The sequence below is a fragment of the Flavobacterium sp. GW821-FHT12A05 genome, assembly GCF_058807735.1.
Genome location: NZ_JBXAQY010000006.1, coordinates 161,298 through 218,968, shown reverse-complemented (window position 1 = coordinate 218,968; position 57,671 = coordinate 161,298). Strand labels below are relative to the sequence as shown.

The 57,671-nt window shown below is 34.1% G+C and carries 57 protein-coding genes (1 of these 57 only partly in view); 39 read left to right on the top strand and 18 right to left on the bottom strand.

What is annotated here, in order from left to right:
* The 4 genes from galK to AC1RRQ_RS15330 form a co-directional block, all read left to right on the top strand.
* Nucleotides 1–974: the 3' portion of a galactokinase gene (galK, locus tag AC1RRQ_RS15345; RefSeq protein ID WP_493023907.1), read on the top strand. 187 nt of this gene lie to the left of the window's left edge; the window shows 974 of its 1,161 coding nt (coding positions 188–1,161); its start codon lies off the left edge, out of view; its stop codon occupies nucleotides 972–974.
* 16 nt (nucleotides 975–990) lie between these two features.
* Complete coding sequence (locus tag AC1RRQ_RS15340; protein WP_493023906.1) at nucleotides 991–2,052, top strand: UDP-glucose--hexose-1-phosphate uridylyltransferase; 1,062 nt, start codon at nucleotides 991–993, stop codon at nucleotides 2,050–2,052.
* Between the two features lie 249 nt (nucleotides 2,053–2,301).
* Nucleotides 2,302–3,987, top strand: coding sequence for a sodium/sugar symporter (locus tag AC1RRQ_RS15335; protein ID WP_493023905.1), 1,686 nt, complete (start codon nucleotides 2,302–2,304; stop codon nucleotides 3,985–3,987).
* Nucleotides 3,988–4,120: 133 nt separating this feature from the next.
* Nucleotides 4,121–4,726, top strand: coding sequence for a hypothetical protein (locus AC1RRQ_RS15330; RefSeq protein ID WP_493023904.1), 606 nt, complete (start codon nucleotides 4,121–4,123; stop codon nucleotides 4,724–4,726).
* A gap of 38 nt (nucleotides 4,727–4,764) precedes the next feature.
* On the opposite strand, the gene AC1RRQ_RS15325 is transcribed toward AC1RRQ_RS15330, so the two are convergent.
* The gene (locus AC1RRQ_RS15325) at nucleotides 4,765–6,015 is read right to left on the bottom strand and encodes an NAD(P)/FAD-dependent oxidoreductase (protein WP_493023903.1); all 1,251 of its coding nucleotides are present in this window, start codon (nucleotides 6,013–6,015) and stop codon (nucleotides 4,765–4,767) included.
* A 101-nt stretch (nucleotides 6,016–6,116) separates the two neighbouring features.
* Between AC1RRQ_RS15325 and flxA the strand changes: the two genes are divergently transcribed.
* The 34 genes from flxA (at nucleotide 6,117) to dusB (ending at nucleotide 39,384) form a co-directional block, all read left to right on the top strand.
* The gene (gene flxA, locus AC1RRQ_RS15320) at nucleotides 6,117–7,637 is read left to right on the top strand and encodes a flexirubin biosynthesis tyrosine ammonia-lyase FlxA (RefSeq protein WP_493023902.1); all 1,521 of its coding nucleotides are present in this window, start codon (nucleotides 6,117–6,119) and stop codon (nucleotides 7,635–7,637) included.
* Between the two features lie 70 nt (nucleotides 7,638–7,707).
* Nucleotides 7,708–8,928: a WG repeat-containing protein gene (locus AC1RRQ_RS15315; RefSeq protein ID WP_493023901.1), complete on the top strand. Its 1,221-nt coding sequence runs from the start codon at nucleotides 7,708–7,710 to the stop codon at nucleotides 8,926–8,928.
* Nucleotides 8,929–9,020: 92 nt separating this feature from the next.
* Nucleotides 9,021–9,752, top strand: a complete 732-nt coding sequence (flxB, locus tag AC1RRQ_RS15310; protein ID WP_493023900.1) for a flexirubin biosynthesis SDR family reductase FlxB — start codon at nucleotides 9,021–9,023, stop codon at nucleotides 9,750–9,752.
* Nucleotides 9,753–9,771: 19 nt separating this feature from the next.
* Nucleotides 9,772–11,007: a beta-ketoacyl-[acyl-carrier-protein] synthase family protein gene (locus tag AC1RRQ_RS15305; RefSeq protein WP_493023899.1), complete on the top strand. Its 1,236-nt coding sequence runs from the start codon at nucleotides 9,772–9,774 to the stop codon at nucleotides 11,005–11,007.
* A complete protein-coding gene (locus AC1RRQ_RS15300; protein WP_012023190.1) occupies nucleotides 11,000–11,254 on the top strand; it encodes an acyl carrier protein in 255 nt (84 codons plus the stop codon). Before AC1RRQ_RS15305 ends, AC1RRQ_RS15300 begins: the two co-directional genes overlap by 8 nt.
* Entirely contained in the window at nucleotides 11,254–12,135 is an 882-nt protein-coding gene (locus AC1RRQ_RS15295; RefSeq protein ID WP_493023898.1) for a lysophospholipid acyltransferase family protein, read from the top strand. The genes AC1RRQ_RS15300 and AC1RRQ_RS15295 overlap by 1 nt, the downstream gene beginning before the upstream one ends.
* A 212-nt stretch (nucleotides 12,136–12,347) precedes the next feature.
* A complete protein-coding gene (locus AC1RRQ_RS15290) occupies nucleotides 12,348–13,250 on the top strand; it encodes an NADPH-dependent FMN reductase family protein (RefSeq protein WP_493023897.1) in 903 nt (300 codons plus the stop codon).
* A 16-nt stretch (nucleotides 13,251–13,266) separates the two neighbouring features.
* Nucleotides 13,267–14,400, top strand: coding sequence for a dialkylresorcinol biosynthesis protein DarB (darB, locus tag AC1RRQ_RS15285; protein WP_493023896.1), 1,134 nt, complete (start codon nucleotides 13,267–13,269; stop codon nucleotides 14,398–14,400).
* Nucleotides 14,400–14,828 carry a hotdog family protein gene (locus tag AC1RRQ_RS15280; RefSeq protein WP_493023895.1) on the top strand — a complete coding sequence of 143 codons (429 nt, stop codon included), beginning with the start codon at nucleotides 14,400–14,402 and terminating at the stop codon, nucleotides 14,826–14,828. The genes darB and AC1RRQ_RS15280 overlap by 1 nt, the downstream gene beginning before the upstream one ends.
* Nucleotides 14,829–14,837: 9 nt before the next feature.
* The gene (locus tag AC1RRQ_RS15275) at nucleotides 14,838–15,299 is read left to right on the top strand and encodes a hotdog family protein (protein WP_493023894.1); all 462 of its coding nucleotides are present in this window, start codon (nucleotides 14,838–14,840) and stop codon (nucleotides 15,297–15,299) included.
* Between the two features lie 28 nt (nucleotides 15,300–15,327).
* Nucleotides 15,328–15,732 carry a flexirubin biosynthesis protein DarG gene (gene DarG, locus AC1RRQ_RS15270; RefSeq protein ID WP_493023893.1) on the top strand — a complete coding sequence of 135 codons (405 nt, stop codon included), beginning with the start codon at nucleotides 15,328–15,330 and terminating at the stop codon, nucleotides 15,730–15,732.
* On the top strand, nucleotides 15,732–16,730 hold the full coding sequence (gene darH / locus AC1RRQ_RS15265; protein WP_493023892.1) for a BtrH-related acyltransferase DarH: 999 nt from the start codon (nucleotides 15,732–15,734) through the stop codon (nucleotides 16,728–16,730). The genes DarG and darH overlap by 1 nt, the downstream gene beginning before the upstream one ends.
* Nucleotides 16,731–16,734: 4 nt before the next feature.
* Nucleotides 16,735–17,487 carry an ABC transporter ATP-binding protein gene (locus AC1RRQ_RS15260; protein ID WP_493023891.1) on the top strand — a complete coding sequence of 251 codons (753 nt, stop codon included), beginning with the start codon at nucleotides 16,735–16,737 and terminating at the stop codon, nucleotides 17,485–17,487.
* Nucleotides 17,477–18,757, top strand: coding sequence for an ABC transporter permease (locus AC1RRQ_RS15255; RefSeq protein ID WP_493023890.1), 1,281 nt, complete (start codon nucleotides 17,477–17,479; stop codon nucleotides 18,755–18,757). The genes AC1RRQ_RS15260 and AC1RRQ_RS15255 overlap by 11 nt, the downstream gene beginning before the upstream one ends.
* Nucleotides 18,732–19,181, top strand: coding sequence for an acyl-CoA thioesterase (locus tag AC1RRQ_RS15250; protein WP_493023889.1), 450 nt, complete (start codon nucleotides 18,732–18,734; stop codon nucleotides 19,179–19,181). The genes AC1RRQ_RS15255 and AC1RRQ_RS15250 overlap by 26 nt, the downstream gene beginning before the upstream one ends.
* A gap of 110 nt (nucleotides 19,182–19,291) precedes the next feature.
* The gene (locus tag AC1RRQ_RS15245; protein WP_493023888.1) at nucleotides 19,292–20,431 is read left to right on the top strand and encodes a beta-ketoacyl synthase N-terminal-like domain-containing protein; all 1,140 of its coding nucleotides are present in this window, start codon (nucleotides 19,292–19,294) and stop codon (nucleotides 20,429–20,431) included.
* A 1-nt stretch (nucleotide 20,432) separates the two neighbouring features.
* Nucleotides 20,433–21,044: a hypothetical protein gene (locus AC1RRQ_RS15240; protein WP_493023887.1), complete on the top strand. Its 612-nt coding sequence runs from the start codon at nucleotides 20,433–20,435 to the stop codon at nucleotides 21,042–21,044.
* A 100-nt stretch (nucleotides 21,045–21,144) separates the two neighbouring features.
* On the top strand, nucleotides 21,145–21,762 hold the full coding sequence (locus AC1RRQ_RS15235; RefSeq protein WP_493023886.1) for a 3-oxoacyl-ACP synthase: 618 nt from the start codon (nucleotides 21,145–21,147) through the stop codon (nucleotides 21,760–21,762).
* A 2-nt stretch (nucleotides 21,763–21,764) separates the two neighbouring features.
* Nucleotides 21,765–22,022 carry a phosphopantetheine-binding protein gene (locus AC1RRQ_RS15230; RefSeq protein ID WP_068841663.1) on the top strand — a complete coding sequence of 86 codons (258 nt, stop codon included), beginning with the start codon at nucleotides 21,765–21,767 and terminating at the stop codon, nucleotides 22,020–22,022.
* Nucleotides 22,023–22,127: 105 nt separating this feature from the next.
* Nucleotides 22,128–23,327 carry a beta-ketoacyl-[acyl-carrier-protein] synthase family protein gene (locus AC1RRQ_RS15225; protein ID WP_493023885.1) on the top strand — a complete coding sequence of 400 codons (1,200 nt, stop codon included), beginning with the start codon at nucleotides 22,128–22,130 and terminating at the stop codon, nucleotides 23,325–23,327.
* Entirely contained in the window at nucleotides 23,327–24,388 is a 1,062-nt protein-coding gene (locus AC1RRQ_RS15220; RefSeq protein ID WP_493023884.1) for a beta-ketoacyl synthase N-terminal-like domain-containing protein, read from the top strand. The genes AC1RRQ_RS15225 and AC1RRQ_RS15220 overlap by 1 nt, the downstream gene beginning before the upstream one ends.
* Nucleotides 24,389–24,480: 92 nt before the next feature.
* On the top strand, nucleotides 24,481–25,170 hold the full coding sequence (locus tag AC1RRQ_RS15215) for a polysaccharide deacetylase family protein (protein ID WP_493023883.1): 690 nt from the start codon (nucleotides 24,481–24,483) through the stop codon (nucleotides 25,168–25,170).
* Nucleotides 25,171–25,298: 128 nt separating this feature from the next.
* Nucleotides 25,299–25,925, top strand: a complete 627-nt coding sequence (gene lolA2, locus AC1RRQ_RS15210; RefSeq protein WP_493023882.1) for a flexirubin biosynthesis/transport protein LolA2 — start codon at nucleotides 25,299–25,301, stop codon at nucleotides 25,923–25,925.
* Nucleotides 25,891–26,526 (top strand): flexirubin biosynthesis protein LolB2, encoded by a 636-nt coding sequence (gene lolB2 / locus AC1RRQ_RS15205; protein ID WP_493023881.1) that lies wholly within the window; start codon nucleotides 25,891–25,893, stop codon nucleotides 26,524–26,526. The genes lolA2 and lolB2 overlap by 35 nt, the downstream gene beginning before the upstream one ends.
* 37 nt (nucleotides 26,527–26,563) lie before the next feature.
* Nucleotides 26,564–27,169, top strand: a complete 606-nt coding sequence (locus AC1RRQ_RS15200; RefSeq protein ID WP_493023880.1) for a porin family protein — start codon at nucleotides 26,564–26,566, stop codon at nucleotides 27,167–27,169.
* Nucleotides 27,169–27,786 carry an outer membrane beta-barrel protein gene (locus tag AC1RRQ_RS15195; protein ID WP_493023879.1) on the top strand — a complete coding sequence of 206 codons (618 nt, stop codon included), beginning with the start codon at nucleotides 27,169–27,171 and terminating at the stop codon, nucleotides 27,784–27,786. Before AC1RRQ_RS15200 ends, AC1RRQ_RS15195 begins: the two co-directional genes overlap by 1 nt.
* 12 nt (nucleotides 27,787–27,798) lie before the next feature.
* Nucleotides 27,799–28,170 (top strand): ApeI family dehydratase, encoded by a 372-nt coding sequence (locus tag AC1RRQ_RS15190; RefSeq protein ID WP_493023877.1) that lies wholly within the window; start codon nucleotides 27,799–27,801, stop codon nucleotides 28,168–28,170.
* A 2-nt stretch (nucleotides 28,171–28,172) separates the two neighbouring features.
* Complete coding sequence (locus tag AC1RRQ_RS15185; RefSeq protein WP_493023876.1) at nucleotides 28,173–28,658, top strand: hypothetical protein; 486 nt, start codon at nucleotides 28,173–28,175, stop codon at nucleotides 28,656–28,658.
* Between the two features lie 18 nt (nucleotides 28,659–28,676).
* Nucleotides 28,677–29,861, top strand: coding sequence for a DUF2062 domain-containing protein (locus tag AC1RRQ_RS15180; protein WP_493023875.1), 1,185 nt, complete (start codon nucleotides 28,677–28,679; stop codon nucleotides 29,859–29,861).
* A gap of 237 nt (nucleotides 29,862–30,098) precedes the next feature.
* Nucleotides 30,099–33,776, top strand: coding sequence for an MMPL family transporter (locus AC1RRQ_RS15175; protein ID WP_493023874.1), 3,678 nt, complete (start codon nucleotides 30,099–30,101; stop codon nucleotides 33,774–33,776).
* Entirely contained in the window at nucleotides 33,777–35,294 is a 1,518-nt protein-coding gene (locus tag AC1RRQ_RS15170) for a phytoene desaturase family protein (RefSeq protein ID WP_493023873.1), read from the top strand. It abuts the gene before it with no gap.
* Between the two features lie 5 nt (nucleotides 35,295–35,299).
* Complete coding sequence (locus AC1RRQ_RS15165; RefSeq protein WP_493023872.1) at nucleotides 35,300–36,967, top strand: C45 family autoproteolytic acyltransferase/hydrolase; 1,668 nt, start codon at nucleotides 35,300–35,302, stop codon at nucleotides 36,965–36,967.
* Entirely contained in the window at nucleotides 36,964–38,250 is a 1,287-nt protein-coding gene (gene flxY, locus AC1RRQ_RS15160; protein WP_493023871.1) for a flexirubin biosynthesis putative acyl-CoA ligase FlxY, read from the top strand. Before AC1RRQ_RS15165 ends, flxY begins: the two co-directional genes overlap by 4 nt.
* A gap of 141 nt (nucleotides 38,251–38,391) precedes the next feature.
* Complete coding sequence (gene dusB, locus AC1RRQ_RS15155) at nucleotides 38,392–39,384, top strand: tRNA dihydrouridine synthase DusB (protein WP_493023870.1); 993 nt, start codon at nucleotides 38,392–38,394, stop codon at nucleotides 39,382–39,384.
* Between the two features lie 52 nt (nucleotides 39,385–39,436).
* On the opposite strand, the gene AC1RRQ_RS15150 is transcribed toward dusB, so the two are convergent.
* From AC1RRQ_RS15150 to rbfA, 4 genes are all read right to left on the bottom strand, one after another.
* Entirely contained in the window at nucleotides 39,437–40,453 is a 1,017-nt protein-coding gene (locus AC1RRQ_RS15150) for a hypothetical protein (RefSeq protein WP_493023869.1), read from the bottom strand.
* Between the two features lie 132 nt (nucleotides 40,454–40,585).
* The gene (locus tag AC1RRQ_RS15145; RefSeq protein ID WP_493023868.1) at nucleotides 40,586–42,013 is read right to left on the bottom strand and encodes an MATE family efflux transporter; all 1,428 of its coding nucleotides are present in this window, start codon (nucleotides 42,011–42,013) and stop codon (nucleotides 40,586–40,588) included.
* Nucleotides 42,014–42,182: 169 nt separating this feature from the next.
* Nucleotides 42,183–43,382, bottom strand: coding sequence for an ABC transporter permease (locus tag AC1RRQ_RS15140; RefSeq protein WP_493023867.1), 1,200 nt, complete (start codon nucleotides 43,380–43,382; stop codon nucleotides 42,183–42,185).
* 1 nt (nucleotide 43,383) lies between these two features.
* Nucleotides 43,384–43,776, bottom strand: a complete 393-nt coding sequence (gene rbfA / locus AC1RRQ_RS15135) for a 30S ribosome-binding factor RbfA (RefSeq protein ID WP_493023866.1) — start codon at nucleotides 43,774–43,776, stop codon at nucleotides 43,384–43,386.
* Between the two features lie 217 nt (nucleotides 43,777–43,993).
* Here rbfA and AC1RRQ_RS15130 point away from each other — a divergent pair, with 217 nt between their 5' ends.
* Entirely contained in the window at nucleotides 43,994–44,413 is a 420-nt protein-coding gene (locus AC1RRQ_RS15130; protein WP_493023865.1) for a CBS domain-containing protein, read from the top strand.
* Nucleotides 44,414–44,444: 31 nt separating this feature from the next.
* Here the strand turns inward: AC1RRQ_RS15130 and AC1RRQ_RS15125 are convergent, their stop codons facing one another.
* From AC1RRQ_RS15125 to atpB, 13 genes are all read right to left on the bottom strand, one after another.
* Nucleotides 44,445–45,698, bottom strand: coding sequence for a murein hydrolase activator EnvC family protein (locus AC1RRQ_RS15125; RefSeq protein ID WP_493023864.1), 1,254 nt, complete (start codon nucleotides 45,696–45,698; stop codon nucleotides 44,445–44,447).
* Between the two features lie 25 nt (nucleotides 45,699–45,723).
* Nucleotides 45,724–46,503, bottom strand: a complete 780-nt coding sequence (lolB1, locus tag AC1RRQ_RS15120) for a lipoprotein insertase outer membrane protein LolB1 (RefSeq protein ID WP_493023863.1) — start codon at nucleotides 46,501–46,503, stop codon at nucleotides 45,724–45,726.
* 13 nt (nucleotides 46,504–46,516) lie between these two features.
* The gene (locus AC1RRQ_RS15115) at nucleotides 46,517–47,866 is read right to left on the bottom strand and encodes a tetratricopeptide repeat protein (RefSeq protein ID WP_493023862.1); all 1,350 of its coding nucleotides are present in this window, start codon (nucleotides 47,864–47,866) and stop codon (nucleotides 46,517–46,519) included.
* A gap of 41 nt (nucleotides 47,867–47,907) precedes the next feature.
* The gene (locus AC1RRQ_RS15110) at nucleotides 47,908–48,924 is read right to left on the bottom strand and encodes a sugar phosphate nucleotidyltransferase (protein WP_493023861.1); all 1,017 of its coding nucleotides are present in this window, start codon (nucleotides 48,922–48,924) and stop codon (nucleotides 47,908–47,910) included.
* A 213-nt stretch (nucleotides 48,925–49,137) separates the two neighbouring features.
* Nucleotides 49,138–49,572 carry a dUTP diphosphatase gene (gene dut, locus AC1RRQ_RS15105; protein WP_493023860.1) on the bottom strand — a complete coding sequence of 145 codons (435 nt, stop codon included), beginning with the start codon at nucleotides 49,570–49,572 and terminating at the stop codon, nucleotides 49,138–49,140.
* A 28-nt stretch (nucleotides 49,573–49,600) separates the two neighbouring features.
* Nucleotides 49,601–51,061: a lipopolysaccharide biosynthesis protein gene (locus AC1RRQ_RS15100; protein WP_493023859.1), complete on the bottom strand. Its 1,461-nt coding sequence runs from the start codon at nucleotides 51,059–51,061 to the stop codon at nucleotides 49,601–49,603.
* A 94-nt stretch (nucleotides 51,062–51,155) separates the two neighbouring features.
* The gene (locus AC1RRQ_RS15095; protein ID WP_493023858.1) at nucleotides 51,156–51,602 is read right to left on the bottom strand and encodes a GNAT family N-acetyltransferase; all 447 of its coding nucleotides are present in this window, start codon (nucleotides 51,600–51,602) and stop codon (nucleotides 51,156–51,158) included.
* A 591-nt stretch (nucleotides 51,603–52,193) separates the two neighbouring features.
* Complete coding sequence (gene atpG / locus AC1RRQ_RS15090) at nucleotides 52,194–53,054, bottom strand: ATP synthase F1 subunit gamma (RefSeq protein WP_493023857.1); 861 nt, start codon at nucleotides 53,052–53,054, stop codon at nucleotides 52,194–52,196.
* Nucleotides 53,055–53,145: 91 nt separating this feature from the next.
* Nucleotides 53,146–54,723: a F0F1 ATP synthase subunit alpha gene (gene atpA, locus AC1RRQ_RS15085; RefSeq protein ID WP_493023856.1), complete on the bottom strand. Its 1,578-nt coding sequence runs from the start codon at nucleotides 54,721–54,723 to the stop codon at nucleotides 53,146–53,148.
* Between the two features lie 38 nt (nucleotides 54,724–54,761).
* A complete protein-coding gene (gene atpH / locus AC1RRQ_RS15080; RefSeq protein ID WP_493023855.1) occupies nucleotides 54,762–55,295 on the bottom strand; it encodes an ATP synthase F1 subunit delta in 534 nt (177 codons plus the stop codon).
* 4 nt (nucleotides 55,296–55,299) lie between these two features.
* Complete coding sequence (locus AC1RRQ_RS15075; RefSeq protein ID WP_493023853.1) at nucleotides 55,300–55,800, bottom strand: F0F1 ATP synthase subunit B; 501 nt, start codon at nucleotides 55,798–55,800, stop codon at nucleotides 55,300–55,302.
* 88 nt (nucleotides 55,801–55,888) lie between these two features.
* Entirely contained in the window at nucleotides 55,889–56,086 is a 198-nt protein-coding gene (gene atpE, locus AC1RRQ_RS15070; RefSeq protein ID WP_008465835.1) for an ATP synthase F0 subunit C, read from the bottom strand.
* 33 nt (nucleotides 56,087–56,119) lie between these two features.
* Entirely contained in the window at nucleotides 56,120–57,298 is a 1,179-nt protein-coding gene (gene atpB, locus AC1RRQ_RS15065; protein WP_493023852.1) for a F0F1 ATP synthase subunit A, read from the bottom strand.
* Nucleotides 57,299–57,671: the final 373 nt, after the last annotated feature.

Sequence of the window (57,671 nt, the reverse complement as noted above, 5' to 3'; positions counted from 1 at the left end):
CAAAAAAATCAAAAATATTCGCGATCGATTTAAATGAAGAATTTGAAATCGATTTAACTCAGGAAGTTAAATTGAGTGATGTTGTGTGGACCAATTACATTCGAGGCGTTATTAAACAATTGCAGGATAACGGATTTGATTTTGAAGGTTTTAATTGTGTTTTCAGCAGTAATATTCCCGTTGGTTCTGGATTATCGTCTTCGGCAGCTTTAGAATGCGGGATGATTTTTGGAATTTCAGCCCTTTTTGATTTAAAAATTGAGAAAAAAAATATAGCATTATTAGGACAAAAAGCAGAACATTGGGTTGGAATTAATTGTGGTATAATGGATCAGTTTTCGAGCGTTCACGGCCTTGAAAACAAAGTAATAAAACTGGACTGCAATACGCTGGATTTTGAATATCATAAGGCTGATTTTAAAGATTATTCGCTTGTTTTATTCGACAGCAACGTTAAGCATTCTCTTTTTACATCTGAATACAACACACGCAGAATTGAATGCGAACAGGGATTATCGATCATTAAAAATAATTTCCCGGAAATAAAAAGCTTTAGAGACTGCTCTGAAGAACAACTTTTAAGCATTCAGGATAAAATGAATGCGACGGTTTTTAAAAGAGTGCATTTTGTTATAAAAGAAATTAACCGCGTAATAAAGGCCTGCGAGGCTCTTGACCAAGGAAATATAGAACTTTTAGGACAATTACTTTTTGAGACTCATTATGGCTTATCTAAGGAGTATGAGGTAAGCTGCGATGAGTTGGATATGCTTGTAGATACTGCAAAAGCAGATGATTCGATAATTGGTTCTCGTGTAATGGGAGGTGGTTTTGGTGGGTGCACCATAAATTTAATTAAAAAAGGTCATGAAAATGAGGTAAAAAGTAAGTTTTCAAATCTTTATTTAAATACATTTGGGATTGAATTAAAATTTTATGATGTAAAAATCTCGAACGGAACAACATTACTTTAATACCACACGCAACACAATGAAAAATTTTGACATTAACGAAGATCCTCACAGACGTTTTAATCCCTTAATTAATGAATGGGTTTTAGTTTCACCTCATCGTGCAAAACGTCCCTGGCAGGGACAAAACGAAACGATTTCAGAAGAAACACTTCCAAAACATGATCCCGACTGTTATTTATGCCCCGGAAATATTCGGGCAAACGGAGAAATTAATCCCGGATATAAAAACAGTTTTGTATTCGACAATGATTTTGCTGCTCTTAAACAAGACGAAATTATTTTTGAAGAAGACATCAAACATACCTTTTTTAAAGCCGAACCTGAACAGGGAATTTCAAGAGTCGTTTGTTTTTCGCCAAGACACGACTTAACCCTTCCGGAAATGGAAGTTTCTGATATTGAAAACATTATTAAAACCTGGCAGAAAGAATATGCTGATTTAGGAAGCATTAAATACATTAATCACGTTCAGATTTTTGAAAATAAAGGCAGCGTTATGGGTTGCAGCAATCCGCATCCGCATGGACAGATCTGGGCTCAGTCTTCACTTCCAACTCAGGTCGAAAAAACACACAACAGCTTAAAAGCGTATTACGATAAAAACAAAAGAACACTTCTTGAAGATTACGTTCAGGCCGAATTGAGAGTAGGAAGCCGTGTTGTAATCGAAAACGATCATTTTGTGGCTTTAGTTCCGTTTTGGGCAATCTGGCCTTACGAAACCATGATTGTAAGCAAAAGAGCTATTCAAAAAATTACTGATTTTAATGCCGAAGAAGTTACCGCTTATGCTAAAATTTTAAAGCAGTTAACAATCAAATACGATAATTTATTCAACACTTCTTTTCCATATTCATCAGGAATTCATCAGGCTCCAACAGATGGTTTTGATCATCCGGAATGGCATTTTCACATGCATTTTTATCCGCCATTGCTTCGCTCGGCAACCGTAAAAAAATTCATGGTGGGTTACGAAATGCTGGGAGAGTCTCAAAGAGATATTACTCCGGAAAAAAGTGCCGAAATTTTAAGACAACAGGAAATTATACATTATAAAAGTGCTGTAAAAATCAACTAAATTTTACGGAGAAGAATCTCTTTTTAAACTTTAACACATAATAATCCTATTATAAATGTAAATAACACATTTAATGTGATGGATTTTTGAGTTTTTATTTTAAATTTGACTTTCATTCTTATTTTGACAAAAAAATAACAGAATAAAAACACATATTTTATTTTTAAAGAGATTATATGGAACTATAAACATTTTATCAACCTTAAAACAAACAATCACCTATACTAATTACCTAAAAGACTATTAACAATGAACCAGAACCTTTCCCTCGCAGATTATGCGGTTTTTATTATTTATTTCATCGTAGTTTCTGTCTACGGTTATACCGTTTACCGAAAACGTAAACAAGACGAACAAGATGCTAAAGCTTATTTTCTTGCTGAAGGAAATTTAACCTGGTGGGCCATTGGCGCTTCCTTAATTGCTTCAAATATTTCTGCAGAACAATTCATCGGAATGAGCGGTGAAGGTTTCTTTTTAGGAATTGCAGTAGCAGCCTATGAATGGATTGCGGCGATCGCCTTGATTATTGTTGCGGTTTGGTTTATTCCTGTTTATCTTAAAAATAAGATTTACACCATGCCTCAATTTTTAAAAACACGTTATAATGAATCGACTGCTTTAATTATGGCGGTTTTCTGGTTGTTTTTATATGTTTTTGTAAACTTAACTTCTATCCTATATTTAGGGGCCGTTGCTATTAACGGACTTGCAGGCGGAGAATATCTCCATGTTATTATGGTAGGTCTTGCCGTTTTTGCCCTATTTATTTCGTTAGGAGGAATGAAGGTTGTAGCTTATACAGATGTTATTCAGGTTGCGGTATTAATTATTGGAGGATTAGTAACGTCATATATCGCCTTAACAACTGTTGGACAATATTTTGGCGTAGGCGAAAATGCAATTGCCGGTTTTAAAGTTTTAATGAAAGAAGCTCCGGAACATTTTAAAATGATTATTCCTAAACCAACAGCGGCTTCATCTCAATTGGATATCGACAAATATTTAACTTTTCCTGGTTTGATGTCTTACCTTGCCGGTATCTGGATCATCAACTTAAATTATTGGGGATGTAACCAATACATTACGCAAAGAGCTCTTGGTGCCGATTTACAAACGGCCCGTACCGGAATTTTATTTGCTGGTATGCTAAAATTATTAATGCCTTTAATTGTAATGCTTCCTGGAATTGCGGCTTATGTTTTATTTAAAGAAGGACATTTACCACAATTAGTTGGAGGAAAAGACGGCGCTTATTCTGCTGTATTGACTTTCCTTCCTACAGGATTAAAAGGACTTTCGGTAGCAGCATTAACGGCTGCAATTGTAGCGTCATTGGCCGGAAAAGTAAACAGTATTTCGACCATTTATACCTTAGATATTCATAAAAAATACATTCAAAAAGAAGCTGGAGAAAAGCAGCAGGTAAACATTGGCCGAATCGCTGTTTTTGCCGCAATGCTTTTGGCGGTATTATTTACATGGAATGACATTCTTGGTATTGGCGGTGTTGGCGGTTTCACTTACATTCAAAAATATACCGGATTTATCAGCCCGGGTGTTTTCGCCATGTTCTTCCTTGGTATGTTCTGGAAAAGAACAACTGGAACTGCCGCTATCGTTGGGGTAATTTTAGGATTTGTTTTATCGGTATTATTCAACGAATATGCTCCAATGTTATTTGGAAACGAAACCTTATTATATACAGCTTATCCTAACGGAAAAGGAGCATTCGAAATTCCATTCCACATTTGTATGGGATTATCATTCTTCTTTACAATGTTGGCAATGATTGCAATCAGTTTCGCTGGACCAAAAGTGAATCCAAAAGCGTTTGAAATTGACGCTGAGATGTTTAAAGTAAAACCACAAACGACAGTTTTAATCGTAATTACATTATTGATTATTGTTGCATTATACGTTAAATTCTGGTAACAGATTTTTGATATCGATTTAGAAAGAGGATCCAGATTTGGATCCTCTTTTTTTGTTTACACAATAAATTTTTTAATTAATTGTTTTGTTACTTTTAGTCCGAAAAGAATTAACCTTAATCAAACCAAAAAAAATGAAAAAACTAATTTTTGCCTTGTTCCTTATTTCGGGAGCAGCTTTCGCTCAGGATATGGAAGTTGTACAAGGAAACTTTGACTTTTTAAAAGATCAAAAAGAAATCAACACCGAATTTGATTATAGTAACTTTACTATGATGAAAGAAAACAAACCCGAAGCGCAGTATGTTGAAGAACACAAAGCCGATTTGGATAAAAAAGCAAAAGGAAACGGAAATCTTTGGTACAAAAGATGGGCTGTCGCCAAAGAGCAAATCTGGACTCCAAAATTTTTAGAGATAGGAAATGTTGTAATGACAAAGGCAGGAAAAGAAGTAAATTTTCAGGAAGGATTAAATACACCTTATACTTTAATTGTACAAACTGTTTGGATCTACCCGGGCTGGGATGCAGGAATTATGAAACAGCCGGCAAAGGTTACAACCAATTTAAAATTTGTTGAAACCGCAAACAAATCAAATGTATTATTAGAAATAAAAAGCGAAGAAGCTCCCGGAGATCAATGGGGAAGCAATTTTAACAATGAAACCCGAATTGGAGAAGGTTATGCCAAAACAGCAAAATCATTATCTAAGCTTTTATTGAAAAAAGCATTCAAATAAAAATATTTCGATGGAATTATTTATAAAAAAAGCCCTGATTATTCAGGGCTTTGTTCTTTTTGCATATTTAATAAATACGCCATATTTGCAATTACGTGATCGTGTTTCTTGACAAACGAATTGTCTTCGTTCCAAACATAACCCGCCAAAACAGAACATATTTTTTCTTTTACCTCAGGATTTTCCGGCTGATGGAAAAACAAAGTCTGCAGATTTCCTGTATACCATTCCTGAACATAAGTAGTAAACACAGCAATACCGCGTTTCATATATTGTGTAAATTCAACTTCCCAGTCAACAGGAATTCCCTGCGATTCTTTCAAGTATAATTTTGCTGCCAGCATTCCAGATTCGGTTGCAAAAGCCACGCCCGATGAAAAAACAGGATCTAAAAATTCAGAACTGTTTCCCGTTAAAGCAAAACCGTCGCCGTACATTCTTTTTACCGCTCTCGAATAATTTTCCAGTTTTACCGGTTCAAATAAAAATTCTGTACCCTCAAATCTCTTAATATAGTAATCTGATAGCTGAATAGCGTTTTTCAAAGCCTCGGCATTATCTTTATTTTCAGAAAGCGAATTAATGAAGTCTGTTGGCCCTACAACGCCTAAACTTGTGTTTCCGTTAGAAAACGGAATTACCCAAAGCCAGACTTCGGTTTCCAGAATATCAAATGAAATTTGAGTTCCCTCTTCCCCTTCTTCTCTGTTAATATCTTTTACATGCGTAAAAATAGACGAATGCGGATCTAATTTTGATGGCGTATCCAGATCTAAAAGTCTTGGTAAAACACGTCCGTAGCCACTTGAATCAATAATAAACTTTGCGTGAATTTCTTTTAAATTCCCATCTTTATCTTTTACAATTGTTTTAGAATTTTTTCCTTCAAAAGAAACTTCCAGAACCTCTGATTCAAATTCAAGATCAACACCTTTTCGAACCACTTCCTGCGCCATTGTATTATCAAAATCAGCACGAGGAACCTGCCAGGTCCAATCCCAGCCCTCACCAAATTTTTTACTGAAATCAAAAACACAAATCTCTTCTTCTCTTATAAATCGTGCTCCCAGTTTTTTTTCAAAATTCATTGCATTAAGAGCATCAAACAATTCTGCTTCAGCAAAATGGTCCATTACCCTCGGAATTAAGCTTTCACCCACAACCAGTCTTGGGAACTTTTGTTTTTCTACAACTTTTACCTTTACATTGTTTTTATGAAGATACGATGCAGACACACATCCTGAGGGTCCCGCGCCTATCACTAAAACATCTACAAACTCCTTGGTCATAATAAAAATATTATCAATTATTAAACTACATTTGCCATCATCAAAATAACTACAATTATTTTGATAAATAAAATTAAATTAGCACAACCAAAAACGATTTAATGAATACAATTAATGAATATTTAAGTTTAGCAGAATTCGAAGACATAATCTTTGGAAATCAAAAAGTTACAATTAGCGATGTTGTTTTAAACCGAGTAAACGAAAGCTTTAATTTCCTAAAAGAATTTTCTGGAAATAAAATAATTTATGGCGTAAACACTGGCTTTGGGCCAATGGCGCAATATAGAATTAAAGAGTCTGATCAAATTCAGCTTCAATATAATTTAATCCGCAGCCACTCATCAGGGACCGGAAAACCGTTAAGCCCAGTTTGTGCAAAAGCAGCCATTTTAGCTCGATTGAATACACTTTCATTAGGAAACTCAGGCGTTCATCCGTCAGTAATTAACCTAATGTCTGAACTTATTAATAGAGATATTACTCCTTTAATCTTTGAACACGGCGGTGTTGGTGCCAGCGGTGACTTAGTTCAGCTTTCGCATTTAGCATTAGTTTTAATTGGCGAAGGCGAAGTTTTTTATAAAGGAGACAGAAGACCAACTCCTGAAGTTTTTGAAATTGAAGGTTTAAAACCAATTCAGGTAGAAATTAGAGAAGGCCTTGCATTAATCAACGGAACTTCGGTTATGACCGGAATTGGAGTTGTAAATGTATATCATGCTAAAAAATTATTAGACTGGTCATTAAAATCTTCTTGCGCGATCAACGAATTAGTTCAGGCTTACGACGATCATTTCTCTGAAGAATTAAACCAAACAAAACGTCATAAAGGACAGCAGGAAGTAGCGGCAAAAATGCGTCAAAACCTTTCAGACAGTACTTTAATCCGTAAAAGAGAAGACCATTTATATTCTGGTGAAAACACAGAGGAAATCTTCAAAGAAAAGGTACAGGAATATTATTCATTAAGATGCGTTCCTCAAATTCTTGGGCCGGTTTTAGAAACTATAAACAATGTAGCTTCTATTCTGGAAGACGAGTTTAACTCGGCAAACGACAACCCAATTATCGACGTAAAAAACAAACACGTTTATCACGGAGGAAATTTCCACGGAGATTATATCTCACTTGAAATGGATAAACTGAAAATCGTAATTACCAAATTAACGATGCTGGCAGAACGTCAATTGAATTATTTATTAAATTCAAAAATCAACGAAATTCTTCCTCCATTCGTAAACTTAGGAACATTAGGATTTAATTTCGGAATGCAGGGCGTTCAGTTTACTGCAACCTCAACAACTGCCGAAAGCCAAATGTTGTCTAACCCAATGTATGTGCACAGTATCCCAAACAACAACGACAATCAGGACATTGTAAGCATGGGAACAAATGCAGCGGTAATTACCTCAAAAGTAATCGAAAACTCTTTTGAAGTATTAGCAATCGAAATGATTACTATTGTTCAGGCAATTGATTATTTAGGACAAAAAAATCAAATCTCGTCTGTAACCAAAAAATGGTACGATGATATTCGCAATATAATTCCGGAATTTAAGGAAGATCAGGTGATGTATCCTTTTGTTCAAAAAGTAAAAGATCATTTGATCAACAATTAAAAATTGATATACCAATACCGCCCCAAAGAGTTTTAGTTTTTTTAATCATTAAACATTGAATTTTAAAATCATGAAAAAGACACTTATTTTTTTGCTGCTAGTAAGTATTCAATTTGTTAATAGTCAAGAACTGGCTTTAGTTAAAAAGAATTCTAAAATTGGATATATTTCCAAAGACGGATCATTTAAAATCGAACCTCAATACAAATCGGCCAGAAGTTTTTCTGACGGTTTGGCTGCTGTAGAAAACGGCGGAAAATGGGGATTTATTGACAGTAAAGGAAGCTGGGTGATTCCGGCAGATTTTAAAGATGCTAAAGATTTTAATAACGGCATTGCCATAGTACAAAAAGATAAAGAATGGGTTTATATTGATAAAAAAGGTGAAATTCAAAAAGCACCTGCTTCAGAAAAACTATTCGATTTTAATAATGGAGTTGCTTTTATCAGACAAAACAATAAAGTTGGGTTGATTAACAACAAAATGGCCGTGGTTTTAGAACCAAAATACGACCAGATCAAACCTTTTGAAAATGGTTTTGCAAGAGTAGAACTAAACAAAAACTGGGGAATTATAAATACCGACGGAAAAGAATTAGTTGAACCTGCTTATGCCGAAATTGGAAATTATTTCAAAAACACAACCTGGGCAAGAAAAGACAAAACTTTTGGATTGGTAAGCAGCGGAAAATTTACTCCGGTTGACGGAGCCGAAAAAATCTGGGATTTTGAAACGCAGGATTTAACTTTTGCTAAAAAGAACGGAAAAATTGGTTATATCGATTTAAAAGGAAACTGGGCAATTCTTCCTATTTATGATAAAGGAAAAGCTTTCTCAAAAAATCTGGCACCAGTTTTAGTTGGAAAAAAATGGGGATTCATTAATCCGAAAGGAGAATTTGTAATTGAACCAACTTACAGTGATGCAGAAGTTTTCAGTACAAATGGTTTAGCGCCTGTAAAAGAAAGCAACTGGGGATTTATTAACGAATCAGGAAAATTAGTAATTCCAACTCAATACGGTATCACTGCAAATGCCATTATTGCTATGTTTGTACAACAAGACAAAGGATTTATTGATGGCGTTGCAAGAGTAAAAAACGAAGGAAAATGGGGATTTCTTAAACCAGACGGAACCGTTTTGAGCAACCAATGGTTTGAAAATGCTGAACTATTTTCTAAATCAGCCGAAAGAATCCAGCCTGCTGAAGCCGCTCCGGAAAAACCAAAACAAGAGGTAAAAGCAGCAACAAAACCAGCTGCGAAACCAGCACCTAAAAAGAAGAAATAACTTCTTTCTCTAACAAAAAATCAACCTTACATAAATGGTATTGCTCATAAAAGCGATACCATTTATGACAATAAAAATAAAACCAAATATCAATGAAATGTGTATTAGTAACTGGCGGTTCGAGAGGAATTGGAAGTGCTGTTTGTAAAAAATTAGCCGTTGAATCTAATTATCATATTCTGATTAATTACCATTCAAACAAAACTGCTGCTGAAGAAACACTTCAGGAAATACAAAAATTAGGAGCAACCGGAGAAATTTTAGGCTTTGATGTTGCTAATTTTGAACAAGTACAAGACGTTTTAACAAAGTGGCAGGACGCTAATCCTGAAGCAATTGTTGAAGCAATTGTAAACAATGCCGGAATTACAAAAGATGGTCTTTTTATGTGGATGACTCCCGAAGACTGGAACGGTGTTGTAAATACAAGTTTAAACGGATTTTTTAATGTAACGCAGTTTTTTATTCAAAAAATGCTTCGCAATAAATATGGCCGAATCGTAAATATGGTTTCTGTATCTGGAGTAAAAGGAACGGCGGGACAAACCAATTATTCGGCAGCAAAAGGCGCAATTGTTGCCGCTACAAAAGCATTGGCACAAGAAGTAGCAAAACGTAATATAACCGTAAATGCTGTTGCACCTGGTTTTATTAGAACCGACATGACAAGTGAGCTGGACGAAAAAGAATTATTAAAGCTGATTCCGGTAAATCGTTTTGGTGAAGCCGAAGAAGTAGCAGATTTGGTAAGCTTTTTGATTTCAAAAAAATCGAGTTATATTACCGGCGAAATTATCAATATAAACGGAGGAATATATTCTTAAAAAATTACTTTGAAAGACGATGAATAAGAGAGTTGTAATTACTGGAATGGGAATTTATTCTTGTATCGGAACTTCTTTAGATGAAGTAAAGGAATCATTATATAATGGAAAATCGGGTATTAAATTTGATTCTGACCGAAAAGAATTTGGTTTTCAGTCGGCCTTAACCGGAATGGTTCCTAAAGCCGATTTAAAAAATTTATTAACCCGCAGGCAGCGTATGAGCATTGGTGAAGAAACCGAGTATGCTTATATGGCAACTATCGAAGCATTGAAAAATGCGAATATCGACGACGCTTTTTTTGACAATCGCGAAGTGGGAATTATGTACGGAAACGACAGCGTTTCTAAAGCTATTATTGATGCTACAGATATTGTCCGCGAGAAAAAAGACACCGCTTTAATAGGTTCGGGAGCTATTTTTAAATCGATGAATTCTACTGTTACCATGAATTTATCTACGATTTTTAAACTTCGCGGTATTAATTTAACCGTCAGCGCGGCTTGTGCGAGTGGTTCACATTCTATCGGATTAGCTTATTTTTTAATAAAAAGCGGTTTTCAGGATATTATTATTACCGGAGGTGCTCAGGAAATTAATAAATATGCCATGAGCAGTTTTGACGGATTGGGCGTTTTTTCTAACAGAGAAAATGATCCCGAAAAAGCCTCAAGACCTTTTGATGCAGGGCGTGACGGATTAATTCCGAGTGGCGGCGGTGCTACTTTAATTCTGGAAAGTTACGAATCGGCAATCGCGAGAGGCGCCAATATTATAGCCGAAGTTTCGGGTTATGGATTTTCATCAAACGGAGGCCATATTTCGACTCCAAATGTCGAAGGACCTGCTACAGCAATGAAAAGAGCTCTTGATGATGCACAGCTAAATGCATCAGATATTGAATATATAAATGCACACGCAACCTCAACTCCGGTTGGCGATGCAAACGAAGCCAAAGCTATCTTTGAAGTTTTTGGTGAGAAAAATCCTTATGTAAGTTCTACAAAATCAATGACTGGCCACGAATGCTGGATGGCCGGAGCAAGCGAAATTATCTACTCAATCATAATGATGCAGCACGATTTCATTGCGCCCAACATCAATTTAGAAAATCCAGACGAAGATGCTTCAAAATTAAATTTAGTTAAAACTACGTTAAACAAAAAATTTGACATATTTTTGTCCAATTCTTTCGGTTTCGGAGGAACCAACTCTGCGTTGGTGGTTAAAAAGTTTAAATTGAACGATGAATAAAGAAGAGATTATAGCAAAAATTAATGGTTTTTTAGTTGATGAATTTGAAGTAGACAATGACGACATTGAACCAAATGCTAATTTAAAAGATACACTTGGATTAGATAGTTTAGATTATGTTGATTTGGTAGTTTCGATAGAATCTAACTTTGGTGTAAAACTTGTTGAAGCAGACTTTGTTGGAATTTCTGATTTTCAGAGCTTCTACGACCTTATTGAAACCAAATTAAAAGCCAAAACAGCTTAATGAGTCAATGGGATGGCAAATCAAAAGGAACTGTTTTAGGTTATAGAATATTCGTTTTTTTAATTCAAAAAGCGGGTGTAAAAGCTGCTTATGCCTTACTTTATTTTGTCGCTTCTTATTACTTTTTGTTTTTAAAGAAAAGCAATCGCGCTATTTTTTATTACTTTAAAGAAAGGCTTCAATACTCCAGTTTTAAATCCAGAAAAATGGTTTTCAAAAGTTACTACACTTTTGGACAGACCATTATTGATAAAATTTCCATTTCTGCCGGAATGCGAAACAAATTCACCTATGAGTTTGACGGAATCGAAACACTTAAAAATCTTTTAGCCGAGAAAAAAGGCGGCGTCTTAATAAGTGCGCACGTTGGTAATTTTGAAATCGCCGAACACTTTCTGGGCGACATCGATCTTAATTTTCAAATCAATTTAGTTACGACAGATTTAGAACATTCTGCCATCAAAAATTATTTGGAAAGCGTTACTCAAAAACCAACCGTAAAATTTATCATTATCAAAGAAGATTTGTCTCATATTTTTGAGATCAATGCTGCTCTGGCCAATAATGAACTGGTTTGTTTTACAGGCGACCGTTATTTTGAAGGTACAAAATCTCTTTCTGAAAACCTTTTAGGCAAAGAAGCCAACTTTCCTGCGGGACCCTTTTTAATTGCATCAAGATTAAAAGTGCCGGTTGTGTTTGTTTATGTTATGAAAGAGCCAAATTTACATTATCATTTATACGCCAGAGAAGCCACAGTAAAGCATCGCGACGAAAAAGCACTGCTGAAAGAATATGTAACAAGCGTAGAAAGCATCATAAAAAGATACCCGCTGCAGTGGTTTAATTATTTCGATTTCTGGAATGATTTGAAGAAATAGACCACTGATTTTACGGATGAAACAGATTTACAAGGCATTACATTCCTTGAAATTCCCTCAACTTTATTTCTGCAATTTCGGTAAAAAACAAAAACCTGCAAAAACCAGTTTAATCTGCCAAATTCGCGGGCCAAAACCCTCTGAAAACCAACCAAAATCAGTTTAAATAAATTTACTTATTTTTGTTCGCAACCAAAGCAAACAAACCAATAATGAAAAATGTTCTCGTTATTTATTATTCTCAATCAGGGCAGTTAGAAACCATTGCGCAAAACATCGCAAAACCCTTTCTAAATGCTGAGAATATAAATCTAACTTTTCACGAAATACAATTAGAAAAACCATTCCCTTTTCCTTGGGATAAAAATTCTTTTTTTGATGCCTTTCCGGAATCTTTTTTACAGATTCCAACAGCATTAAAACCCGTTCCTGAAGAGATTTTAAACACCAAATTCGATTTAGTTCTTTTCCATTATCAAGTATGGTATTTATCACCTTCTATCCCTATTAACTCATTTTTGAAAAGTGACGATGCCAAAAAAATCCTCCACAACACGCCTGTTGTAACCATCAGCGGTTCGCGAAATATGTGGATTATGGCGCAGGAAAAAATCAAAACTTTGCTAAAAGAAGCCAATGCACAATTAGTAGGCAATGTGGCTCTTGTAGATCGTGTAGGAAATTTAATCAGTGTTATTACAATTGTCGAGTGGATGTTTTCCGGAATAAAGAAAAAATATTTAGGTATTTTTCCGTTACCGGGAGTTTCAGAAAAAGATATTCAGGAATCTCCAAAATTTGGAGAAGTCATTTTATCTGCATTAAATCAGAACGATTTAGAGCATTTACAGCCCAAATTACTGGCAATTGATGCTGTTAAGATTAGTCCGTATTTAGTAACGGTAGACAAAACGGCTAATAAAATTTTCAATAAATGGTCAAACCTTATTTATAAAAATCAAAAAAACCGAAAACAGCTTCTAAAAGTATTTAATGTTTATTTATTCCTTGCGATTTGGTTAATCTCACCAATAGTGTATATATTGCACCTTATTTCCTACCCCTTTAAATTAAACACTATAAAAAGAGAAACTCAATATTATCAAGGAGTTTAGAAGACGAATTTAGATTATGTTTGAAGTATATATCACAAAAGCTGCAAAATATTTGCCAAACGAAGCTGTTTCAAATGACGAAATGGAAGCTTATTTAGGCCTTATCAACGATACTGCCTCTAAGGCAAGACGTATTATTTTGCGCAACAACAAAATTACAAGCCGTTATTACGCTGTTGACAAAACAGGAAAAAGTACACACAGCAATGCCGAATTAACCCGAAATGCTATTTTGCCGTTATTCGACGAAAATTTTACGCCGCAGGATTTAGAAGTACTTTCATGCGGAACCTCAACTCCGGATATTTTTCTGCCTTCACATGCCGCGATGGTTCATGGTCTGCTAAAAAATAAATCGGTAGAATTAAACTCTTCAACAGGAGTTTGCTGTGCCGGAATGAACTCCCTTAAATTTGGTTTTCTTTCGGTACGATCTGGAAATTCAAAAAATGCAATCTGCACAGGATCTGAAAAAGTTTCGACCTGGCTGAATGCCCAAAAATACAATCACGAAGCCGACAATTTAAAAACGCTGGAAGAACAGCCTATTATTGCTTTCAAAAAAGATTTTTTACGTTGGATGTTATCTGACGGTGCCGGCGCTTTTTTATTAGAAAATGAACCGAAAGGACCAATTTCTCTAAAAATAGAATGGATGGAAGCTTTTTCGTATGCTTACGAATTAGAAACCTGCATGTATGCCGGAGGCGATAAATTAGAAAACGGAGAAATAAAATCATGGAGCGATTACGCACCGGAACAATGGTTAAACGAATCTGTTTTTTCTATCAAGCAAGATGTTAAACTGCTGGATGAATTTATCCTGTCAAAAGGTGCCGAAAGCATGAAAGATGCCATGGATAAAAACAAAATCAAATCTGAAGATGTCGATTATTTTATTCCTCACGTTTCTTCTAACTTTTTTGTTGAAGGATTAAAAAAAGGACTAAACGAAAAAGGCATCGGAATGGCTGATGAAAAATGGTTTATGAATCTTCCAAGAGTGGGTAATGTAGGTTCTGCCTCTATTTATCTTGCTTTAGAAGAATTAATGAATTCAGGAAAATTGAAAAAAGGAGATCACATTCTTTTATCAGTTCCGGAAAGCGGAAGATTTTCTTTCGCGTATGCGTATTTAACTGTATGCTAATGGACGTTTTACTTTTAGAAAAAGAAGCTGTCGAGAATTTATTACCGCAAAAGTTTCCTTTTGTAATGGTAGACAGCATGCTTTCTTATAGTGAAACATCGTTAGTTTCTGGTTACACCATTAAAAGTGACAATATATTTTTTGACAGTAATACGTTTTTAGAAGCGGGGTTAATCGAACACATGGCACAATCTGTGGCTTTGCATACCGGTTACCAGTTTTTTTTAAGAAACGAAACAGCTCCAACAGGCTACATTGGTTCTATAAAAGAAATCGAAATAAAAAAACTGCCAAAAATCGATGATTCAATTCAATCAACGGTAACTATCCTCCAGGAATTTGCCGGAATCACTTTAGTGAATATTGTTACGACATTAAACAATGAAGAAATCGCAAACGGACAAATGAAAACCGTTTTAGCCAAATAAATATAGATTTTGAATACCGGAGTTGACATACAAAATTATTTACCGCACCGAGCACCAATGCTTATGGTAGATTTAATTCTGGAAATTGATGCCAGCTTTGTAGAAACCATTTTCCTGATAAAAGAAGACAATATTTTTGTGCAGAATAATGTTTTTATTGAAGCAGGTTTAATCGAAAATACGGCGCAGACCTGTTCATCTATTGTTGGAAAAAAATATTTTTTTGAAGAAGACGGAACAGAAAATGAAAACGTAAATGTAATTGGATTTATCAGTGCCTTAAAAAATGTAAAAATTCATTCGCTGCCAAAAGTTGGCGATACTATAATTACCAAAGCAAATTTAGTTTCAAAATTCGCTGGCGACGATTACACTTTATGCACAATGAGCTGCAACAGCTCTGTCGAAGATCAGATACTTTTAGAATGCGAAATTAACTTGTTCATTCAAAAAACAGTTTCGGTTTCGTAATAATTCCACTTGAAAATATAACTAGGTAATGGAAAAAGATAATGTACCTCAGGATAAAAGCAACTTAACAAAAAACAATGTTAAAGAGCTTTTGTACGCAACCGATGAAAATGGCGATTACACCACAACCTTAAGTACAGGCTGGGAACCTAAAACAATCGCACTTTCTAATTCTATCGACGAAATAAACGAACGTATTGCTGAGGCAAAACAGCAGGTAAAAACTGGCGAAGCAAGCCCGATTGTTTATTTTATGGAAGTCAATAAAATGGATCTTACCATTTTGTCGAGTTATGTGGGAATGTGGAAATGGCGTGTAAAAAGACATTTTAAACCAGCCAATTTTGCTAAACTAAGCGATTCTATTTTGAAAAAATACGCTGATACCTTCGAAATTTCCATAGCCGAATTAAAAAACTTTAAAACAGATTAATGCAAGTTACTTTTACACATCACCAATCTGCTCACTGTGAAAATGGAGTAGCATCGAACCTGTTAAAAAACAACGGACTCAATATTAGCGAACCAATGGTTTTTGGTATCGGTTCCGGGCTTTTCTTTGTGTATTTGCCTTTTATAAAAGTGAATTACGCACCAGCCATAAGTTACAGAACTTTACCGGGACAAATCTTTAATAAAGTAGCAACCCGTTTAAACCTAAAAATAAAAAGACAAAAATTTTCATCTCCAGCAAATGCAAACAAAGCTTTAGATGAGAATTTAAAGAATAACATTCCAACAGGATTACAAGTCGGTGTTTATAATTTAAGTTATTTCCCAGACGAATATCGTTTTCATTTCAACGCTCACAATTTGGTTGTTTACGGAAAAACCGATAAAGATTATTTGATCTCAGATCCTGTAATGGAAACCGTAACTACTTTAACACACGAAGAATTAGATAAAGTTCGTTTTGCAAAAGGTGCTTTTGCACCGCGCGGCCAAATGTATTATCCAATTCAAATTCCAAATGAAGTCGATTTAAAAAGTGCCATCATTAAAGGAATAAAAAATACCTGCCGCGATATGCTGGCGCCAATGCCAATTGTAGGCGTTCGCGGTATCAAATTTGTATCAAAGCAAATTAGAAAATGGCCTGTAAAACACGGCACCAAAAAAGCCAATCATTACCTGGCACAAATGGTTCGTATGCAGGAAGAAATAGGAACCGGAGGCGGTGGTTTCCGTTTTATTTATGCCGCATTTTTACAGGAAGCTTCGGTTATTTTAAATAATGAGGAACTAAAAACTCTTTCTAAAGAAATGACACAAATTGGCGATTCATGGCGGGATTTTGCTGTTGAAGCTTCGCGAATTTATAAAAACAGAAGTGCCAAAGAAGACGCTTACAACACCATTGCCGATGAACTTTTGGACATTGCCAATAGAGAAGAAATCTTTTTTAAAAAACTAAAAAAAGCCATCAGCTAATATTTTGCAATCCATAATTAAAATAGAATCCCTTTCGAAAAAGTACAAAGATGCCGATCAGTATTCTTTGAACGATGTTTCGCTAAATATAAACGAAGGAGAGGTTTTTGGTTTACTTGGCCCAAATGGTGCCGGAAAAACAACCTTAATTTCAATGCTCTGCGGTTTGGTAAAACCAACATCAGGTCATTTTACAATTGATGGTTTATACTATCAGCATCATTCTTCAAAAATAAAAAAAATCATAGGCGTTGTTCCTCAGGAATATGCCCTATATCCTACTCTTTCGGCAAGAGAAAACCTGCATTATTTTGGAAGTATGTACGGTCTAAAAAGTGCTGACTTAAAAGATAAAGTAATCGAAACTTTGGATCTTTTGGGTTTATTAAAATTTGCCGACAAACGTGTTGAAACTTTTTCCGGAGGTATGAAACGTCGTGTGAATTTAATTGCCGGAATTCTGCACAATCCAAAAGTTTTATTTTTAGATGAACCAACCGTTGGTGTTGATGTTCAGTCTAAAAATGCTATTATAGAGTATCTAAAAGTGTTAAACCAAAACGGAACCACTATTATTTATACTTCGCATCATTTGGCTGAAGCCGAAGATTTCTGCACCAATATTGCCATTTTAGACCAAGGCCAAATTTATGCCAAAGGAACACCTTCAACTTTAATTAATTCTGTTGAAGATGCCCGAAATCTCGAAGACGTTTTTATTTCATTAACCGGTAAAGACTTAAGAGATGCTGTATAAAATTTGGATGTCGGTCGTAAAAGAATTTTTACTGCTTAAACGCGATTTAGGCGGCTTGATTATTCTGTTTATCATGCCATTGGTTTTGGTCATTACTGTTACGTTAATTCAGGACAGCACTTTTAAAAAAGTCAGCGATTCTAAAATTCCAATTTTATTGGTCGATAACGACAAAGGTTCTGTTTCGAAAACTGTTTTTGATAATTTGGAAAAAAGCGATTTATTCAGCGTTGTAACACAAATCGACAATAAAACCATTACCGAAGATGTTGCCCGAGAAAACGTTTACAAAGGAAAATTTCAATTAGCGATTGTAATTCCAGAAAATTTAAGTTCTGATTTACAAGCCAAAGTAGACCAAAATGTCGAAAAAATTGTAAGCAGTTTAGGTTTAACAGACAGCATTCCTCAAAACGAAAAAAGAGTAATTAAAGAAAAAGAAGTAAAACTGTATTTTGATCCGGCGGTTCAAATGAGTTTTAAAAATGCCGTCATGAATTCTATTGACAAAATGATTTCGCAAATTGAAACCAAATCAATTTACACCACTTTTCAAAATCAATTAGGAGAAGGAACTGCCAGTTTTGAGCAAAAAAGCTTCATTTCTTTCAAAGAAATAATTCCAAAGATTAACAACAAAGAAGTTCGTCCAAATTCAGTGCAGCATAATGTTCCGGCCTGGACCCTTTTTGCGATATTTTTTATCGTAATTCCGTTATCTATTAATATAGTAAAAGAAAAATCGCAGGGAACTTTCGTTCGATTAAGAACCAATCCGGTTTCTAATTTAATTGTTATAATTGGAAAAACGATTACCTACTCGATCATTTGCATGATTCAGTTTTATATGATGGTTGGCGTTGCTGTATTTTTATTTCCATCAATCGGACTTCCGTCTTTAAACATCGAAGGACATTTAGCTTTAATGAGCGTCGTAGCGTTATTTTCAGGATTTGCTGCCATTGGATTCGGAATTTTATTAGGAACCGTTGCCAGCACACAAGAACAATCGGCTCCGTTTGGTGCAACAAGCGTTATTATTTTAGCCGCAATTGGCGGGGTTTGGGTTCCGGTTTTTGCCATGCCAAAAATCATGCAGATTATTGCTAAATCGTCTCCAATGAACTGGGGATTAGATGCTTTTTATGATGTTTTATTACGCAACGTTTCTTTCCTGGAAATCATACCAAAAATAAGTTTGTTATTTTTGTTTTTCATTCTCACAACAGCCATCGCATTATTTTATGACAAAAAGAAAAGAACAGTATAACGAAGCCACAGACTTAACCGTTTCTCACGAAATCAGAATTCGTTTTAACGAAACTGATCCGCTTGGAATCGTTTGGCATGGCAATTATATTACCTATTTTGAAGATGGACGAGAAGCTTTTGGCCGCAAACACGGACTTACTTATCTGGATATTGGCGAAACAGGTTATACAACACCAATTGTAAAATCGAAATGCGAACATAAATTATCATTACGTTATGGCGATGTCGTAACAATAGAAACAACGGTTGTAGATACACCTGCCGCAAAAATGATTTATCGTTTTAAAATTATTGATGACAAAGGCGAAGTAGCCTGCACGGGCGAAACTGTTCAGGTTTTTTTAGACAAAGACGGTAATTTAATGCTTACGAATCCGCCTTTTTATGAAGAATGGAAACGAAAAGTTGGGTTGTTATTGTAAAACACGAATTGCACTAATTTTCACAAATTAAAAAACAAATAATCTGTGCAAATCTGCTTAAATCTTTAAAATCTGCGTGCCATAAAAACACGCCGGAATAAAATCACAAAATGTTAAAAGAAATATACATTACGCAAACCAATTGTATCACGCCTTTAGGTTTTGATGTCGAATCGAATATTGAAGCTATTCTTCGCGGCGATTCGGGTATTCAATTGCATAATGACATTTCTTTAATGCCCGTTCCTTTTTATGGATCGGTAATTAATGATGAAAAAATAAACAGTGCTTTTTCAAAAATCAGTACTGAAACTAAATATTCTCGTTTAGAGAAAATGATGATTTTGGCTTTAGAGCCCATTATCAAAAATTCTGGAATTGAATTAAATTCAAAAACAGCTTTTATACTTTCGACCACAAAAGGAAATGTTACGGCTTTAGCAAATGATTCTGAAGAAAGTTTCAACAACGCACATTTAGACGTTTTAGCTAAAAACGTTTCGGATTTCTTCGGATTCCAAACACAACCAATTGTAGTTTCAAATGCTTGTGTTTCCGGGATTTTGGCAGTTTCAATTGCCAAAAGAATGATACAATCTGAACTTTATGACAACATTTTTGTAGTGGCTGGCGACGAAGTTTCAGAATTTGTTTTGTCTGGATTTAATGCATTTCAGGCTATGAGCGATCTGCCTTGTAAACCGTATTCTAAAAACAGAACCGGAGTAAGTTTAGGCGAAGCAGCAACAGCAGTTTTAGTTTCGGCGGAAGCCAAAAACGCTAAAATAAAAGTGATTGGCGACAGTTCGATAAACGATGCGAATCATATTTCGGGTCCGTCAAGAACAGGTGAAGGTTTGTTTAGAAGTATTCAGAATGCTTTAAAAGAAGCTCAAATCGAAGCCGACAAATTAGATTATATTTCAGCACACGGAACCGCAACTCCCTTTAACGACGAAATGGAAGCGATTGCACTTAGCCGTTTAGGTTTACAAAACGTTCCTGTAAATAGTTTAAAAGGATTTTATGGTCATACATTAGGCGCTTCGGGATTATTAGAAACCGTAATTGCAATAGAATCGGCCAATCAAAATATGCTTTTTGAATCAAAAGGTTTTGATGAAATTGGGGTAAGCGAATCCATCAATGTGATTGAGAAAAATGAAAGAGCAACTATCTATTATTTCCTGAAAACGGCTTCTGGATTTGGTGGTTGTAATACGGCGGTGGTATTTGAAAAGATGAAATAACGTGAAATTATCAAAATCTATATTTATAACTTTGATTCTTCTTTCAACTTTTGGATGCAAAAAGAAAGAAGTATCTGAGTCTAATTTTGAAAAAGATGTCTTGAATAGCGTCTTTGTCGAAATTGTAGACTCTATTTATATGGATAGACGAATTATTTTGCCACCACCACCGCCAAGATTTAATGAAAAAACAAATAAAGTCGACACAACTGGTCATCATAAAGAATTAAAAGAATATTGGCATTATCAAGATAGTATTAAAAATGACAAAAACAGAATTTTAATTGGTGTTCATGATTTTGTAGTAAGTAATGGAATTAATGATAACAAATTTGACTTGACTCCTTTTAAAAATAATAAAAAGTTTGATTTTCAATATACGTCTAAATTTCCTGAAGAAATATATTGGGACATAAACGACAAAAAAAGCAAAATGCCGGTTGGCACTATTAAAGTTTATAAAATTGATTTCAATAAAACGAGGACATATGGAGTTTTATCTGCCCGCGCTTCATGCGGGGGAGGAAAATGCGGAAGAGGATTTGAGATTACAATTGAAAACAAATCCGGAGAATGGCATATTACAAATATTGTTGATACTTGGGTTTCTTAAAAGAAGGCCCCAATTACATTAAAGTATCTTTGCTAATTAGTGCAATGTAAGCCCAAAACAATCTGTGCCAATTCGTGAAATTCGTGTTTAAATTATAATAATGACTCAAAATAAAACCTACATACAATCCTACATCACGATCCAAAACAACGAAATTGTTTTGAACGGAACTTCTGTATTCAAAACTGAACCAACAGATTTTGCTGATTTCTCTAAACAAGCGTATCGTAATTTTGAAATGCAATATCCAAAGTTTTTCAAAATGGATGCTTTGAGCAAATTGGCTTTTTTAGGATCTGAATTGCTTTTGAGTGCAATAACTTCAGAAGAAAAAGAACACAATATCGCTTTGGTTTTGGCCAATAAATCGTCAAGTTTAGATACCGATGTAAAGTATCAGGAATCTATTTCGGATAAAGAAAACTATTTTCCGAGTCCAGCGGTTTTCGTTTATACGCTGCCAAATATATGCCTGGGCGAAATAAGTATCCGTCATCAGCTGAAAAGTGAAAATTCTTTCTTTATATTTGACACCTTTAACACGGAATTCATGTCGAATTATGCTGCTATTCTTTTGAATACAAATAAGGCAGATATGGTTTTGTGCGGCTGGGTAGAATTTTTTAATGACAATTATAAAGCTTTTCTCTGTACAATAAGCACATCAGAAAACACAAAATATACAAACGAAACTATCAATACATTATATAATAAATAATCATGGAAGCATTAAAAGAAGAATTGAAAAACAAAATTATTACTACTCTAAACCTTGAAGATATCGCAGTAGAAGACATTGCTGATAACGATCCTTTGTTTGGAGATGGTTTAGGTTTAGACTCGATTGATGCACTTGAATTGATCGTGATTTTAGATAAAGATTACGGAATTAAATTAGTAGATCCGAAAGAAGGAAAAACAATTTTCCAGTCTATCGAAACTATGGCTGCTTACATCAGCGCTAACAGAACAAAGTAATTGTAGATTGCAGATTTTAGATTTTAGATTTCTGAAAATCTGAAAGCATACAACTTTGACAAAGTTCAAAATCTGAAATCTAAAATCATAAATCTAAAATCTAAAATGACAAAAGGTGTTGCAATAACGGGAATGGGAATTATCTCTTCGATCGGGAATTCGGTTGAGGAAAATTATCATTCGTTAATCGAAAATAAAATCGGGATTTCTCGTATCTCTAATATTTCTACAGTTCATGCAGAAGTTATTAAAGTGGGTGAAATCAAAAAAACCAACGATGAACTTATCGCTGAACTGGAATTAAACAGCGATAATAATTTTTCGAGAACCGCTATGATTGGTACTTTGGCAGCAAAGCAAGCTGTTGAAAATGCCGGCATAACCTCGATCAACGAATTTAGAACCGGACTTATTTCGGCTACAAGTGTGGGCGGAATGGACATGACAGAGAAACATTATTACGATTATTTTGAAAAACCAGAATTGGTTAAATATATTACCTGTCACGATGGGGGTGATGTTGCCGAAAAAATTGCCGAAGAACTGGGTTTAAAAGGAATGGTTTCGACTATCAGTACGGCTTGTTCATCTGCAGCAAATTCGATTATGCTGGGTGCACGATTAATTAAAACCGGAAAACTAGACCGCGTTATTGTAGGCGGAGCCGATGCTTTGTCTAAATTTACCATCAACGGATTTAAGACTTTGATGATTTTATCTGACGATTACAACAAACCTTTCGACAATAATAGAAAAGGATTAAATCTTGGAGAAGCTGCTGCTTTCTTGGTTTTAGAATCGGATGAAATTGTGGCCAACCAAAATAAAAAAGTACTGGCAAGAGTTTCCGGTTACGGAAATGCCAATGACGCTTTTCACCAAACAGCTTCTTCAGAAAACGGAGATGGTGCTTATCTGGCAATGAAAAAAGCTTTTGAAGTTTCGGGCTTGAAACCTTCTGAAATTGACTACATCAACGTTCACGGAACGGCAACGCCAAACAACGATTTATCTGAAGGAAGAGCTTTGCGCCGTATTTATGAAGAAGAAAAAGTTCCGGATTTTAGTTCAACAAAACCGTTTACGGGCCACACTTTAGCGGCCGCAGCGGCAATTGAAGCTGTTTACAGTGTTTTGGCCATTCGGAATAATGTGGTTTATCCGAATTTGAATTTTGAAACTCAAATGGAAGAATTCGATTTGACACCGCAGACTTCTCTAAAAAATAAAAACATCGAACACGTTTTATCCAACTCTTTTGGTTTTGGAGGAAATTGTTCAACCCTTATATTTTCAAAAAGCTAATGAAAAAAACATATATAAATGGAGTAGGCTGTATTTCGACTCAAAAAACATTTGATACTGTTTTTTTAGAAGAGGCCAATGTAAATCACGATGAAAATGTACTGGCAATTGTTTCGCCGGCCTATAAAGAATATATTTCGCCAGCTGCAAGCCGCAGAATGGCAAAAGGAGTAAAAAACGGAATCGTAGCTTCGGCTTTGGCCATGAAAGATGCGAATGTCGAAAAAGTCGATGCCATTATTACCGGAACCGGTTTAGGATGCATCGAAGATTCTGAAAAATTCCTGAAAAGTATTTTAGATAATAAAGAAGAGTTTTTAACACCAACTTCTTTTATTCAATCTACACACAATACCGTTGGTGCACAAATTGCTCTTTTACAGCAATGTAAAGGTTATAATTTTACGTACGTAAACGGCGCGGTTTCTTTTGAATCGGCACTTTTAGATGCTAAAATGCAGATTGAAGAAGACGAAGCCAATTCAATTTTAGTTGGCGGCGTGGATGAAAACGGTGATTATACTACTGCTCTTTTCAAATTAAACGGACGCATCAAAGCTGATAATTCAGCACCTTATGATGTTTTAACCTCTTCTACAAGCGGTGCAGTTTATGGAGAAGGCGCCAGTTTTTTTGTTTTAGAAAACGAAAGAAAAGAAAACACATACGCCGAACTTCTGGATATTGCGATTGTAAATACGCTGGAAGAAAACGAAATTGAAACAGAAATTAAATCTTTCCTAAAATCCAACAATCTGGAAATTTCAGATGTTGATGCTTTGGTTTTAGGTTTTGACGGAAATGTTTCTTTCGAAAATTATTATAGAAACCTGGCTGAAAATGCTTTTGCCCAAACACCTGTTTTGTATTACAAACATTTAAGCGGCGAATATGATACGGCTTCGGCTTTTGCTTTTTGGATGGCTTCTAAAATTTTAAAAACACAGGAAATTCCTGAAATTATAAAAGTAAATTCGGCTGTAAAACCAGTTTACAAAACCATTTTATTGTACAATCAACTAAACGGAAAAAATCATAGTTTTACGTTACTGTCAAAATGATAACGCATAAAAACATCTCGATATTTTTTATCCTTTTATTGCTTTTACTGCTTCTTCTGAATCTCTATATTGCAATAAATGTATGGTGTTTTTTGGCTGTAATTTTTCTTTGGATTACAATAAATGCCTTTGGTTCTTCCAGGATTTCATCCAATTATCATGTCAAAGCTTTCTGCAATAATCCGTTAGAAACGGAGAAAAAAATTGCCTTAACTTTTGATGACGGCCCAAGCGAATTTACTTTGAAAGTTTTGGAACTTCTGAAAAAATGTAATGCCAAAGCGACTTTTTTCTGCATTGGAAAAAATATTGAAAAGCATCCTGAAATCGTAAAGCAAATTATTTCCGAAGGTCATTTGGTTGGAAATCATTCCTACAATCATTCGAAATTTTTTGATTTTTATAATGCCCGACAAATAGCAGACGAAATCGAAAAAACAGATGAACTTCTGGAAAAATTCACTTCAAAAAAAATAAACTTTTTTCGTCCGCCTTACGGAGTTACGACGCCATCGATCAGAAGAGCTTTAAAATTAACCGGACATAAAGTAATTGGCTGGAACATTCGTTCGCTTGACGGAGGAACAAAAAACCAGGAATTAATTTTGAACCGAATTATTAAACGGGTTTCTCCCGGCGGAATTGTACTTTTGCACGACACAGGTTCACATTCGGTTTTGGTATTGGAACAGTTTTTGCAATTTTTACAGCAAAATCATTATGAAGTAGTTTCGATTGAAGAACTTTTGAATCTTAACGCTTATGGAATAGCACACGGATAAAACGGATTCGCTTGCGCGAAGACGCTGATTAAGACGGATTTTTAATTAAATAATAATCTGTGTAAATCTTTTATCCCGATAGCTATCGGGAGTGGCAAAAAAATTTTAAAGCACAATTTAAAAAAAATATGAAAACTAAAATAGCATTACTAATTCTATTTATTTCAGGCAATTTGTTCGCTCAGGAACAAAAAATGACCGATGCGGAGATTGCCTCTTTTAAACAAGATGTAAATGATGTGGCCAAAAAAATCAAAACTTTAAGTACTGATTTTGTTCAATACAAACATTTGGATTTTTTATCGAAAGACATTGAAACTTCTGGGAAAATGGTTTTTAAAGAACCGGCTCTTTTGCAATGGCAATATAAAAAACCATACAATTACAGCATTGTTTTCAAGAACGGAAAAATACTGATTAACGACGAAGGAAAGAAAAGCGCGGTTGATATTGGCAACAGTAAAATTTTTGCCCGCATTAATAAATTAATTGTGGGAAGCGTAAGCGGGAATATGTTTGACGATAAAGAATTTACAATTTCGTATTTTAAATTGAAAGGTCAAAACCTGGCGAAATTTATTCCGAAAGATGCTACTTTGAAAAAATACATCAAGCAAATTGAACTGACTTTTGACAAAGAAGAAGCAACTGTGGTTCAGGTAAAATTGTTAGAATCATCTGAAGATTATACCAGAATTGTACTTAAAAATAAAGTAATCAATGCAAAAATCGACGATTCAGTTTTTACTAATTAATTGCTTTCTGGCAATTGTTTTGGTTTCTTGCGGCTCGGTCACAAAAAACTATACGCCGAAAAAATTAGACAAAACGTCTTATGAGGTTCCGTATTTTTCAGATTCAAAAACCGATTATGTTTATAAAACCAACATAAGCGTTTACGGAAATGAATTGTCGGGAATTTTTATTGCAAAAAAAATAAACGACACCACACACCGAATTGTTTTTACAACAGAATTCGGAAACAAATTAATGGATTTTGAAATCTCTGAAAATGATTTTAAAGTCAACTCGATTGTATCAGAATTAGATCGGAAAATTTTAATTAATACTTTAAAAGAAGATTTTAGACTGCTTTTAAAAAAACAATATTTGATCGAAGCGCAATTTGAAAACGAATCAGCTGAGATTTACAAATCGGCAGATGGCAAACGGGATAATTATATTTTCATCTCCAAAAAAGATCAAAAATTAGAAAAGATCGTTCACGCTTCTAAAACAAAAGAAAAATTTACGCTGTATTTCAACTCAGAAAACAATATTTTTGCCGAGAAGATCCAGATTATCCATCAAAATATTAAGCTGAAAATTGAGCTTAATTATTTTAAATCAGAATAGAAAATTAAACTAATCATAAAATTAAACTAATCAAAAGATGAAAAAAATAGCCTTAATTGCATTCGTTTTAATTATCGGAATTCAGTTTCCTCAAGCACAAGTAAAAGTTAGCCCGGGACTTAGAGGAGGTTTAAATATATCAACATTAACGAATATTGACGATAATAGATCTAAAACAGATTTTTATGTTGGTGGATTGGTAAACATCAAATTTAATAAATATTTTTCGTTACAGCCTGAGGTAACGTATTCAAGACAAGGTGATGAAGGAAGAGAATATCTTGGAAACGGCTACAATTATCGTTATGTAAATTATGAACTAAACTACTTAACACTTGGTGCAGTTGCAAAATTTAATATTGGCGGTAAAGGTTTTCACATTTTGGGAGGTCCGTCTGTAGATTTAAAAATTTCTGATAATTATATCAACAGCAGTCCAGAAAATTTTGATCTTGCTATTGTTGGAGGTGTTGGGTATACATTACCAAACGGATTAACGTTTGAGGCCAGAATTAAACAAGGATTAATTGATATTTACGGTTACGACGGGATTAACTATGATAATAACGATTATTACTATAATGATGTTATTTTAAATCAGGTTTTTCAAATTGGTATCAGCTACACATTTAAAGTAAAATAATGTATAAAAAGAAAGCAGCGGTTGCTTTATTCCTTTTTTTTGCAATCGTAAACATACAAGCCCAAGTAACTTTTAAGCCTGGTGTAAGAGCTGGTTTAAGTCTTTCGACTATTTCAGAAATGCATGCTGATTACAGGCCTGATTTTTATGTTGGTGGTTTTGGAGAAATAAACTTCACGAAACGATATGCATTGCAGCCCGAAATAAATTACATCCGACAAGGATCTAATAATGTCGCCCGAAATTTTATTGACCCAAATACGCAAACAGAAAAAACTGTTTATCAGGATTTACAACTGAGCTATTTGTCGATTGCCCTGCTTAACAAATTAAAATTTGGACAAGGTTTTCAGGTACAATTTGGCCCGGCTTTAGATATTCTTTTAGACGATAATTTAGTTTTAAGAAAAACATACAATGATCTTTCGTTTGTAACGGGTGTTGCTTATAAAATGCCTTCGGGTCTTGGTTTTGAATTTCGATTTAAAAAAGGACTGTTCGATATTTTAGACAGCGATTACTATTATAACAATTCTAATAGTCATTATTTTTTTGGTGATTATAATACTAATGTTAATTTTCAAATAGGTATTTCGTACTCTTTTGAGGTGAAATAAAAAAATACAATTATGGTTTTAAAAGACTTTTACAAAGTACTTTCAGAGGAGAAAACAGGCGATTCTAAATATAATTTTCGTATATTAGTTAATGCCAATCATGAGGTTTTTAAAGGTCATTTTCCTGGAAACCCAATTATGCCGGGTGTTTGCATGATTCAGATTATTAAAGAACTTACAGAATCTGTTACTAAAAGTTCGCTGATCATTCAAACACTTTCGAATGTAAAATTCATGGCATTGATTAATCCGGAAATTAATCCTGAACTACGTTTAGAACTTGACATAACAACCACAGAAGATGATTTGGTAAAGGTGAAAAACACCGCATATTTTAACGACACTGTTGCGCTGAAATTAAGCAACGTGTATAAAAAATTATAATTATGAAATTACTAGTATCACTACTTCTATGGATAAACTTTGCCAATACACCAGATTTGGCTTCTATCCGAAAAATCTACCCTGATGTTGCAAAATCAGAAGCAAATGCAAAAGAATTTACAGAAAAACTTTCCAGCGTTTCCAACAACGACGAGAAAATTTTAGTGGCCTACAAAGCCGCTTCTATCTTGGTAGATTCTAAATTTGAAAGCATAATGGGAAGCAAAATTTCCCGCTTTAAAGAAGGTGCAAAACTTTTGGAAGCAACCATCAAAAGTGATCCAAGTAATATCGAAATGCGAATGATCAGACTGAGCATTCAGGAAGATGTTCCGGGTATTACGGGTTATAAAAAAAATATTAAAGAAGATAAAAAATTCATTACCACTTATTATCCATCGCAAAGTGGTGCTTTGAAAGAATATCTAAAAGACTTTGTTTTGCAGTCGAAAAGTTTCTCCGAAAAAGAGAAGCAATTTGTAAAATAAGCTCATGAAAAATTCTCAATGAAACCTATTATATCAAAGCAGGAATTGCTCGATTCAACTTCTTTCTGCGTTATTGTTCCCACTTACAATAACCAGAAAACATTGAAAAAAGTGTTGGATTCTATTTTAGATTTCACTTCAAATGTCATTATTGTTAATGACGGTTCAACAGATCAAACCAGCGAAATATTAAAACAATATTCGCAGCTTACGCAAATTCATCATCCTAAAAATTTAGGAAAAGGAAGAGCGCTTCGTAATGGTTTTAGAAAAGCGATTGAACTAGATTTTGAATACGCCATCACGATTGATTCTGACGGGCAGCATTTCGCAGCTGATATTCCAGGTTTCATTGAAGAAATTCAAAAAGAACCCAATTCGCTTTTAATTGGAAGCCGAAACATGACACAGGAAAATGTTCCTAAAAAAAGCAGTTTCGGAAACAAGTTTTCCAATTTCTGGTTCAAGTTTGAAACCGGAATTGTTCTTGAAGACACACAATCCGGTTTTAGATTATATCCTTTAAAATTAATTCCGAAACGATTTTACACCAATAAATTTGAGTTTGAAATCGAAGTGATTGTACGTTCTGCCTGGAAAGGAATTGTAGTAAAAAATATTCCTATTCAGGTTTTATACGATCCCGCAGAACGTGTTTCACATTTCCGTCCTTTTAGAGATTTTACCCGAATCAGTATTTTAAATACGGTTTTGGTAACCAATGCTTTGATATATATTAAACCGAGGGATTTTTTTAGAAAAGCAAAAAAAAAAGGCTTTAAAAAATTCTTTCTCGAAGACATATTAGAAAGTAAGGATTCTAATTTCAAAAAGTCGGCTGCAATTGCTTTGGGAATTTTTATCGGGATTTCGCCTTTTTGGGGATTTCAAACCATCCTTCTTTTTACTTTCGCTGCTTTATTCAGGCTCAATAAAGTCATTGCTTTTTTATCGTCAAATGTTAGTTTTCCTCCGTTTATCCCGCTTATTATTTACGGTTCTTTAAAAACGGGAAGCCTTTTTGTTTCGAGTGATGCACCACTTTTTTTAGATAGTTCGATGACACTTGATGATATTCAAAAAAATGCAACACAATATATCGTCGGAAGTCTTATTTTAGCATCCGTTTTAGCACTATCAGTTGGTCTTATCAGTTATTTGCTTTTAACCGCTTTTAGTTCTAAAAATAAAACGAATATTTAAGTAAAGTTTTGCCACAGATTACATGGATTAAAATGATTTTTTACTGTGTATGTTTGCCACGAATTTCACTAATTAGCACGAATTAATTTGTTGAAATTTTTGAAATTCGCGATAATAAAAATCTGTGTAAATCATTTTAATCTGTGGCAAAAACATTTACAGTAATTTGTGGAAATTCGTGAAATTCGTGGCGAAAAAAATCATTTTACTTACGACAAAAAACAATAATAAATAATTATGCATCAATACTTTTACGCCATTCATTTATTTGTAAACCGACGAAAATCTTTATCGGTTCTTTTGGCTGTTTTGATGCTTTTGATATTTGGCTTTTTTGCTTCACAGATTAAGTTTGAAGAAGACATAACCAAACTTATTCCAACAAACGATAAAGCCGATGCTACCGCAAAAGTTTTAAAACAATTAAACTTTGCCGATAAAACAACCGTCATTTTTAAACTGGAAAAAAACGGTTCTGCCGAGGATTTAAAAGAAATTGCTGCTGTATTTTCAGACAGCGTTTCGAAATCCTGCAAACCTTATATAACCGGAATTCAGGGAAAAATAGACGAAGAAAATATTCAGGAAACCATTGATTTTGTTTTCAACAATCTGCCTCTTTTTCTGGAAGATAAAGATTATGCTGCAATTCAAAATAAACTGCAAAAAGACAGCATTACCGTAACGGTTCAGGGAAATTACAAATCGATTATTTCTCCATCCGGATTTATTACAAAAGATTTTATTCTGCAGGATCCTTTTGGAATTTCTTTTATCGCTTTAAAAAAATTACAGCAATTAAATATTGGCGACGATTTTACGCTCGACAATGGTTTTGTAATGACAAAGGATAAAAAGAAATTGCTGCTTTTTATAACCTCAGATATTTCATCGAGCGAAACCGATAAAAACAGCATTTTTGCCGAAAAACTAAAGTCAATTCAGGAAAATTTAAACACACAGTTTAAAGGCAAAACTTCGGTAAGTTATTTTGGTTCAGCTTTAATCGCTGCTGCAAATGCAAAACAAATTAAAAGTGATATTGTTTTGACAACATCAATTGCGATGTTTACGCTGATGCTGATCCTGATTTTATTTTACAGAAAAGTATTAATTCCGCTTATTATTTTTCTTCCAACTGTTTTTGGAGGATTGTTCGCCGTGGCGTTTTTATATTTTGTAAAAGAACAAATCTCAGCCATTTCTCTCGGCATTGGATCTATTTTATTAGGAATCACGATCGATTATTCCATTCACATTCTTACGCATTATAAGCACAACAGCGACATCAAAACGTTGTATAAAGACATTACAATGCCGGTAATTATGAGCAGTTCTACCACTGCAGTTGCCTTTTTATGTCTGCTTTTTGTAAAATCAGATGCCTTAAATGATCTCGGGATTTTTGCTGCCGTTATCGTTATGGCAACCGGAGTTTTCTCGCTTTTAATTGTACCTCATTTATACAAACCGAAAGAAAATCCGGAAGAGCATAAAAAGAATCTAATCGATAAACTGGCTCATTTTTCCTTTCATAACAACAAATTCTTAATTGGATTTTGTGTTATCATTACCATTATTTGTTGCTTTACTTATAACAATGTGGGTTTCAATAACGATTTGTCGCAGTTAAATTTTGTGCCGAAGGATATTAAAGCAGCCGAAAAACAATTGGAAGAAAGTACAAGTCTGACTTCAAAAACCATTTATGTGGCCGCTTACGGAAAAAGCATGGAAGAAGTCCTGCAGACCAACAGTCAGCTTTTTGCCGATTTATCTAAAGAAAAACAACAAGACAAAATATTAAATTTCAGCTCGGTTGGCGGCATTGTACTTTCCGCGAAAGCGCAGCAGCAAAAAATTGACAAATGGAATTCGTTTTGGAACTCTGAGAAAAAACAGCTTTTAAAATCAGAATTAATTGCCGAAGGTTCAAAACTCGGCTTTAAGCCAACTACTTATTCCTTATTTTTTGATCATTTAGATTTTGATTTTAAACCCATTTCAACAGAGGATTATTTAAAAATCCAGGCGCTGCAATTAAAAGAATTTGTAACCGAAAAAAAAGGATTTTACACGATTTCGACTTTAGTAAAAGTTACGCCGGAACAACGCGATAAATTTGTAAAAGAGGCTTCTGCAAAAAACAATCTAATTGCAATTGACCGCCAGCAGATGAATGAAACTTTTTTCAGCACTTTAAAAACCGATTTTAATTCGCTTGTCAATTATTCTTTCGTTGCTGTAATTTTGATTTTGTTTTTCTTCTTCCGTAGAATCGAATTGGTAATTATAAGCTGTATTCCTATTGCATTAACCGGAGTTGTAACGGCTGGAATTATGGGAATCTTTGGCATTCAAATGAACATTTTCAGCATGATTGTGTGTACTTTGATTTTTGGCCACGGTGTCGATTTCAGTATTTTCATGACAAGCGCTCTGCAAAAAGAATATTCAAACGGAAAAAATGAAATTGCCATTTACAGAACTTCAATTATTCTGGCAGTTATTACTACCATTTTAGGAATTGGCGCGATGGTTTTTGCCAAACATCCGGCTCTTAGATCTATATCGTCTGTTTCTTTAATTGGGGTTTTTGCAGCCTTAATTATTACGTTTATTTTTTATCCAATTCTGTTTAAATTATTTTTATCAAACAGACCTAAAAAAGGAAATCCTCCTTTTCAATTGCGCACTTTTATTCACGGTGTAATTTCGTTTGCTTATTATGGTTTGGGCGGCATTATAATGTCGGTTTTTAGTTTTACCATAATGCCAATTCTGCCTCTTAGCGAAAAAACAAAAATGAAAGGTTTCCGATATGTGGTTTCAAAATTCATGAAATCGGTTTTGTATTCGAATCCGTTTATACGCAAAAAGGTCGTTAATAATTACAACGAAACTTTCGAAAAACCAGCCATAATTATTGCCAATCATTCTTCGTTTTTAGACATTCTGGCGATTGGAATGCTGAGCCCAAAAATTATTTTTCTGGTAAGCGACTGGGTTTACAACTCTCCTATTTTTGGCGGTGTGGTTAGAAAAGCCGGTTTTTATCCGGTTTCTGAAGGTCTCGAAGGCGGTGTTGAACATTTGCGTAAAAAAGTAAACGAAGGTTATTCGTTAATGGTTTTCCCCGAAGGAACACGTTCAGAAAACAATGTAATTAAACGATTCCATAAAGGTGCTTTTTTCCTTGCCGAAGAATTTAATTTAGATATTGTTCCCGTGGTTATTCATGGTGCTTCGGAGTTGATTCCAAAAGGTGATTTTGTCATTCATCACGGGAGTTTAACGCTGACTATTTTAGAAAGAATCGCTCCTAATAATACTTCTTTCGGAAATAATTATGCCGAGCGAACGAAACAAACAAGTACCTTTTTTAAAGCAGAATATCGTAAAATCCGCGAACAGCTCGAAGGTCCGGATTATTTCAAAAGAATGCTCGTTAACAGTTACGATTACAAAGAAATTGAAATTGGAAACAGTGTAAAGAAAGACCTAAAACAAAATTTAGAAACCTATTTCAATTTAAATAAATACATTAATCCGAAAGCCAAAATTTTGCATCTTGCCAATGATTACGGACAGCTGGATGTTCTATTAACTTTGCAGGAACCACAGCGAAAAATCGTTTCTTTTATCCATGATGAAGAAAAATTACTAGTCGCAAAAACCAATTATTTTTTAAAGAAAAGAAAGATTTTTTACATCGATCAATTAGAATCTGTCCCTGAAAATCAACACGAGATTCTTTTAATTTCTGATGAAAGTTATACAGCAAATCTTGAAAAAGTGATTTCAAGCGCAACAGTAATTTTAATTAATTGTCCGGATTTAAAAACCAAATTGATTGATTCTGGTTTCGAAATTGTTTCAGAAGAAAACGCGATTATTGTTTTAAACAAAAAATAAATGAAAGAGCAGTACGATGTAGTAATTGTTGGCAGCGGTTTAGGCGGATTGGTTTCGTCTATAATTTTGGCTAAAGAAGGCTACAGCATTTGTGTGCTCGAAAAGAACAATCAATACGGAGGAAATCTACAGACTTTTGTTCGTGATAAAACTATTTTTGATACTGGAATTCATTATATCGGCGGTTTAGATAAAGGCGAAAATCTTTATAAATATTTCAAATATATCGGAATTATGGATCATCTTAATTTGAAAAAATTAGATGATAACTGCTACGATATGATTTCTTTTGAAGACGATCCAAACCAATATCCGCACGCGCAGGGTTATGAAAATTTTGCCCGACAGCTCGAAGCATTTTTCCCTGAAGAAAAAGCAAATATTGAAAAATACTGCGAAAAACTAAAAACAATCTGCGATGCTTTTCCGCTTTATAATTTAAACTGGGAAGGCAAATATGATAATGAAATTCTGGCACTTAATGCAAAAGAAACTATTGACGAATGCACTCAAAACGAAAAACTAAAAGCGGTTCTGGCCGGTTCTAACTTTCTCTATGCCGGGATTCCGGATAAATCGCCTTTTTACGTTCATGCCCTTTCAGTAAACTCATACATTCAAAGTTCTTGGCGCTGTATAAACGGCGGAAGCCAGATTACCAAACAGCTTTTAAAACAGCTTAAAAAATACGGCGGCGAATTTTATAAATATAAAGAAGTTACGCGTTTTAATGTTGTCGAGAATAAAGTCGATTATGTTGAATTAAAAGACGGGACTAAAATTTCCGGCTCGATCTTTATCTCTAATATCGAACCCAAAACGACGCTAAAAATGGCTGGCGAAGAAAACTTCCGGAAAGCTTTTTTTAATAGGGTTCAAAGTCTTGAAGGCGTGATTTCGGCTTTTAGTTTGTATCTCGTTTTTAAACCCGAAACTTTTAAATACATCAACCATAATTTCTATCATTTCAAAAAAACCAGCGAAGTTTGGACTGCACATGAATACGACGAAAATTCTTGGCCAAAAGGTTTTATGGCCTCTATGAATGCCTCAAAAAAAGAAGAAATCTGGGCCGATGGCATGACGTTTATTACGTACATGAAATATGAAGATGTTTTACCTTGGGCCGACACTTTTAATACCACTGCCGAGGAAAGTGACCGAGGCGAAAGTTACGAGGAATTTAAATCTAGAAAAGCAGCTAGATTTTTAGACGAAATTGAAATAAAATTTCCGGGAATTAAAGATTGTATAAAATCAATTCATACTTCTACACCCCTGTCCTATCGCGATTACATTGGCGGTTACAACGGAAATATGTACGGATATGTTAAAGATTCTAGTAATCCGATGAAAACTTTAATTCCGGCAAAAACCAAATTAGATAATTTGTATCTTACGGGGCAAAGTATAAATATGCATGGGGTTTTGGGCGTAACAATTGGTGCCGTTTCAACCTGCTCTGAAATTATTGGTAAAGAATATCTGGTTACCAAAATCAACACGGAATCTGAATAAAAATCATGAAAAACCGAGGCTTTCTTTTTTTATTTATCGGTTTTATCCTCTTGTTTGTTTCTTGCGGAACATCAAAATCAATGCATCATAAGCCTGATATTTCAAAGTATAATTCGGCAAAACCAGTCGTTACAAAAAAATCAGATTCGGTTTTTGTATCAGGAAAAAATTCCCTTTTAAAAAATAAGCAAGGTCTTTGGGAATTATATGCCGAAGGCGATCCGCTGGAAATTGGTTTAAACACCGGAGCTTTAACAGATTCTCTTTTACAAAAACAACAAAAGATTTTCTTCTCCAAAATAAAAGATTTAATTCCGTCCAGTTTTGAGCAAAAAATGCTTCGTCACTTTTTAAAATGGTACAATCGAAAATTGTACTTGAATGTTCCTGAAGAATACCAAACCGAAATTTTTGGCCTTTCAGAATACACTTCGCACGAGTTTGATAATATTGCTCCAAAATACCAGCGTGGTTTATACCTTCATGCCGCACACGATATTGGTCACGCATTGCAGGATTTGGCTTTGGTGGGCTGTTCGTCTTTTGCTGCCTGGAACGAAAAATCAGAAGATGGAAATTTAATCCTCGGGCGAAATTTTGATTTTTATGTAAATGACGCTTTCGCGGAAAATAAAATCGTTGCGTTTATAAATCCAAAGGAAGGTTACAAATTTATGATGGTTACCTGGCCGGGAATGATTGGCGCGGTTTCAGGAATGAATCAGCAAGGTTTAACGGTCACTATAAATGCATCAAAATCAAAAATTCCGCTAATTGCAAAAACGCCAATTTCTATTTTGACCCGGGAAATTTTACAGCATGCTGCAACTATAGACGAGGCTATTTCAATCGCAAAAAAACGAAAAGTATTTGTTTCTGAATCTATTATGGTAGGAAGTGCCAATGACAACAAAGCCATTTTGATCGAAGTTTCGCCAAAAAAAATGGACGTTTACGATGTTCCAAACAGCGATCAGTTAATTTGTTCCAATCATTTTCAGGGTGAAGCTTTTGCAAATGATAAAAGAAATCAGGAACAAATTACAAACAGTCATTCTGAATACCGATTGGAAAGAATGCAGGAACTCTTAAAAGAAAACCCAAAAATAAATCCTGAAATTGCTTCAGAAATTCTTCGAAATAAAAAAGGATTAAACGATATTTCACTCGGATATGGTTCAGAAAAAGCATTGAATCAATTAATGTCACATCACGGAATTATTTTTAAACCCAAAGAAAAACTGGTTTGGGTTTCGGCAAATCCTTATCAATTAGGCGAATTTGTCTGCTATGATTTAAACTCTGTTTTTAATGAAAGAAAAACCGACAGTCTGGTTTCTTTTCAAAAACAAAATTTAAATATTGCACAAGATCCTTTTTTAAAAACTGCGGCTTTTCAGGATTATAAAAAATTCAGGATTGAAGATCATAAAATAGATTCGATATTAGATAAGAAAGAAAATATTTCTCCGGAATTCATTCAAAATTATCAATCATTAAACCCTGATTATTGGGTTGTGTATTATAAAGCAGGATTGTACTTTTACCAAATAAAAGAATTCCAAAAGGCGCAGCTTAATTTTGAAAAAGCTTTGACAAAAGAAATCACTACAGCGCCTGAAAAAGAAAAAATTGAAAAATATTTAAAAAAAATCAAAAGAAAATTACAATGATTCCAGCAATAGAAAAAGATTCTTTAGAAGAAATTAAAATTTTTCAAGAAAAAAAACTGATTGAGCTTTTAGAATACATAAGTCAAAATTCTCCTTTTTATAAAAGATTATTTGCCGGACAAAATATTGATATTTCGAAAATTAAAACACTCGAAGATTTACAGTTTTTACCTGTTACTACAAAAGAAGATTTACAACAATACAACGATGATTTTGTTTGTGTGCCACAGCAAAAAATCATTGACTATGCCTCTACTTCTGGAACTTTAGGCGATCCTGTAACTTTTGGTTTAACCGATTCTGATTTAGACCGACTGGCTTATAATGAAGCTATTTCGTTTGCCTGCGCCGGAATTGCCGAAGGCGATGTGGTACAGTTAATGACCACAATCGACAGAAAATTTATGGCCGGTCTGGCTTATTTTCTTGGACTTAGAAAATTAAAAGTCGGCGTAATTCGTGTTGGTGCCGGAATTCCGGAAATGCAATGGGATTCGATTTTAAAATACAACCCGAGTTATTTAATTACCGTTCCTTCATTTTTATTGAAATTAATTGAATACGCTGAAATTCACGGAATCGATCATAATAATTCGAGTATAAAAGGTGCGATTTGTATTGGCGAATCATTGAGAGATCAGGATTTTTCGATGAATACTTTATCAAAAAAAATCACAGATAAATGGAATATTAAGTTGTTTTCGACTTATGCTTCTACCGAAATGAGCACGGCGTTTACAGAATGTGAACATGGAAACGGCGGACATCATCATCCGGAATTAATTATTATTGAAGTTCTCGATGAAAATAATCAGCCTGTAAAAAACGGAGAAACCGGCGAACTTACTTTTACTACTTTAGGTATTGAGGCAATGCCTTTACTGCGTTTTAAAACCGGTGATATTGTACAGCTTCATGACGAACCTTGTGCGTGCGGAAGAAATACGCTGCGTGTTGGTCCAGTTGTCGGCCGTAAAAAACAAATGATTAAATACAAAGGTACAACGCTTTATCCGCCGGCAATGAACGACGTTTTAAGCGGTTTCGACAATATCGAAAATCATATTATTGAAATTTCGACAAACGATTTAGGCACGGATGAAATCATAATAAAAATTGCGGTAAAAAATCAAACTCCAGAATTTCTTCAGGAAATTAAAGATCACTTTAGAGCCAAATTAAGGGTGACTCCAAAAATAGAATTCGCCTCAAAAGAAACTTTAAATCCTTTGGTTTTTAATCCAATGAGCCGAAAACCAATTCGGTTTTTTGACTATCGTTAAAGGTACAGAGTTTCAAAGGCTCAGAGGGACAAAGGTTTAGATTCTGAGTATAAAACCTTTGTAACTTTATCACTTGAACCTTTGAACCTCAATTTGGTACAAATTAAACTAAATGTTGTAATTTTGCACAAAATATTGAAGATGGTCAAGATTGGCAACATAGAATTACCCGAATTTCCTTTATTACTCGCACCAATGGAAGATGTGAGCGATCCGCCGTTTCGCAGATTATGCAAAGCGCACGGTGCTGACATGATGTATTCTGAATTTATTTCATCGGAAGGATTGATTCGTGATGCTATAAAAAGTAGAATGAAGCTGGATATTTTTGATTATGAACGTCCGGTTGGAATTCAAATTTTTGGGGGTGACGAAGAAGCAATGGCGCTTTCGTCTAAAATTGTTTCTACGGTAAAACCAGATTTAGTGGATATTAATTTTGGTTGTCCTGTAAAAAAAGTGGTTTGTAAAGGTGCCGGAGCCGGAGTTTTGAAAGACGTAGATTTAATGGTTCGCCTAACAAAAGCGGTTATTAGAAGTACTGATTTGCCAGTTACGGTAAAAACGCGTTTAGGCTGGGACGAAAATTCGATTAATATTGATGAAGTTGCCGAAAGACTTCAGGATATTGGTGTTCAGGCTTTAACGATTCATGCCAGAACCCGTGCACAAATGTACAAAGGCCACTCTGACTGGTCGCACATTGCCCGCGTAAAAAACAACCCAAGAATTACAATGCCTATTTTTGGAAACGGCGATATCGACAATCCGGAAAAAGCATTAAAATATAAAAATGAATACGGAATCGATGGTATCATGATTGGTCGTGCTGCGATTGGTTATCCGTGGATTTTTAACGAAATCAAGCATTATTTTAAAACAGGTGAGCACTTACCTGCTCCAACTGTTATTGATCGTGTTGAAGCTGCAAGAAATCATTTAAAATGGTCGATGGAATGGAAAGGCGAACGCTTGGGGATTGTAGAAATGCGTCGTCATTATACAAACTATTTTAAAGGAATTCATTCATTCAAAGAATTCAAACAAAAATTAGTTACAACTGACGCTCCTAAAGATTTATTCAATATCATGAAAGAAATTGAAGAGGTTTATGCGGGATATGAATTTGTTTAGATAAAATGTAATCTTTGTCAAAGTTTTGAACTTTGACAAAGATTAATCCTTTTTATTTTGTTCCTCTCTCTATTTTTTCTAATCTTTTTTCAATTTCAGAAAACCTTTTGTTTTCTTTTTGAAGCTCATTAATCTTTTTGTTTTGTTCAATAGTATAAAGAGTTAACTCTTCTATTTTTTGCAAAAGTTTAGCATTCATTTCTCCTAAATTAATACCATTTTTTATAACATCATGTTCGCTGGGAATGTTTTCTAAATGTCCCTTTTCAGCAATATGATTCTCAACTTCTTCAAGAGTAGGCAAATTATAATCTTTTTTAAAAACAAAATCTGACCAGCCACTCATATCTACTTTTACTTCTCTAGAATGAATTGTGCCATTTACATCAAGTTTATTCTGTGGATTGATTGTACCAATACCCATATTACCGTTTTCTGCTATTCTTACTTTTTCAGTCAAATCACCATTATTATCTGCTTTTGTCCAAAAAGTTAAATATCCTGTATGAGTGCCTCCCGATCTAGGCATACCAATTCTTGCTATTTCAACAGTTGTCTGCTTAGCGCTTATTCTGCCCACATCAACGAATTGTGCATCATTTCTATTGCTCCTTAAAGAGATAACAGATGGACTCGTGTCTGAATTATAAATTTCAAATTTTTCAGTCGGGTTCTGAGTTCCAATACCAACATTTCCAATTACAATTTGATCTCCAATAAAATTATTTGTCCCTCTAGTGGCTAATTCATTCCAACTTGGATTTATTGGAGTTGCTGCGCCAGCCGCTAATTTCCTAAAATATAATCTATCATTTTCCGCTATTGTTGAAGCTATTTGTAATTGATAATTATTATTAGCATTTGGATGTCTAACTACAAACAAATGCTGCCAATTGCTTTCTGGTAATGTCCCGATTGGATTTATGGCATTGTAAGTTCCTGAACCAAGAGGTACTGTAAAATTATCAAGAATAGCGGCCGATCCATTTCCTATTTGTTGAGAATGCATTGTCAAAGCAAATAGACTAACTCCAATTGTAATTTGAATTTTCTTTAACTGATTTTTCATATTTTATTTAATGTATTAGATTTTTTTCAAGAGTTAAAAATAAGATTTTATTTACATGTTAGTAACTTCTAAATTCATTATAAACTAAAAAAAATAAAGCCTTTCAAAATTTGAAGGGCTTTTTCTTTTAAATTATACTTGAACACGTTTCCATTTTCCTCTTTTATAGAAAAATATTCCAGCAAGAGTAATGGCGGTTTCGGCAACTGGAATGGCGATAAAAACTCCGGTTGGTCCCATATTAAAATGTTTTGCTAATACATAAGCCAGCGGAATCTGGAACAACCAAAACCCAAAGAAATTAATTCCGGTTGGTGTCCAGGTATCTCCTGCTCCATTAAAAGTATTGATTAAAACCATCCCTATTCCGTAAAAGATAAATCCGATGCTCATAATCTGTAATGCTTCGACTGCAATGGATTTTACCATTTCATCATTTGTGAAAAATGAAATTATATATTGCCCAAAAAACAAAGTAATAATCATGATCGAAGCCATAAAAATCACATTGTATCTTGCCGTTGTATAAACCGATTTTTCGGCACGTTCAATTTGTTTTGCTCCTAAATTCTGTCCAACCAAAGTTGCAGCTGCATTACTCAATCCCCAAGCTGGAAGAATGAAAAACATCATAATTCGCAAAGCCGTTTGATAACCTGCAGAGCCATGATCTCCTCCAGTTGTTGCCACTAATTGTGCTAAGAAAATCCAGCTGCAAGAGGCAATTACAAATTGTAAAATTCCCGGTGCTGCAATTTTAACCAAGGCTTTTATTTGTTTAAAGTCAGGAGCAAAATATGCGATTTTAATTTTCAAGATTCCGTTTCCAAAAAACAAATGGTAAACCTGGTACAATACTCCAATGCTTCTTCCTAAAGTGGTGGCTATTGCTGCTCCAACTAATCCAAAAGCAGGAACAGGTCCGAAACCGTTAATTAATATTGGACATAAAATAATATTACAGATATTGGCAATCCAAAGACTTTTCATTGCAATTGCTGCGTTTCCTGCTCCGCGAAAAATTCCGTTGATCAAAAACAAAAGCATAATGCAAAGACTTGAGCCAATCATAATTTGCGTAAATCTAAACCCGTGTTCGGCAGCATCTACAGATGCGCCCATAAACAACAGTATGTCTTTGGCATACACAATTCCGAAAATGCTTAACAAACTGTTTATTGCAAATGCTACAATTATGGCCTGCATTCCGGCTTTTGCAGCAGCGACAGGATCTTTTTCTCCAATACGCCTCGCTACAACTGCTGTTGCGGCCATACTCATTCCGATAGCCAGAGAATAGATAATGGTTAAAACAGATTCTGTTAAACCAACCGTTTGAATTGCAAAACTGCTATGCTCTAAATGACCCACAAAGTATAAGTCGACTAAAGCAAAAACCGATTCCATCATCATTTCTAAAACCATCGGGATGGCTAATAGAATTACGGCTTTTTTGATACTTCCGGCAGTATAATCAAATGATTCGTCGCCTTTAAGGGCTTGTTTTAAAGTGGTGAAAATTTTAGAAAATAGACTTTTCTTTATCGTTGTTTCTGTCATGATATGTTAGGATAAATGATAAAATTCGTCCAGATATATTCATCTGAACTAAAAAATAAAAACGTAAGTATCCTAATTATTGTAGAAAATAAAATAGGATTAGGCAGAAACAATCATATGCTGTAGATTTTCAAGGCGGTAAATATAGGTAATATTTTTAAAGAAAATATTAATCTAATAATTTTTTACTTACACGACTGCTGGCTATTAACGAAGCCACGAATCCCAGAGATACAATTGTTGCCATTACAATCATCACGTTTTCTAATGTAAAAACTACTGGATAAGCCAAAGTTGGCGTGATCATAATAAGCTCGTATTGCTGCTGCAGAATTACCAAAATAATTCCTAATGCGAGTCCTATTAAACCTCCAAAAATACTTAGCAAGGTTCCTTGAAGCAAGAATATTTTTCGAAGACTATTAATTTCTGTTCCCAGATTAAAAAGGGTTTTAAGGTTTCCTTTTTTATCCAAAATCATCATAATCAAGGCTCCAATTAAGTTAAAAAGTGCTACAATAATGACGAGTGTAAAAATCAAATAAACCGCGATATTTTCGGTATTAAGCATTTTATACAAAGACTCATTTAACTGAGCTCTGTTTTTTAAGGTAATTTTATTCTGAAATATTTTTTGAAGCTGGCTTTTAATCGCATTTTCATCTGCATTTTGTTTCAGCTTAAATTCAATTCCTGAAATTTGATTTGGTTTATACATCAATAATTCCTGAGTCAAACCTAAATCAGCAAAAACATATTTTGAATCTAAATCTTCGCTTATCGAATATATTCCAACAGGCAGAACATCTGTTTTATTAAAAGCTTCTTCGGGATTTTCGATAGCACCTTTACCTGGTTTTGGAGCAAAGATTTGCAACGGATTTTCGAAATCTAGAATTCCTAACGAAAAATCCTGTGCCATTCCATAACCTATTACGACCTGATAAGAATCTGGTCTTAACCATTGCCCGTTAAAAAGTTTTACCTTGATATCGTTAACCACTGGATAAAGACTATCAACACCTTTTAAATAGGTAACATGCTGTTTATTTTTAAACAAAAACAAAACACGTTCTTCAATAATCTTCGTGTAGGAAGCAACACCGTTTATTTTTTTGATTTGATTTTCCTGTTCGGGAGAAAGTAAAAATGACTTTCCTAAAGTACTTGTCATTTTTAAATCGGGGTCGATTTCGTTTGTAAACGAGAGACTAAAAACTTTTAATCCGCTAAAAACGGATAAAACCACAAACAAAGCCATTGTACCAACAATGATTCCCATGCTGGCAATTCTATTGATGATATTGATAGCGTTATTTTTACTTCGGCTAAAAATATAACGTTTGGCTATGTAAAGGGGAAAATTCAATTTACGATTTTCTTCTTTTTTCTAAAAGATCACGATTTTCTATAGGGTTTTCTCTGTTAGCAAGTGCATTATCAATTTTTTCGATATAATCTAATGAGTCATCGATAAAGAAAACCAAATTAGGTACACGACGCAATTGCAAACGAACACGCTGCGATAAATCGTGCTTAATTAAGGTTGTATTTGATTTTATTCCGTCTAAAGTTTCTTGTGCTTTTTCTTGAGGGAAAATGCTTAAATATACTGTCGCCACAGATAAATCTGAAGTTACGCTAACTTTGGATACCGAAATTACTAAATTACTAATTCCGTTTTTTCTCACTTCACCCTGTAAAATATCAACCAAATCTTTTTGGATGACACTTCCTATTTTTTTCTGTCTATTTGTTTCCATAGTGCAAAAATACTATTTTTAATTTCATTCGCTGCAATTTCAAATTAACTAACTACTTATTATTGCCAAAATTGAAATTGTGCGTCATTTAATGACAGTTCTTCTTGAATTTTTACTCTGCCAAAAGTTGTTTTGTATTCTTTATAAAGCTGATAAAGATCATATTAATTATCAGAATAATTCGACATATTTGATGTAAACATTAAACTATCAAATCATGAAAAAAAGAGAACCAATTAGCCACATCATGACTAAAACTGTAGTGACTGTAAATCAAAATGACGATTTAAGAAAAGTAGTAGAAAAACTAAAATCGAACTCTATTCGACATATTCCTGTGGTAAACGGAAAAGAAGTTGTTGGTATTATCAGCCGAACAGATATTAACCGTCTTACTTTTGGTGCTTTGTTTGATGGACAGGACGGAGTTGACGAAGCTATCTTGGATATGCTGACGATTCCGCAGGTCATGACCTGTAAACCAAAAACCGTTTCTTCGGATGCTATCGTCAGGGATCTGGCGGAAATTTTTTCAAAAGAAGATTTTCATGCTCTTCCGGTTGTCGATCATGGAGAGCTTAAAGGAATTGTAACCACAACAGATGTTATTCGATATTTTTTAGAACAATATGACTAAATAAAAAGGGAGCTTTTCAGCTCCCTATCTTTTATCTGTTTTGCAGCCATCCTTCTGGATTGCTGTTTGTTGTATTTTGAAGAATCAAAAACTTGATGATCGTTTTTCCGGTATCACCGCTTGTTCTTACTTTTCCAATATTTTGTTTGATCGAAACTTTTTCTCCTTTGCTTACATATACTTTACTTAAGTTTTGGTAAACGCTAAAATAGTCTCCATGCTGAATCATTACTACTGTATTTACTGGCGATAAAACCATAACACTAAAAACTTCACCTGCGAATACTGCTCTTGCGTTTGCTCCGTCTTCGGTCGTAATCTCTACTCCTGAATTATGTACAGAAATCGAAGGATATAACGGGTGCGGCTGATCTCCATAACCCAATGATATAAATCCTTTTTCTACCGGCCAAGGCAATCTTCCTCTGTTTGCTTTAAAATCGGCTGCCAGAACTTTATCCTCTGGTGTCATTACAATTTTAGAAGAGGATACCGGCGCTTTTGGAGCGGTCGATCCCGGATTTTCTTTTGCTTTTTCAAGTGCCGCTTTTCTATTTGCTTCGGCAATTGCCTCACGAATCAAACGATCAATTTGTCTGTCGATTCTTTTCGATTCACTTTGTTTGGCTCTAATATCGGCAGCAATTTTATTCTTGTCCTTTTTAATAGAGTTAACCAATTTTTGCTGTTCTTTTTTCTCTACTTCTAAGCTTTGCTTTTCTTTTTCGTTTTCAACAATAATCTTTTTCTTAACCTGTCTTTGTCCGTCTAATTTTGCATTATACGTTACTAATTCTGCTGTTTTAGATTGAATTTCTAAACCTTGGTTTTTTCTGAAATTAGTATATTGTTTTAAATACTGTGCTCTTTTGTAAGCTTGTAAAAAACTTTCTGAAGATAAAATAAACATGGCCCTGCTCTGCTCTGAACGGCTTTTATACGATTTCAAGATCATCTTTGCATAATCTTCTTTTAAAACTGCCAATTCTTTTTTTAGTTTATTAACCTTTACTTGGTTAATATACATATCGTTGCTCAATATTTTTTCCTGCTTAGCCGTTGTATTAATCAGTTTCTCTTTCAGTTTAATTTTATTCGCCTGAATTAAATATTCGTTTACAGCTGATTTTTCTTTTTTTCTTACAGACTGAAGCATTCTTTCATTGTCTTTAATTTCCTGAAGAATCTGCGCTTTACGTTGTTCAAGTTTTTCTTGCTGGGAATCCTGCGCCCACATAAATGTTGTGGCGCAGACAAAAATTAGGCTTAGGAGAAATTTTGGCATCTTTCTATTTTTCTTTATTGCAAATTTACTTAATTAAAACTTTCTTATAACCGCTTGGTACGCTATAAGGAAAAGAAAGTTCTTCGTTAAATGAAATATTATTGTAGTTCAAATTAATATTAGTTGTTCCTTTTGGCTGTACTGCATTAATCTCAATCGCAGTAGGAAGAGTTCCCTGATTGTACGTTTTAATATCAGAATAATTAATTTCTAATTTTCTGTTTTCAGATGCCTGCGTAATCTCTTCTTTTTGAACCAGATATTTTTCAGGATCTAAATAAAATGCTTTCTTAATTTTATCGTCTTTTTCATCTTCTAAACGGAAAAGATTTTCAACAATTGTCTGAGTGTACTCCCCTTTTCTTAAATCGTCAAAAGCTTCTCCAATTAATAAATTTTGAACTTTACTGTAATCCAGCTCCGTTCCAAGCCATTTACTTAAACTGCTAAAATCTCCTTCATAATAAGTACTGCTTATTTTTTCGTAATAACTTACAGCTGTTGGCGTTATTAAAGCTTTTGCCATTGTTATTCCTAAAAACCTAACGCTTATTAAAATCTGTTTGTCTTTTTCGATTCTTATTTCGGCAGTCACATTTTGACTTTGTTTTTCGTCAACATATTTTGCACTGGCTTTGATATATAAAGTCGAAAAATCTAATTTGTTTTCGTAGTGTTTCTCTATGACTTTCTTGTCCTTTTTAGCGATAACTTCGGTGGTATTGTTGTTTTTAACCGCTACTGCTTTTGATTTACAAGAAATCACAAAAACCGATAGTATTAGTAATGCTATATATTTTTTCATCGTTACTTTCTCCTTATTTCTTTTGTTTTAATACTTCATTTGCTTTCAAAAAGTATTCCTCTTTTTTCTTAGCGTCTCCTAACCCATTGTATGCCTCTCCAAGCTGCATATTAAAATTTGCTTCTAGTTTTTTATCCTCTACAACATAATCCAATCCCATTTCTAAAACGGTTTTTGCATTTTTAAATTGCTGCAGCTGATTACTTCCTAATCCTGCATAATAATAAAACTGAGGCTGACTTGGGTAAATCTCAATCATGCTCATGGCTCTTTTTGTCATGGGTGCAAATTGTTTTGCCTGTGCATAAGCTTCGAGCAAAAGTAAATTGGTTTCGCGATCTGTGTCTGAATTGGCTGCTAAATCTTTTTCATAATATTTAATAGCGTTTTCAAACTGGCCTTTACTATGATAAAATTTTCCTATTTCTTTGGCAACATCAACCTCTTTGTCATTGTCAAAATAAGAAATTGCTTTTTCTAAATCTGGTCCGTACTGCGGATTTTTATTTACATAAATCAAAAACTCATTTAAGGTGCGGTGCTTTATTTTTGAATCAATTTTTGAACTTGATAAAATAACATTCATCGACTTAATGGCTTTGTCCGCCTGATTTGCATCTAAATAAGTTTTAAACAAACTAACTTGTCCCCATTCAGAATTTGGAATTTCTTTTGCCAATTGTTTTGCAACATCGACCGCTTTGTCTGTTTCATCTAACTTTGAATATAAAAAAATCAGATTTACATAGTTTGATTCTTCTTTCGGGTTCTTTTTAATCTGATCAATCAAATTAGAAATCTCGGCATTTTGATATTTTCCCTGCGATAAAATCTGCATTTTGTAATTATCACGATCTGTAGATTTTCCGAACTTATCGTTCATTTCATTAATCGTTACAAGTGCTTTATCATATTGATTTGTAATCATATATAACGATATTAAATCGTCTTTATATTCTTCATCAAAAACAATAATTTTTTGAATTGTTTCTATCGCGAGCGGATAATTTTTGGTTTCGTAACTTACATCGTAAATTCCTAACCAATACCATTTGTTTTTTGGATCTAATTGGGTAGCTTTTTCAAATGCAGTCTGCGCATTTTGATATTCTTTGAGAGCCAGATAATTTTTTCCAACTTCAAAATAAGCAACTGCATCAGAAGGTTTAAGTTTGATACATTTTTCTAAAGATGCTATAGCTTTATCGTAATTTTCGATTCCTTTTTGTTTCAAAGATTCATAAAAAGCATCTTGATATTCATCTGGAGCCAAAGCAATATCTTCTGGTTCCGTTTGTGCGAAAACCGAAGCTGAATTGCTAAGCAGAGCAAAAAATAAAATTATCAAAATACCTTTTTTCATCCTTCTTTATGATTTCATTTTTAGGAAACCGAATTTGTTTTTTATTCTAAAACTGAATAATCTCCAATGCTTATACTGGTAAATTTTCCATCATAACTAACATGATTTCCGATCATTGCATTATCTAAGTTAGCATTTTTTATTTGAGAATAAGTTTGTATTAAGCTATTTTTAATAGAACTGTCGATTACGTGGCATCCTTTTCCTATTGAAACATTTGGCCCAACCGTTGCGTTTTTCAAAACTACATTTTCACCAATATAACAAGGAGGAATGATAGTTGAGTTTTCTAAAGTTACATCATAATCTACTAAATGTTCGCCATCGTTATGCAAGAATCCTAACATTCTGCTGTTGGTTTCCACTGTAACATCTTTGTTGCCGCAATCCATCCATTCGTCAACGCTTCCGGTTTTGAAAACTTTTCCGTTTGCCATCATGGCTTTAATTCCGTCGTTGATTTGGTATTCTCCTCCGTTTTGAATGTTGTTATCTAAAACGCCTTGAAGTTCTTTTTTCAAATCGCCTACTTCTTTGAAATAGTAAATTCCAATTACAGCCAAATCGCTTACAAATTCTTTTGGCTTTTCAACCAATTCTATAATTTCATTATTTTGATTTAGTTTTACAACACCAAAAGCTTCTGGTTGTTCTACTTGTTTTACCCAGATTACAGCATCGGCTGATGGATCAAGTTCAAAATCGGCTCTGATTAAAGTATCCGCGTAAGCGATAACTGCCGGCCCTGACAAAGATTCTTTTGCACACATAATCGCGTGGCCTGTTCCTAATGGTAAATCCTGACGGTAAATTGACGCTTTTGCTCCTAATCCTTTTGCCAGATCCTCAAGACTTGCTACTAAATCAGCTCCAAAGAAAGCTTCATCACCAAGAATAAAAGCAACTTCTTCGATTGGCTCTTTTAATATTTTAGCAATATCTTCTACTAAACGATGCACGATTGATTTTCCCGCAACCGGAATTAATGGTTTTGGAACTGTTAAAGTATGAGGACGTAGTCTTGATCCGCGACCCGCCATTGGAACGATTATTTTCATCTAATATCTATTTTTATTGGGAAGATTTAAAAAAAATCCTCTTGGTTTGGTTCTTAATTTTTAACCTTAAAGGTTACTTTGTTCTGCAACTTAAAATTTTTAACCGCAAAGTTCGCGAAGTATTTTTCGCAAAGATTACAAAGTTTTTCATTTCATTTTTAATATCGCAAAGTGCAAAACTGATTACTGCGATTGTAAACTGCGACTGAAAACTTACTTAACGCCAGTACTGCCAAATCCGCCTTCTCCTCTTGAAGTTTCAGAAAGTTCCTGAACTTCTATCCACTCTGCTCTTTCGTGTTTGGCAATAATTAATTGTGCAATTCTTTCTCCGTTTTCAATTACAAATTCTTCATTTGATAAATTTACCAAAATCACTCCTATTTCACCTCTGTAATCCGCATCGACAGTTCCTGGAGAATTTAAAACCGTAACTCCTTTTTTTGCTGCCAATCCGCTTCTTGGTCTTACCTGCGCCTCGTAACCAATTGGCAATTCGATAAAAAGTCCTGTTTTTACAATTGTTCTTTCTAAAGGTTTTAACGTAATTGGTTCTAAAATATTGGCACGCAAGTCCATTCCTGCAGAAGCTATCGTTTCGTAATTTGGTAAATCGTGTTGTGATTTATTGATAATTTGTATTTTCATTTTTATTATAAAAGATTAAAAAAGCACTTTACTTTCTGTTCATTATTCCTTTGATCGTGTCTTTTTCGTTGTGATAAACAAAGTACATAAAGGCTAGTAATAACGGAATTCCAACGAAATAATTTTCTCTAAATCCATAAAAGGAAATAGCCGAAAATAATATTGAAATGCCTAAATAAGCCGAAATTTTATTCATGTCGTAAGGAATTGGGTAATATTTATTTCCTAAAACATACGAGATTAACATCATACTTCCGTAAGCAGAAATGGTTGCAATTGCAGAACCGTAATAACTGTATTTTGGTATTAAGAAGTAATTTAAAAGCAGGGTTACAATTGCACCAACAATTGAAATATATGCTCCAATTTTGGTTTTGTCTGTCAATTTATACCAAACTGATAAGTTGTTGTAAATTCCTAAAAAGAAGTTAGCCAGAATAATTAACGGCACAACTTTCATTGCTTCCCAATAAGATTTATTGTCTAATAAAAGGTATTTAAGAAGATCTGCAAAAACGATAACTCCTAATAAAATCAACGAACCTAAAATCACAAAATATTTTGTAATTACGGCATAGGTTTGCGGTGCATTTTCGTTTTTTGCGTGGCTGAAAAAGAAAGGCTCGATTCCTAATCTAAAAGCGGTTGCAAACAAAACCATAAATAAACCGAGTTTATAACAGGCAGAATAAGCTCCAACTTCAGATTTTGCTAAATTCTCAGGCAGTAAATATCCAAGTAAGATTTTATCAAAATGTTCGTTAACCGCAAATGCAAGTCCGGCAACTAAAATAGGCAGACCGTATTTCATCATTTTTTTCCAAAGCACCGGATCGAATTTTCTTCCTAGTGAAAGATAATTTGGCGAAAGCACAATGAATGTTGCTAAACTCGCCAGTAAATTGGCAATGAAAATATAAGCGATCTGGAAATTTTCTACGTATAAATTGTCCCAAACAGAGTTTGGATTTGAAGCCGCCAGTTTTGGCAGATAGATTAAAAAGAAAATGTTGAGCAGTAAGTTAATGATAACATTTCCAATTTTAATTGCCGCATAAACCATTGGTCGCTGGTTTGCTCTTAATTTTGAGAATGGTACTAAAACCAAAGCATCTAAAACTAAAATCCAAACCGAATAGGTAATATACTGTGCATCGACTTCGGCCCAGTTTGCCAGAGTATTTCTAAAAATTAAGGCCGCAAATAAGAAACCTATCGAAGACCAAAATATGGATATTGTAGAAGTCGCAATAACATTTTTCTTGTCTTCTTCGGCACTGTAAAATCTAAAAAATGCCGTTTCCATTCCGTACGAAAGCACTACGTTAAAGAAAACCATCCAAGACAAAACGATCGAAACTTCGCCGTATTCGGCCGTAGGTAAAATACCTGTATATAATCTGACCAATAAAAAACTAAGCATTCGTGGTAAAACGGTTGCCAGTCCATAAATTGCAGTTTGTTTGAATAGATTTTTATATAATCCCAAAATAATTAGTAATAAAGTTCGGAAAACAAAAATAACCAATTCTTTGGTTTTATTAGTGCTTTTAAAGATTCAATAAAAAAACTTACTAAGAATTTTATTGAGTTAATTTCTTTTCGTCTAAAACTTTCACAAAATGAAATCCTTTTGGACCATAACCCTGATTGTAATAAAATCGATGTGCTCCAAAATTTCCTGTAAAAGCATCGAGAACAATACTGCTGCAGCCTAAGTCAAGTGCTTTTTGCTCGATATAATCAGTTAGGATTTTTCCAATTCCTTTAGATCGATGTTCAGGATGAACTACAAAATTGTCTATTTCAAGGTATTTACCTGTCCATAATTTTGTGGCAGACCAACAACCGGTAATGCCTAAACAAACCTCATTTTCGAAAACAGCAATTTGTGTATAGTTATGCGGGATCATTTCGGATAAAAAGAATTGGTATTTTTCTAAAGTTATGTGTGGATACAAAAATCTCATTGTATCAATTTGTGACAACATTTCGTCAATCGTAGTAAGTTCGCGTGTTTGTAAAGTCATTGTAAAAGGAATAGATACCAAAAATACTTAAAAAATTTCATGCTAGTTATATAATTAACAGGAGGCTAACATGTGAAATATATAAATTAGAGTTAAAAATTATATAACTTTTTTTAGACAGTGTTTTCTTAAATTTGTTTCACAGGGATTGAGAAAGCTAAATACAACCCTTATAAAAAAGGAAGCACTGGGACTAATAAAGCTTGTTTGTTCCCATAAAAGACAAAGCATAAGGGATTGATTCTGCTGAAATGTAACCCTATAAAAACAGAGCATTGGGACTAATAAAGCTAGTTTGTTCCCATAAAAGACAAAGCACAGGGATTGATTCTGCTGAAATGTAACCCTTAAAAAAACAGAGCATTGGGATTAATAAAGCTAGTTTGTTCCCATGAAAGACAAAGCAACAGAGTGATAAAATCTGTGTCAATAATTTTATAAAATGGTATTGATTCTCAATTTTTGGGTAAATTGAGAATCACCATTTTATAAACTTTCTTGTTTATAGACATTCTTAAAAAAGAAAACTTCCAACAAAAAAATAGCCAGCAAATATTTGCTGGCTATTTTTTTTATATATCAATGAATTAATTATCCATTCAAAGCTTCTGCTCCACCTACGATCTCTAAGATTTCGTTTGTAATAGCAGCTTGACGTGCTTTGTTGTAAGTTAATTTCAATTGGTTTCTTAATTCTGTTGCGTTGTCAGTTGCTTTGTGCATTGCTGTCATACGCGCACCATGCTCAGAAGCAAATGAATCGCGGATACCTTTGTATAATTGTGTTTTTAATGACTTAGGTATTAAAGTCAAAACAATTTCTTCTTTTGAAGGTTCGAAAATATAATCTCCACCAGAAACTGTAGCATCAGATTTAATAGGTGCTAAAGGCAAAAACTGCTCTGTTTGAACAATTTGAGTTGCAGCATTTTTAAATTGATTGTAGATTAACTCGATTCTGTCGTATTCTCCAGATAAGAATTTCTCAGTCAAATTATCTGCAATTCCAGCAACGTTTTCGAAAGTCAAATGATCAAAAATTGCATTATGATGTCCGTGAACTTTATGCGTTTTACTTAAAACGTCATTTCCTTTTTTACCAATAGCAAAAACGTCAACTTGTTTTCCTGCATAAAAATCGGTACGATTTTTAATCTCTTTAATAACATTTGAATTGAATGCACCACATAAACCTCTGTTTGAAGTTATAGCTACAAGCAATACTTTTTTTACTTCACGTTGTGTTGTGTAATCTCCTCCAACTTCACCTTCAAGTGTAGCAGAAAGATTTTGCAGCAACTCCGTTAATTTCTCGGCATAAGGGCGCATCGCAGTGATTGCATCTTGTGCTTTCTTAAGCTTTGCAGCAGAAACCATTTTCATTGCCGATGTAATCTGCATCGTCGATGAAACGGAAGTAATTCTATTACGGATTTCCTTTAAATTTGCCATCTATTAATTAGAAAATGTGACAATTTGAAAATTAGACAATTAGAATAATGTTTTAGGCATTCTCTAATTATCTAATTTACCAATTATCTAATTAGTTATATTTTGCTGAAATTTCTTTTGCTGCTTTTTCGATAACATCTGTAATTGTGTCATCTAATTTTCCAGCTTTCAACGCATTAAGCGTATCTTTATGTTTACTGTTTAAGTAAGCTAAGAAATCAGCTTCGAATTCTTTTACTTTATTTACAGGAACGTTTCTTAATAAGTTTTTAGATCCAGCGTAAATAATTGCTACTTGATTTTCTACTGTATAAGGATCGTTTAGACCTTGTTTCAAGATCTCAACGTTTCTTTTTCCTTTTTCAATTACGTTTAAAGTAACTGAATCTAAGTCAGAACCAAATTTAGCGAAAGCTTCTAATTCACGGAATTGAGCTTGGTCTAATTTTAAAGTTCCAGAAACTTTTTTCATAGATTTAATCTGTGCATTACCTCCAACACGAGATACAGAGATACCTACGTTAATAGCAGGACGAACTCCAGAGTTGAACAAATCTCCATCAAGGAAAATCTGACCATCTGTAATAGAGATTACGTTTGTTGGGATATATGCAGAAACGTCACCAGCCTGAGTTTCGATAATTGGCAACGCAGTTAATGAACCACCACCTTTTACGATAGACTTAATAGAATCTGGTAAATCGTTCATGTTTTTAGCGATACCATCATCAGCAATTACTTTACAAGCACGCTCTAATAAACGAGAGTGTAAGTAGAAAACGTCTCCAGGGTAAGCCTCACGTCCCGGTGGTCTTCTTAATAAAAGAGAAACCTCACGGTAAGCAACAGCTTGTTTAGATAAATCATCATACACGATAAGTGCCGGACGACCTGAATCTCTAAAGTATTCTCCAATTGCAGCACCTGCGAAAGGAGCATAAACTTGCATTGGAGCTGGATCAGAAGCATTAGCAGCAACGATAACTGTATAAGCCATTGCTCCTTTTTCTTCTAACATTTTTGCGATTCCTGCTACAGTTGAAGCTTTTTGCCCAATTGCAACATATATACAGAATACAGGTTTTCCTGCATCGTAAAATTCTTTTTGGTTTAAGATTGTATCGATACAAACAGTTGATTTACCTGTTTGACGGTCACCAATTACAAGCTCACGTTGTCCACGACCTACCGGGATCATAGCATCAACTGCTTTTACTCCTGTTTGTAATGGTTCAGTTACCGGCTGACGGAAGATAACACCAGGTGCTTTTCTTTCTAAAGGCATTTCGTATAAGTCTCCACCAATTGGTCCTTTTCCATCAATTGGAAAACCAAGAGTGTTAACAACACGTCCTACCATTTGCTCACCTACTTTAAGAGAAGCAATACGTTGTGTTCTTTTTGCTGTTGATCCTTCTTTGATTCCAGTTGATGGTCCTAAAAGTACCACACCAACGTTATCTTCTTCAAGGTTCAATACAATAGCTTCAAGTCCGTTATCAAATTCAACTAACTCACCATATTGTACATTAGATAGCCCGTAAATACGAGCAATACCGTCTCCAACTTGAAGTACTGTTCCTACTTCCTCTAGCGTAGCACCAGATTCAAAACCTTCTACTTGCTTTCTTAATATTGCTGAAATTTCAGCAGGTTTGATTTCCGCCATCTTAATTTATAATTTAGACACTTTTATGTGTAATAAAACTAATTACTTAACTCTCTTTTTAATACCTGTAATCTGTTTGCTACAGACGCATTGTATTGTTGATCACCTATTCTTAAAATAAATCCTCCAATAATTGATGGATCTACGATATTTTCAATTGTTATTTTTTTATCTGATAAAGTTGCCACTTTTGCTAATACTTTAGCTTCTAAGGCAGCATCCATAGGAATAGCTGTTGTAACTTTTGCTACTTCAACACCATTACTTTCGTCAAATAAATTTTTATATTCTAAAGCAATTGCTTCTAGAATTTCAAATCTTTTGTTTTCGAATAATAAATGGAATAAACCTTTAGTTACACCATTAACATCTGCGAAAACTTCTAAAAGAGCACTTTCTTTAACTTCAACTTTTGTTGTTGGGTTTTGAATAAATGTACTCAATTCTGTATTAGTTTCAATTGCAGAAGCAATTGATTTCATATCGTTATTGACAGCTTCGGCAACACCTTTAGAGTTTGCTAAGTCTAGAATTGCTTTTGCATAACGAATTGCTGCTCTTGTACTTGCCATAATCTTAGTTTAACTTTACGTCACCTAACATTTTCTCAACTAATTTAGTTTGAGATTCTTTGTTAGATAATTCTTCTTTCAATAATTTTTCAGCGATGCTTAATGATAAAGTTGAAACTTGAGATTTCAATTCAGCCATTGCAGCATTTTTTTCACTTTCGATAGCAGCTTTTGCCTGCTCGATCATTTTTTGACCCGCTTCTTGTGCTTCGTTTTTAGAATCAGCTATCATTTTCTCTTTCATTTCACGAGCTTCTTTTAGCATCGCGTCACGTTCTGCACGAGCTTCATTCAAAATTCTTTGATTGTCAGCTTGTAAATTTTCCATTTCTCTCTTTGCATTTTCTGCAGAAAGCAATGCGTTTTTAATACCTTCTTCTCTGTCAGTAATAGACTGCATAATTGGTTTCCATGCAAATTTCACCAAAAGTAAAATTAATACTAACAAGATTAAAGCTTGCCAAAAGAATAAACCGAATGAAAAATCGTTAATTAACTTATCCATTTTATAACTATATTAAATATTTAATTTCTTTTTTAAAAGTAACAACACCTTTAACCAACCGTTAAAGATGTTGTTATTTCTCTCTTTATTATTTTCCTAAGATTAAAGCAGCGAATGCTAAACCTTCTAATAAAGCCGCGATAATAATCATCGCAGTTTGAATTTTACCAGCAGCTTCTGGTTGACGAGCAATAGCGTCCATAGCAGATCCACCGATTTTACCTAAACCTAAACCTGCACCGATTACTACTAAACCTGCACCTACTAAAGTTGGAATTGTTCCCATAAGTATTTATATATATAAAATTAAACTTCTAAATTAAATAATTGCGTTTTCTTCGTGGTGACCGTGATCATCATGGTGGTGATCCTGAACAGCCATACCAATAAACAATGATGATAACATTGTAAAGATAAACGCTTGTAAAAATGCAACTAAAACTTCAATAACAGAGATAAACAATGTTAAACCTAATGAGATTGGCAAATCGGCAGCTAAATTTTTACCTACGAAAATCATAGCGATCAAACTCATAATTACTACGTGACCTGCAGTAATGTTTGCATACAAACGAATTAATAATGCAAATGGTTTTGTTAGTGTTCCTAAAACTTCAATTGGAGCAAGGATAATTTTCATTGGAACCGGAACTCCTGGCATCCAGAAAATGTGTCCCCAATAATCTTTGTTAGCACTAAATTGTGTAATTAAGAAAGTAAATGCTGCTAAACATACTGTAATAGCGATATTACCTGTAACGTTAATTCCAAGAGGAGTCATTCCTAATAAGTTTAACAACCACACAAAGAAAAATACAGTCAATAGGTAACCCATATATTTACGGTATTTTGTCTCTCCAATATTAGGAACAGCAATTTCGTCTCTAATAAAAATAATAAGTGGTTCTAAAACTCTTCCAAATCCAGTTGGGATTGGTCCTTTTTTATATGATTTTGCTAAACCAGTAAACATTAAGAAAAGTAATACTGAAACAAAAAGCATTGATACAACATTTTTTGTAATAGAAAAATCTAAAGGTTTTTCGTTTGATGGATGACCGTGTTCGTCAAAGTTAATTGTACCGGCAGCATCTGTTTTATAAATTTTACCGTGAACAAGTTTGTAAAAGTTTCCGTCAACTTCTGCAACTTCTTCTCCGTGGTGTAATTTTGAAGAGGAGAAAAATTTCAATCCACCATCTATAAGAATAACTGGTAATGAAAATCCGTAGTGTTTATTTTCTTTTTCATCTGAAAAGAAAACAAAGTCATGAGAATCTTGTAAGTGATGATCAATAAAAGCATCCACTTTAGCTTTTGGATCAAGAGCTGCGTGCTCTCCTTCCTCAGGAGCATTATGCGAAATTACTTTCTCTTCATGAACAGCTTCAGTTTGTACATGCGTTGAGTCAGTCTCTGGGTTTGCGAAACCCATAATTGGTAGAGAAGCTACAAAAGCGGCAAGGATAAATCTGAGTGGTTTGTTTGGAATCACCATATCTTTTGAAAATCTTATTTTTTTACGTTTCTAAAATTTGGTGCAAAGGTACATTTTTTATTAATATTCAAAAGGATATGAAAAATTATTTTTGAACCTTGTTTTACATATTCGCGATTTTAACGCTTTTCATTTAATAATCGGACAGTTAAAAGCGTCTGAAATAACAAAAACAAAATAAATGTTATAAAAAAACTGACTTTTTCAAGATTGACTGTTTCTGATTTGGTTTCTAAAATTGGCTGCAAAATTAAATATCCTAACAGCATTTGTGTAAAAGTTCCAAATAAGAAAACCATTCCAACTATTTGAAAATTCTTCTTTTTTACTATTAATAATATAAGGTATAATAAAGCGGATAGTCCGAAAAAAA

Coding starts and splice junctions, on each gene's coding strand:
- AC1RRQ_RS15340 (WP_493023906.1), top strand. CDS start 991: ATGAAAAATTTTGACATTAACGAAGATCCTCACAGACGTTTTAATCCC.
- AC1RRQ_RS15335 (WP_493023905.1), top strand. CDS start 2,302: ATGAACCAGAACCTTTCCCTCGCAGATTATGCGGTTTTTATTATTTAT.
- AC1RRQ_RS15330 (WP_493023904.1), top strand. CDS start 4,121: ATGAAAAAACTAATTTTTGCCTTGTTCCTTATTTCGGGAGCAGCTTTC.
- AC1RRQ_RS15325 (WP_493023903.1), bottom strand. CDS start 6,015: ATGACCAAGGAGTTTGTAGATGTTTTAGTGATAGGCGCGGGACCCTCA.
- flxA (WP_493023902.1), top strand. CDS start 6,117: ATGAATACAATTAATGAATATTTAAGTTTAGCAGAATTCGAAGACATA.
- AC1RRQ_RS15315 (WP_493023901.1), top strand. CDS start 7,708: ATGAAAAAGACACTTATTTTTTTGCTGCTAGTAAGTATTCAATTTGTT.
- flxB (WP_493023900.1), top strand. CDS start 9,021: ATGAAATGTGTATTAGTAACTGGCGGTTCGAGAGGAATTGGAAGTGCT.
- AC1RRQ_RS15305 (WP_493023899.1), top strand. CDS start 9,772: ATGAATAAGAGAGTTGTAATTACTGGAATGGGAATTTATTCTTGTATC.
- AC1RRQ_RS15300 (WP_012023190.1), top strand. CDS start 11,000: ATGAATAAAGAAGAGATTATAGCAAAAATTAATGGTTTTTTAGTTGAT.
- AC1RRQ_RS15295 (WP_493023898.1), top strand. CDS start 11,254: ATGAGTCAATGGGATGGCAAATCAAAAGGAACTGTTTTAGGTTATAGA.
- AC1RRQ_RS15290 (WP_493023897.1), top strand. CDS start 12,348: ATGAAAAATGTTCTCGTTATTTATTATTCTCAATCAGGGCAGTTAGAA.
- darB (WP_493023896.1), top strand. CDS start 13,267: ATGTTTGAAGTATATATCACAAAAGCTGCAAAATATTTGCCAAACGAA.
- AC1RRQ_RS15280 (WP_493023895.1), top strand. CDS start 14,400: ATGGACGTTTTACTTTTAGAAAAAGAAGCTGTCGAGAATTTATTACCG.
- DarG (WP_493023893.1), top strand. CDS start 15,328: ATGGAAAAAGATAATGTACCTCAGGATAAAAGCAACTTAACAAAAAAC.
- darH (WP_493023892.1), top strand. CDS start 15,732: ATGCAAGTTACTTTTACACATCACCAATCTGCTCACTGTGAAAATGGA.
- AC1RRQ_RS15255 (WP_493023890.1), top strand. CDS start 17,477: ATGCTGTATAAAATTTGGATGTCGGTCGTAAAAGAATTTTTACTGCTT.
- AC1RRQ_RS15250 (WP_493023889.1), top strand. CDS start 18,732: ATGACAAAAAGAAAAGAACAGTATAACGAAGCCACAGACTTAACCGTT.
- AC1RRQ_RS15245 (WP_493023888.1), top strand. CDS start 19,292: ATGTTAAAAGAAATATACATTACGCAAACCAATTGTATCACGCCTTTA.
- AC1RRQ_RS15235 (WP_493023886.1), top strand. CDS start 21,145: ATGACTCAAAATAAAACCTACATACAATCCTACATCACGATCCAAAAC.
- AC1RRQ_RS15230 (WP_068841663.1), top strand. CDS start 21,765: ATGGAAGCATTAAAAGAAGAATTGAAAAACAAAATTATTACTACTCTA.
- AC1RRQ_RS15225 (WP_493023885.1), top strand. CDS start 22,128: ATGACAAAAGGTGTTGCAATAACGGGAATGGGAATTATCTCTTCGATC.
- AC1RRQ_RS15220 (WP_493023884.1), top strand. CDS start 23,327: ATGAAAAAAACATATATAAATGGAGTAGGCTGTATTTCGACTCAAAAA.
- lolA2 (WP_493023882.1), top strand. CDS start 25,299: ATGAAAACTAAAATAGCATTACTAATTCTATTTATTTCAGGCAATTTG.
- lolB2 (WP_493023881.1), top strand. CDS start 25,891: ATGCAAAAATCGACGATTCAGTTTTTACTAATTAATTGCTTTCTGGCA.
- AC1RRQ_RS15200 (WP_493023880.1), top strand. CDS start 26,564: ATGAAAAAAATAGCCTTAATTGCATTCGTTTTAATTATCGGAATTCAG.
- AC1RRQ_RS15195 (WP_493023879.1), top strand. CDS start 27,169: ATGTATAAAAAGAAAGCAGCGGTTGCTTTATTCCTTTTTTTTGCAATC.
- AC1RRQ_RS15190 (WP_493023877.1), top strand. CDS start 27,799: ATGGTTTTAAAAGACTTTTACAAAGTACTTTCAGAGGAGAAAACAGGC.
- AC1RRQ_RS15185 (WP_493023876.1), top strand. CDS start 28,173: ATGAAATTACTAGTATCACTACTTCTATGGATAAACTTTGCCAATACA.
- AC1RRQ_RS15180 (WP_493023875.1), top strand. CDS start 28,677: ATGAAACCTATTATATCAAAGCAGGAATTGCTCGATTCAACTTCTTTC.
- AC1RRQ_RS15175 (WP_493023874.1), top strand. CDS start 30,099: ATGCATCAATACTTTTACGCCATTCATTTATTTGTAAACCGACGAAAA.
- AC1RRQ_RS15170 (WP_493023873.1), top strand. CDS start 33,777: ATGAAAGAGCAGTACGATGTAGTAATTGTTGGCAGCGGTTTAGGCGGA.
- AC1RRQ_RS15165 (WP_493023872.1), top strand. CDS start 35,300: ATGAAAAACCGAGGCTTTCTTTTTTTATTTATCGGTTTTATCCTCTTG.
- flxY (WP_493023871.1), top strand. CDS start 36,964: ATGATTCCAGCAATAGAAAAAGATTCTTTAGAAGAAATTAAAATTTTT.
- dusB (WP_493023870.1), top strand. CDS start 38,392: ATGGTCAAGATTGGCAACATAGAATTACCCGAATTTCCTTTATTACTC.
- AC1RRQ_RS15150 (WP_493023869.1), bottom strand. CDS start 40,453: ATGAAAAATCAGTTAAAGAAAATTCAAATTACAATTGGAGTTAGTCTA.
- AC1RRQ_RS15145 (WP_493023868.1), bottom strand. CDS start 42,013: ATGACAGAAACAACGATAAAGAAAAGTCTATTTTCTAAAATTTTCACC.
- rbfA (WP_493023866.1), bottom strand. CDS start 43,776: ATGGAAACAAATAGACAGAAAAAAATAGGAAGTGTCATCCAAAAAGAT.
- AC1RRQ_RS15130 (WP_493023865.1), top strand. CDS start 43,994: ATGAAAAAAAGAGAACCAATTAGCCACATCATGACTAAAACTGTAGTG.
- AC1RRQ_RS15125 (WP_493023864.1), bottom strand. CDS start 45,698: ATGCCAAAATTTCTCCTAAGCCTAATTTTTGTCTGCGCCACAACATTT.
- lolB1 (WP_493023863.1), bottom strand. CDS start 46,503: ATGAAAAAATATATAGCATTACTAATACTATCGGTTTTTGTGATTTCT.
- AC1RRQ_RS15115 (WP_493023862.1), bottom strand. CDS start 47,866: ATGAAAAAAGGTATTTTGATAATTTTATTTTTTGCTCTGCTTAGCAAT.
- AC1RRQ_RS15110 (WP_493023861.1), bottom strand. CDS start 48,924: ATGAAAATAATCGTTCCAATGGCGGGTCGCGGATCAAGACTACGTCCT.
- dut (WP_493023860.1), bottom strand. CDS start 49,572: ATGAAAATACAAATTATCAATAAATCACAACACGATTTACCAAATTAC.
- AC1RRQ_RS15095 (WP_493023858.1), bottom strand. CDS start 51,602: ATGACTTTACAAACACGCGAACTTACTACGATTGACGAAATGTTGTCA.
- atpG (WP_493023857.1), bottom strand. CDS start 53,054: ATGGCAAATTTAAAGGAAATCCGTAATAGAATTACTTCCGTTTCATCG.
- atpA (WP_493023856.1), bottom strand. CDS start 54,723: ATGGCGGAAATCAAACCTGCTGAAATTTCAGCAATATTAAGAAAGCAA.
- atpH (WP_493023855.1), bottom strand. CDS start 55,295: ATGGCAAGTACAAGAGCAGCAATTCGTTATGCAAAAGCAATTCTAGAC.
- AC1RRQ_RS15075 (WP_493023853.1), bottom strand. CDS start 55,800: ATGGATAAGTTAATTAACGATTTTTCATTCGGTTTATTCTTTTGGCAA.
- atpE (WP_008465835.1), bottom strand. CDS start 56,086: ATGGGAACAATTCCAACTTTAGTAGGTGCAGGTTTAGTAGTAATCGGT.
- atpB (WP_493023852.1), bottom strand. CDS start 57,298: ATGGTGATTCCAAACAAACCACTCAGATTTATCCTTGCCGCTTTTGTA.